This is a genomic window from Pseudomonas frederiksbergensis (assembly GCF_003732275.1).
GTDB classification, from domain to species: domain Bacteria; phylum Pseudomonadota; class Gammaproteobacteria; order Pseudomonadales; family Pseudomonadaceae; genus Aquipseudomonas; species Aquipseudomonas frederiksbergensis_H.
The window spans coordinates 113,598-170,857 of sequence record NZ_MOBM01000021.1 but is presented as its reverse complement, the minus strand read 5'-3'; the positions used below and the strand labels follow the sequence as shown (position 1 = coordinate 170,857).

54 protein-coding genes (2 of these 54 cut by a window edge) are annotated in these 57,260 nt (G+C 60.4%); 25 read left to right on the top strand and 29 right to left on the bottom strand.

All coding sequences use genetic code 11. The annotated features are described in order from the left end of the window. Nucleotides 1-644: the 3' portion of an endonuclease/exonuclease/phosphatase family protein gene (locus BK662_RS17720; protein WP_123359116.1), read on the top strand. It extends 439 nt beyond the left edge of the window; the window shows 644 of its 1,083 coding nt (coding positions 440-1,083); its start codon lies off the left edge, out of view; its stop codon occupies nt 642-644. A 98-nt stretch (nt 645-742) separates the two neighbouring features. Here BK662_RS17720 and hrpB read toward each other — a convergent pair whose 3' ends face one another. Further along, nucleotides 743-3,262 (bottom strand): ATP-dependent helicase HrpB, encoded by a 2,520-nt coding sequence (gene hrpB, locus BK662_RS17715; RefSeq protein WP_123359115.1) that lies wholly within the window; start codon nt 3,260-3,262, stop codon nt 743-745. A gap of 362 nt (nt 3,263-3,624) precedes the next feature. Between hrpB and pmcY the strand changes: the two genes are divergently transcribed. Together pmcY and BK662_RS17705 are read left to right on the top strand one after the other, a co-directional pair. Then, nucleotides 3,625-4,044 (top strand): periplasmic Zn2+ metallochaperone PmcY, encoded by a 420-nt coding sequence (pmcY, locus tag BK662_RS17710; protein ID WP_123359114.1) that lies wholly within the window; start codon nt 3,625-3,627, stop codon nt 4,042-4,044. A 41-nt stretch (nt 4,045-4,085) separates the two neighbouring features. Continuing rightward, entirely contained in the window at nt 4,086-4,982 is an 897-nt protein-coding gene (locus tag BK662_RS17705; protein ID WP_123359113.1) for a cation diffusion facilitator family transporter, read from the top strand. Here the strand turns inward: BK662_RS17705 and BK662_RS17700 are convergent. Continuing rightward, entirely contained in the window at nt 4,976-6,064 is a 1,089-nt protein-coding gene (locus BK662_RS17700; RefSeq protein WP_123359112.1) for a DUF6515 family protein, read from the bottom strand. The genes BK662_RS17705 and BK662_RS17700 overlap by 7 nt on opposite strands. 436 nt (nt 6,065-6,500) lie before the next feature. Here BK662_RS17700 and BK662_RS17695 point away from each other — a divergent pair, with 436 nt between their 5' ends. Next, nucleotides 6,501-6,980 carry an Lrp/AsnC family transcriptional regulator gene (locus tag BK662_RS17695; RefSeq protein ID WP_030129517.1) on the top strand — a complete coding sequence of 160 codons (480 nt, stop codon included), beginning with the start codon at nt 6,501-6,503 and terminating at the stop codon, nt 6,978-6,980. Nucleotides 6,981-7,213: 233 nt separating this feature from the next. After that, nucleotides 7,214-7,423, top strand: coding sequence for a DUF2788 domain-containing protein (locus BK662_RS17685; protein WP_007894445.1), 210 nt, complete (start codon nt 7,214-7,216; stop codon nt 7,421-7,423). Here BK662_RS17685 and BK662_RS17680 read toward each other — a convergent pair. The 4 genes from BK662_RS17680 to BK662_RS17665 form a co-directional block, all read right to left on the bottom strand. After that, nucleotides 7,418-8,059 carry a pseudouridine synthase gene (locus BK662_RS17680; protein ID WP_123359111.1) on the bottom strand — a complete coding sequence of 214 codons (642 nt, stop codon included), beginning with the start codon at nt 8,057-8,059 and terminating at the stop codon, nt 7,418-7,420. The two genes, BK662_RS17685 and BK662_RS17680, sit on opposite strands and share 6 nt — an antisense overlap. Nucleotides 8,060-8,131: 72 nt before the next feature. After that, nucleotides 8,132-9,631, bottom strand: coding sequence for an AMP nucleosidase (gene amn, locus BK662_RS17675; protein WP_185047148.1), 1,500 nt, complete (start codon nt 9,629-9,631; stop codon nt 8,132-8,134). A gap of 178 nt (nt 9,632-9,809) precedes the next feature. Further along, nucleotides 9,810-11,459: an acyl-CoA dehydrogenase family protein gene (locus tag BK662_RS17670; protein WP_123359110.1), complete on the bottom strand. Its 1,650-nt coding sequence runs from the start codon at nt 11,457-11,459 to the stop codon at nt 9,810-9,812. Between the two features lie 75 nt (nt 11,460-11,534). Beyond that, nucleotides 11,535-13,913, bottom strand: coding sequence for a hybrid sensor histidine kinase/response regulator (locus tag BK662_RS17665; protein ID WP_123359109.1), 2,379 nt, complete (start codon nt 13,911-13,913; stop codon nt 11,535-11,537). A 358-nt stretch (nt 13,914-14,271) separates the two neighbouring features. Here BK662_RS17665 and BK662_RS17660 point away from each other — a divergent pair, with 358 nt between their 5' ends. The 4 genes from BK662_RS17660 (at nt 14,272) to BK662_RS17645 (ending at nt 17,793) form a co-directional block, all read left to right on the top strand. Then, a complete protein-coding gene (locus BK662_RS17660; RefSeq protein ID WP_030129523.1) occupies nt 14,272-15,069 on the top strand; it encodes a hydroxymethylpyrimidine/phosphomethylpyrimidine kinase in 798 nt (265 codons plus the stop codon). 18 nt (nt 15,070-15,087) lie between these two features. Further along, the gene (thiE, locus tag BK662_RS17655; RefSeq protein WP_123359108.1) at nt 15,088-15,711 is read left to right on the top strand and encodes a thiamine phosphate synthase; all 624 of its coding nucleotides are present in this window, start codon (nt 15,088-15,090) and stop codon (nt 15,709-15,711) included. Nucleotides 15,712-15,729: 18 nt separating this feature from the next. After that, entirely contained in the window at nt 15,730-17,013 is a 1,284-nt protein-coding gene (gene hemL / locus BK662_RS17650) for a glutamate-1-semialdehyde 2,1-aminomutase (RefSeq protein WP_123359107.1), read from the top strand. Between the two features lie 225 nt (nt 17,014-17,238). Beyond that, nucleotides 17,239-17,793 carry a tetratricopeptide repeat protein gene (locus tag BK662_RS17645; RefSeq protein ID WP_008070087.1) on the top strand — a complete coding sequence of 185 codons (555 nt, stop codon included), beginning with the start codon at nt 17,239-17,241 and terminating at the stop codon, nt 17,791-17,793. A gap of 186 nt (nt 17,794-17,979) precedes the next feature. Here the strand turns inward: BK662_RS17645 and BK662_RS17635 are convergent, their stop codons facing one another. Next, nucleotides 17,980-18,309 carry a DUF1820 family protein gene (locus BK662_RS17635; protein ID WP_007894425.1) on the bottom strand — a complete coding sequence of 110 codons (330 nt, stop codon included), beginning with the start codon at nt 18,307-18,309 and terminating at the stop codon, nt 17,980-17,982. Between the two features lie 134 nt (nt 18,310-18,443). On the opposite strand from BK662_RS17635, the gene miaB reads away from it, so the two are divergent. The 5 genes from miaB (at nt 18,444) to lnt (ending at nt 23,867) form a co-directional block, all read left to right on the top strand. Then, complete coding sequence (miaB, locus tag BK662_RS17630) at nt 18,444-19,772, top strand: tRNA (N6-isopentenyl adenosine(37)-C2)-methylthiotransferase MiaB (RefSeq protein WP_038983596.1); 1,329 nt, start codon at nt 18,444-18,446, stop codon at nt 19,770-19,772. Between the two features lie 214 nt (nt 19,773-19,986). Next, nucleotides 19,987-21,003: a PhoH family protein gene (locus BK662_RS17625; RefSeq protein WP_123359105.1), complete on the top strand. Its 1,017-nt coding sequence runs from the start codon at nt 19,987-19,989 to the stop codon at nt 21,001-21,003. Then, nucleotides 20,996-21,490, top strand: coding sequence for an rRNA maturation RNase YbeY (gene ybeY, locus BK662_RS17620; RefSeq protein WP_123359104.1), 495 nt, complete (start codon nt 20,996-20,998; stop codon nt 21,488-21,490). Before BK662_RS17625 ends, ybeY begins: the two co-directional genes overlap by 8 nt. A gap of 5 nt (nt 21,491-21,495) precedes the next feature. Further along, nucleotides 21,496-22,335 (top strand): CorC family transporter, encoded by an 840-nt coding sequence (locus BK662_RS17615; RefSeq protein WP_007894419.1) that lies wholly within the window; start codon nt 21,496-21,498, stop codon nt 22,333-22,335. An 8-nt stretch (nt 22,336-22,343) separates the two neighbouring features. Then, nucleotides 22,344-23,867, top strand: a complete 1,524-nt coding sequence (gene lnt / locus BK662_RS17610; RefSeq protein ID WP_123359103.1) for an apolipoprotein N-acyltransferase — start codon at nt 22,344-22,346, stop codon at nt 23,865-23,867. Nucleotides 23,868-23,998: 131 nt separating this feature from the next. Here the strand turns inward: lnt and BK662_RS17605 are convergent, their stop codons facing one another. Both BK662_RS17605 and BK662_RS17600 read right to left on the bottom strand, forming a co-directional pair. Then, on the bottom strand, nt 23,999-24,778 hold the full coding sequence (locus tag BK662_RS17605; protein ID WP_123359102.1) for a YdcF family protein: 780 nt from the start codon (nt 24,776-24,778) through the stop codon (nt 23,999-24,001). A 106-nt stretch (nt 24,779-24,884) separates the two neighbouring features. Further along, complete coding sequence (locus tag BK662_RS17600) at nt 24,885-25,205, bottom strand: hypothetical protein (protein ID WP_123359101.1); 321 nt, start codon at nt 25,203-25,205, stop codon at nt 24,885-24,887. 280 nt (nt 25,206-25,485) lie between these two features. On the opposite strand from BK662_RS17600, the gene leuS reads away from it, so the two are divergent. The 5 genes from leuS to BK662_RS17575 all read left to right on the top strand — a co-directional run bounded on the left by leuS (nt 25,486) and on the right by BK662_RS17575 (nt 31,648). Then, nucleotides 25,486-28,092 carry a leucine--tRNA ligase gene (gene leuS, locus BK662_RS17595; protein ID WP_123359100.1) on the top strand — a complete coding sequence of 869 codons (2,607 nt, stop codon included), beginning with the start codon at nt 25,486-25,488 and terminating at the stop codon, nt 28,090-28,092. A gap of 89 nt (nt 28,093-28,181) precedes the next feature. Further along, complete coding sequence (locus BK662_RS17590) at nt 28,182-28,787, top strand: LPS-assembly lipoprotein LptE (protein WP_123359099.1); 606 nt, start codon at nt 28,182-28,184, stop codon at nt 28,785-28,787. Nucleotides 28,788-28,826: 39 nt separating this feature from the next. Beyond that, a complete protein-coding gene (holA, locus tag BK662_RS17585; RefSeq protein ID WP_123359098.1) occupies nt 28,827-29,864 on the top strand; it encodes a DNA polymerase III subunit delta in 1,038 nt (345 codons plus the stop codon). A 234-nt stretch (nt 29,865-30,098) separates the two neighbouring features. After that, complete coding sequence (gene arfA, locus BK662_RS17580) at nt 30,099-30,263, top strand: alternative ribosome rescue factor ArfA (RefSeq protein ID WP_094470475.1); 165 nt, start codon at nt 30,099-30,101, stop codon at nt 30,261-30,263. Nucleotides 30,264-30,325: 62 nt separating this feature from the next. Next, nucleotides 30,326-31,648, top strand: coding sequence for a lytic murein transglycosylase (locus BK662_RS17575; RefSeq protein ID WP_123359097.1), 1,323 nt, complete (start codon nt 30,326-30,328; stop codon nt 31,646-31,648). Nucleotides 31,649-31,777: 129 nt separating this feature from the next. Here BK662_RS17575 and BK662_RS17570 read toward each other — a convergent pair whose 3' ends face one another. From BK662_RS17570 to BK662_RS17510, 13 genes are all read right to left on the bottom strand, one after another. After that, nucleotides 31,778-32,728, bottom strand: a complete 951-nt coding sequence (locus BK662_RS17570; RefSeq protein ID WP_123359096.1) for a S66 peptidase family protein — start codon at nt 32,726-32,728, stop codon at nt 31,778-31,780. Between the two features lie 172 nt (nt 32,729-32,900). Continuing rightward, nucleotides 32,901-33,923 (bottom strand): lipoyl synthase, encoded by a 1,023-nt coding sequence (gene lipA, locus BK662_RS17565; protein WP_007946663.1) that lies wholly within the window; start codon nt 33,921-33,923, stop codon nt 32,901-32,903. Nucleotide 33,924: 1 nt separating this feature from the next. Further along, nucleotides 33,925-34,572, bottom strand: a complete 648-nt coding sequence (lipB, locus tag BK662_RS17560; protein WP_123359095.1) for a lipoyl(octanoyl) transferase LipB — start codon at nt 34,570-34,572, stop codon at nt 33,925-33,927. Further along, nucleotides 34,572-34,847 (bottom strand): DUF493 domain-containing protein, encoded by a 276-nt coding sequence (locus tag BK662_RS17555; protein ID WP_052967109.1) that lies wholly within the window; start codon nt 34,845-34,847, stop codon nt 34,572-34,574. Before BK662_RS17555 ends, lipB begins: the two co-directional genes overlap by 1 nt. Nucleotides 34,848-34,927: 80 nt before the next feature. Then, the gene (locus BK662_RS17550) at nt 34,928-36,085 is read right to left on the bottom strand and encodes a D-alanyl-D-alanine carboxypeptidase family protein (RefSeq protein ID WP_123359094.1); all 1,158 of its coding nucleotides are present in this window, start codon (nt 36,083-36,085) and stop codon (nt 34,928-34,930) included. Between the two features lie 182 nt (nt 36,086-36,267). Further along, nucleotides 36,268-37,278 (bottom strand): septal ring lytic transglycosylase RlpA family protein, encoded by a 1,011-nt coding sequence (locus BK662_RS17545; RefSeq protein ID WP_123359093.1) that lies wholly within the window; start codon nt 37,276-37,278, stop codon nt 36,268-36,270. Continuing rightward, complete coding sequence (gene mltB / locus BK662_RS17540) at nt 37,278-38,288, bottom strand: lytic murein transglycosylase B (protein WP_123359092.1); 1,011 nt, start codon at nt 38,286-38,288, stop codon at nt 37,278-37,280. Before mltB ends, BK662_RS17545 begins: the two co-directional genes overlap by 1 nt. Nucleotides 38,289-38,305: 17 nt before the next feature. Continuing rightward, nucleotides 38,306-39,409, bottom strand: coding sequence for a rod shape-determining protein RodA (gene rodA, locus BK662_RS17535; RefSeq protein WP_161990844.1), 1,104 nt, complete (start codon nt 39,407-39,409; stop codon nt 38,306-38,308). A gap of 31 nt (nt 39,410-39,440) precedes the next feature. Further along, on the bottom strand, nt 39,441-41,336 hold the full coding sequence (gene mrdA / locus BK662_RS17530) for a penicillin-binding protein 2 (protein ID WP_123359090.1): 1,896 nt from the start codon (nt 41,334-41,336) through the stop codon (nt 39,441-39,443). A gap of 10 nt (nt 41,337-41,346) precedes the next feature. Further along, entirely contained in the window at nt 41,347-41,814 is a 468-nt protein-coding gene (rlmH, locus tag BK662_RS17525; RefSeq protein ID WP_003185785.1) for a 23S rRNA (pseudouridine(1915)-N(3))-methyltransferase RlmH, read from the bottom strand. Between the two features lie 9 nt (nt 41,815-41,823). Beyond that, complete coding sequence (rsfS, locus tag BK662_RS17520) at nt 41,824-42,318, bottom strand: ribosome silencing factor (RefSeq protein WP_123359089.1); 495 nt, start codon at nt 42,316-42,318, stop codon at nt 41,824-41,826. Between the two features lie 72 nt (nt 42,319-42,390). Further along, the gene (gene nadD / locus BK662_RS17515) at nt 42,391-43,080 is read right to left on the bottom strand and encodes a nicotinate-nucleotide adenylyltransferase (protein WP_008009047.1); all 690 of its coding nucleotides are present in this window, start codon (nt 43,078-43,080) and stop codon (nt 42,391-42,393) included. A 1-nt stretch (nt 43,081) separates the two neighbouring features. Next, complete coding sequence (locus BK662_RS17510; RefSeq protein ID WP_123359088.1) at nt 43,082-44,353, bottom strand: glutamate-5-semialdehyde dehydrogenase; 1,272 nt, start codon at nt 44,351-44,353, stop codon at nt 43,082-43,084. Nucleotides 44,354-44,542: 189 nt separating this feature from the next. Between BK662_RS17510 and BK662_RS17505 the strand changes: the two genes are divergently transcribed. Both BK662_RS17505 and BK662_RS17500 read left to right on the top strand, forming a co-directional pair. Further along, nucleotides 44,543-45,241 (top strand): DNA-3-methyladenine glycosylase, encoded by a 699-nt coding sequence (locus tag BK662_RS17505; protein ID WP_123359087.1) that lies wholly within the window; start codon nt 44,543-44,545, stop codon nt 45,239-45,241. 177 nt (nt 45,242-45,418) lie between these two features. Then, nucleotides 45,419-46,735, top strand: coding sequence for a bifunctional DedA family/phosphatase PAP2 family protein (locus BK662_RS17500; RefSeq protein WP_123359086.1), 1,317 nt, complete (start codon nt 45,419-45,421; stop codon nt 46,733-46,735). 72 nt (nt 46,736-46,807) lie between these two features. Here BK662_RS17500 and BK662_RS17495 read toward each other — a convergent pair whose 3' ends face one another. Genes BK662_RS17495 through BK662_RS17485 form a run of 3 tightly spaced genes read right to left on the bottom strand, consistent with a single transcriptional unit; the run spans nt 46,808 to nt 48,484 of the window. Next, complete coding sequence (locus BK662_RS17495) at nt 46,808-47,398, bottom strand: LON peptidase substrate-binding domain-containing protein (protein WP_052967100.1); 591 nt, start codon at nt 47,396-47,398, stop codon at nt 46,808-46,810. Nucleotides 47,399-47,408: 10 nt separating this feature from the next. Then, the gene (locus BK662_RS17490) at nt 47,409-48,125 is read right to left on the bottom strand and encodes an LrgB family protein (RefSeq protein ID WP_123359085.1); all 717 of its coding nucleotides are present in this window, start codon (nt 48,123-48,125) and stop codon (nt 47,409-47,411) included. After that, the gene (locus BK662_RS17485; RefSeq protein ID WP_123359084.1) at nt 48,122-48,484 is read right to left on the bottom strand and encodes a CidA/LrgA family protein; all 363 of its coding nucleotides are present in this window, start codon (nt 48,482-48,484) and stop codon (nt 48,122-48,124) included. Before BK662_RS17485 ends, BK662_RS17490 begins: the two co-directional genes overlap by 4 nt. Nucleotides 48,485-48,678: 194 nt before the next feature. On the opposite strand from BK662_RS17485, the gene BK662_RS17480 reads away from it, so the two are divergent. The 3 genes from BK662_RS17480 to BK662_RS17470 all read left to right on the top strand — a co-directional run bounded on the left by BK662_RS17480 (nt 48,679) and on the right by BK662_RS17470 (nt 51,632). Next, nucleotides 48,679-49,134, top strand: coding sequence for a MaoC family dehydratase (locus BK662_RS17480; protein WP_052967098.1), 456 nt, complete (start codon nt 48,679-48,681; stop codon nt 49,132-49,134). A 113-nt stretch (nt 49,135-49,247) separates the two neighbouring features. Next, nucleotides 49,248-50,963 (top strand): C13 family peptidase, encoded by a 1,716-nt coding sequence (locus tag BK662_RS17475; protein ID WP_123359083.1) that lies wholly within the window; start codon nt 49,248-49,250, stop codon nt 50,961-50,963. Nucleotides 50,964-50,990: 27 nt separating this feature from the next. Then, entirely contained in the window at nt 50,991-51,632 is a 642-nt protein-coding gene (locus BK662_RS17470; RefSeq protein WP_123359082.1) for an oxidoreductase, read from the top strand. 135 nt (nt 51,633-51,767) lie between these two features. Here the strand turns inward: BK662_RS17470 and BK662_RS17465 are convergent, their stop codons facing one another. From BK662_RS17465 to BK662_RS17450, 4 genes are all read right to left on the bottom strand, one after another. Beyond that, on the bottom strand, nt 51,768-52,052 hold the full coding sequence (locus BK662_RS17465) for a YceK/YidQ family lipoprotein (RefSeq protein ID WP_123359081.1): 285 nt from the start codon (nt 52,050-52,052) through the stop codon (nt 51,768-51,770). Continuing rightward, complete coding sequence (gene ubiX / locus BK662_RS17460) at nt 52,045-52,677, bottom strand: flavin prenyltransferase UbiX (RefSeq protein WP_030129554.1); 633 nt, start codon at nt 52,675-52,677, stop codon at nt 52,045-52,047. Before ubiX ends, BK662_RS17465 begins: the two co-directional genes overlap by 8 nt. Beyond that, complete coding sequence (gene mpl / locus BK662_RS17455) at nt 52,674-54,023, bottom strand: UDP-N-acetylmuramate:L-alanyl-gamma-D-glutamyl-meso-diaminopimelate ligase (RefSeq protein WP_008009026.1); 1,350 nt, start codon at nt 54,021-54,023, stop codon at nt 52,674-52,676. Before mpl ends, ubiX begins: the two co-directional genes overlap by 4 nt. 167 nt (nt 54,024-54,190) lie before the next feature. Then, nucleotides 54,191-56,104, bottom strand: coding sequence for a sigma-54-dependent Fis family transcriptional regulator (locus BK662_RS17450; protein WP_123359080.1), 1,914 nt, complete (start codon nt 56,102-56,104; stop codon nt 54,191-54,193). 429 nt (nt 56,105-56,533) lie between these two features. On the opposite strand from BK662_RS17450, the gene exaC reads away from it, so the two are divergent. After that, nucleotides 56,534-57,260, top strand: the start of a protein-coding gene (exaC, locus tag BK662_RS17445) for an acetaldehyde dehydrogenase ExaC (protein WP_123359079.1). 794 nt of this gene lie beyond the right edge of the window; 727 of the gene's 1,521 nt are visible here — the first part of the coding sequence; its start codon is at nt 56,534-56,536; its stop codon lies beyond the right edge, outside the window.

Below are 57,260 nucleotides of genomic sequence, written 5' to 3'. Positions count from 1 at the left end.
ACTTCGTGCCTGAACCGCACCTCTACGGCAGCGTTGGCCGGCAATTGGCAACCCTGAGTCGCTACCAGATCGAACACGCCGAACGCCTGCAATTACCGGTCGCACCGGCCAATTTCATCAGCCGTCAGTTCAAGCCGAAAAACGCCTTGCTGGTCACTCACCTGCCATTGAGCAACGGCAGCCAGATAGCCGTGTTCAACACCCATCTGGACCGTGCCACCACCGCGTTCGACGAAACCTTGCAACGCCAGGTGACAGCCGTGGCCAAGGTCCTCGACAAGTATGAAAGTCGTGGCACGCCGTGGCTGATCGGTGGTGACTTCAACCTGTTGCCGCTGGGCCAGTATCGACGCCTGCCTGCCGAGCAACGCACGCCCTACTCCGCCGACAGCGCGCTGCATGTGCTGTGGGACAAGTACCCGATGATCCCCACCAACAACGAAGCCAGCGGTATCGACCGGGCACAATGGCTGACCCATTACCCGAATGACCCGGGCTTGAACGGCCCGGACCGGACCGTCGACTATCTGTTTTACAGCCCGCACATCAAACGGGTTGAGGCGAGGGTGAGACAGGACGATACGTTGCGCATTTCCGATCATTTGCCGGTGATTGTGCGGTTTCTGTTGCCGGCAGCGCCTTAGATTTGTGGCGTTAGTGAAAAAGATCGCAGCCTTCGGCAGCTCCTACAAGGGATCGCATTCCAATGTAGGAGCTGCCGAAGGCTGCGATCTTTTGATCTTCAGCTTTTACGAGGCTTGATCCGCGCCGTCGCCTCGGCCACCAACGGATCGTCCGGCCAATAGTGCTTCGGATAACGCCCCTTCAAATCCTTCTTCACCTCGGCGTAGGTGCTGCGCCAGAAGTTCGCCAGGTCCTGCGTCACCTGCACCGGCCGCCGCGCCGGGGACAGCAGATGAAGCTTGACCACTTGCCGGCCACCGGCAATGCGCGGGGTTTCGGCCAGGCCGAACAGCTCCTGCAAACGCACCGCCAGAATCGGCGGCTGTTCACTGTAATCCAGACGAATCGATGAACCCGACGGCACGCTCAAATGGTGCGGCGCCAGCTCTTCGAGCCGTTGTGGCAGAGGCCAGGGCAGCAGATTGTGAACGATGCTCGACAAGTCCAGATTGGCAAAGTGACTGAGCCGCGAGACTTTGCCCAGATACGGCATCAGCCAGTGTTCAAGGCTTTTGAGCAGTGCAGCGTCGCTGACATCCGGCCATTCGCTCTGGCCCTGACTGCCAAGGTCCAACTGGCGCAACAACGCCACCCGCGCCTGCCACTGACGCAACTCCGGGGTCCACGGCAACAGCTCCAGACCTTTGCGCCGCACCAGGTTCACCAGCGCCTGACTGCGAGCGTTTTCGTCGAGACCGGTCAGCGGTTCGCGGCTGAGGATCAACTCGCCGACCTTGCGTTGACGCTCGGCCCGCAGCACACCTTCGCGCTCATCCCAATCCAGTTGATCGACACAACGCACCTGCTCGGCCAGCACTGAATCGAACAACGCTGGATCGAAATCCGTCGCCAGATAAATCCGTTCTTCACGCTGGCCCTGACGACTGCCCAGATCGGCGATCACCAGCCACGGTTGCTTCATCAAGCTGTCCGCTTCAGCAAACAGCGCTGCGCGACCGTTGGCCAAACGATACTCCGCGCCACCGGCACGACGCTGCTGGGCAACGCGGTCGGGATAGGCCAACGCCAACAGCGCACCGAGCCAGCGAGGATGATCCGGATCACCGACCGGTTCCGACGCTTTACCCCGCAGATAACCGCGATACTGCCGCGCCAGTTGCCGGGCACGTTGCACGCCACCCTGAGCGCCGCGTGCGGCCCGTTCTTCGCCGGACAGCAGCACCAGTCGGCTGTGCAGATCCGCGCCAGCGCCACGCAAGATATCCCGCTCACCGAGCAGTGCTGCAACATCGCAGGCCATGTCGGCGAGACCGAGCGCGTGGCCTCGCAACAGCAAATGGGCGATCCGTGGATGCGCCGGCAGTTCGGCCATGGCCTGTCCGTGCCGAGTCAGTGCGTCGCCCTCCAGCGCGCCCAAACGTTCAAGCAGATCCTGAGCCTGTGCATAAGCGGCTGCCGGAGGGACATCGAGCCAAACCAACTGCCCCGGCGTCACACCCCAACGCCCCAGTTGCAAGGCCAGCCCGGCGAGGTCCGCCGAGAGAATTTCCGCACTGGCGTAAGCCGCCAGTTGCTCGTGCTGATCCTGCGACCACAAGCGATAACACACACCGGGCTCCAGGCGCCCTGCCCGGCCCGCGCGCTGCGTGGCGCTGGCTTTGGAAATGCGTTGAGTATCCAGGCGAGTCATGCCGCTGCCGGGGTCGAAACGCGGCACACGCGCCAGCCCGGCATCGATCACCACGCGCACACCGTTGATGGTCAGGCTGGTCTCGGCGATGTTGGTGGCCAGCACCACTTTGCGTTTGCCGGCGGGCGCCGGATCAATCGCCGCACGCTGGGCCGCCAGATCCAGTTCGCCGTGCAACGGGCAAAGCAATACCGGCGTGCCCTCACCCAACGCATCGACTAATTGTTGATGCACCCGACGGATCTCGGCCTGCCCCGGCAGGAACACCAGCAGGCTGCCGGTTTCATCGTTCAGCGCGTCGAGGACGGTCTGCACCACCCTTGGCTCGATAAATTCACCGGGCTGAAACGGTCGACCCCAGCGCATCGCCACCGGATACATGCGCCCTTCACTGCGCAGGATCGGTGCGTCATCCAGCAACCCGGCCAGGCGTTCGCCTTCCAGTGTCGCGGACATCAAGAGGATTTTCAGCGGTTGATCGTCGCGAAACAGCTCCCGGCCATTCAGGCTCAGGGCCAGCGCCAGGTCGGCGTCAAGGCTGCGTTCGTGGAATTCATCGAAAATCAGCAAGCCCACGCCTTCCAGCGCCGGATCATCCTGCAAGCGCCGGGTGAGGATGCCTTCGGTGACCACTTCGATGCGGGTATTGGGGCCGACTTTGCTGTCGAGACGAATGCGGTAGCCAACGGTTTCACCGACCTTCTCGCCCAGTTCACTGGCCAACCGCTCCGCCGCCGCCCGCGCAGCCAACCGGCGCGGTTCGAGCATCAGAATGGTCTGCCCGGCCAGCCACGGCTCATCAAGCAAGGCCAAGGGCACGCGGGTGGTTTTACCAGCGCCGGGCGGTGCTTCGAGCACGGCTTCGTGGCGTGTAGCGAGGGCTTCACGCAAGGCGGGTAAAACTTCATCAATCGGCAAAGAAATCATGCTGGCTCCCCAGGGCGTGCCCACAGTAAATTGCGAGTCGCGTTGAAGCTGTGGGCGTGCCAGGCAAGGCGCGGGACGCAGGTAAGGGTCGTTTCCTTGCCAAGTCCCGCAACGCAGCATGGCGCGCCCACAGCTTCAGCCCGGAGGGCCGAACCCCAATAAAATTTATCAGCCGTTACGCGTGGTCGATCTGGAAAAAACAACTTCAATACTCAACTATTCCAGGGAGGGGTGAGACGCGTCCGCAATTTACTGTGGGCACGCCCTGCCGCCGCGAGTATAACGGCGAACTGCTTGGTGTTTATCACGGTCCTAATTCATACAGGCGCCCCTTCGTTTTGTAATAACCCAGGAGATTTCAAATGCGTGCTCCCTTTCGCTTGATCGGCAGTGTATTGGTCGCGACCTTGCTGACCCAGGTAACGGCCTGCGGCTCGATTTTCTACCCGGATCGTCGCGGTCAGATCGATGGCAAGATCGACCCGGCCATCGCCGCGCTGGATGCCGTGGGTCTCCTGTTCTATATCATCCCCGGCCTGATCGCCTTTGCGGTGGACTTCGCCACGGGCGCCATTTACTTCGAGCCAGGCCGGACTGCTCAGGTGGCTCCAGAAAAACTCAAGGAAGCCATCGGCGCTGACGGCAAGGTCGATAACCACAAGTTGCAGACTATTCTCGAAACTGAATTGGGCCGCAGCTTCCCGCTGGACGATCCGCGCCTGATCCAGCACAAGGGCAGCGCCCAGCAACTGGCCATGTTCGGCCTGCAACCGGCCGCATAATTCATGCGTTCGAAGGGACACTTAAAGGAAAAGCCGCACTTATGACCACCAGTACCGAACACGCCCGCCTGCTGCGGCTGGCGACGCGCGCCTCGGTGGCGGTCGCATGCACGTTGATCGTCGCCAAAGCCATTGCCTGGTGGCTGAGCGGTTCGGTGAGCATGCTCGCCGGGCTGACCGACTCGGCACTCGATGGTGTCAGCTCGCTGCTCAATCTGCTGGCCGTGCATTACGCCTTGCGCCCGGCCGACGACGATCATCGTTACGGGCATGGCAAGGCCGAATCATTGGCGGGCATGGCTCAGGCGCTGTTTATTGGCGGCAGTGCGGTGCTGATTGCCTTGCAGGCGATCGAACGGTTGAAACATCCGGAGCCGATAGGCGCAGCGTGGCTCAGCATCGGGGTGATTGTGTTCTCCCTCGCCCTGACCGTGGCCCTGCTGATGTTGCAGCATCGGGTGATCAAGGCAACCGGTTCCAACGCCGTGAGTGCCGACTCCCTGCATTACCGCTCGGACCTGCTGCTCAACGGCAGCATTCTGGTGGCGCTGGTGCTGGCCGGGTTTGGCTGGCATCAAGTCGACCCTTGGTTCGGATTGGGGATCGCCGCCTACATCCTCTGGAGCGCCATTCATATCGCCCGGGAAAGTTTTGCAGTGCTGATGGATGAAGAGCTGCCGCCGGATGTCAGCCAGCACATGCTTGAACTGGCCTGCAACGTACCGGGAGTTTTGGGCGCCCACGACCTGCGCACACGGATCTCCGGCAATCAGTGGTTCGTGCAGTTGCATCTGGAATTGCCGGGGGAGCTGACTCTGTCAGTCGCCCACGGCATCAGCGATCAAGCCGCCGATGCGATTCACACCGCCTACCCGCGAGCCGAAGTGCTGGTGCATGCCGACCCGCAGGAAGTGGTGAACACCGCCAGGGTTCAGTAACTCACCTGATAACCGCGACTGCTCAGGCAGTTGCCCTGGGCCTGTCGGTAGGCTTGCACCACCGACGGATCCGGTTGATAGGTGACGGCGCGCGGATCAAAACCGCTCTGCTCCACAGCCCAGCGATAACACTCGTAACCGTCCCGACTGACCTCCTCTGGCGACTGGCCGTTGGCCGGATACGCCACCACGTCATAACCACTGCCCACCGGTTGCGGCTGCACCGGTGGTTCGACCACGACGTAATCCCGAGTGCTCTCCTGATAGGCGTAATACGCGCCGGCCGCCAGGAACAACAACGCGCCACCGATCCATACTTCACGCGCGTAATCGGGCAAGTAGCTGACCCGAATCCCGCGAGGCGGCTGAACCACCACGTAACGCGGGCCTTGCGGGCGATACCAGTAACCACCGGAATAGAAATAATCCTGGCCACGATACGGCACGCGGTAGTTGCGCTCCGGAAAGCGATCGATCACGTACCCCGGACGATACTGCGGGCCGGGGCCCCAGCCATTGCCGTGCCCATCCGGGCGACCGGGCCAGCGACGGTCATCATGACGTGAACCCTGACCGCCAGTCTGCCAATTCCGGTTGTCATTGTTGCGCCGCGGTTCGTCCTGATAGTAGCCACGCCGGGGTTCCTGGGTCTGGCGCACCGTATCGGGCCGGCCCTGGATCGGCAGATTGTTACTGGGTTGTTGCGGCGCTCGCTCCTGAACATTGGAGTCGTGCTGTACACGGTTCTGCCACTGGCCACCCTGATTGCTGGATTCGTGCGGCGCACGGTTCTGCCACTGGCCACCCTGAGTATTGGGATCGTGCGAGGGCCGGTTCTGACGCTCGCCGCCCTGATTCTGGTCGTGGAGCTCGAACTTGCGGCTGTTGTCGCCACGAATGATTTCGTTGTTCTGATGGCGAGGCTGATTGTTACCGTCATGACCCTGACCTTTGCCCTGATGATCCGCCCCACGCTCCCCGCTATCGGGACCGCGATATTGCGGCTCAGCGGCCAGCGATTGCGCAGTGACACTCACACACAGCAAACCAACACCGGTCAAACGCCAGATGCGCGACTTCATGCTATTCCTCACTGCGGGTTAGGGCCTGTACGTAAGACTGGGAAAGTGCAAGCCGGGTTCTGTGACAGGTTATCAGTCACGCAACTTATTTATTGAGGGCCGGAGAGAAATTGCGGGCAAGAAAAAAGGGAGACCCGTCGGCCTCCCTTTGAGAACTTCGTCCGTGCTCGACGCTTATGACGTCGGCTCACCTCACGCCGTCTTCTGGACAGTGTGTAGCTCGGGGGCCGACACATCCCCGGTGGGGGTGGCGACCGCAGCCGGCCTGATTGGGCGAGCCGCATTGGACTGTTTGTCCGAGCAGTGATTCTGGTGATAAGAATAGGCCCGGAGCGACGACAGAGGATTGCGAAGATTGCTCAAATAAACATCACTTGCGCAATTTTTAACTCGGGATAGATAATCTGCCGCAATAGTTATGACAAAGGCCAGATTGATGAGCAAACTCGACCGATACGACTTGAGCATTTTGGCGGAATTACAGCGCGACGCGCGCATCTCCAATCAGGAATTGGCCGAACGCATCGGCCTGTCGCCTTCGCCTTGCTCGCGGCGGGTCAAGCAACTGGAAGACGACGGTTACATCACCCGCCAGGTCGCCTTGCTGGACCGCAAGATGCTCGGCCTGAGCCTGACAGCCTATGTGCTGATCGGCATGGACCGCCATACTCCCGAGCGTTTCGAGAACTTCGAAGCCGCCATTCGCACCTTGCCGCAAGTGCTGGAATGCAGCCTGGTGACGGGGATGGATGCGGATTATCAGCTCAAGGTGGTGGTGCCGGACATGGACCACTATCAGAAACTGCTGCTGGGGCATCTCACCCGGATTGAAGGGGTGACGAGTGTGCGGTCGAGTTTTGTGTTGAACCAGGTGCTCAACAGCACCGAGTTGCCGCTGACTCATTTGCGCAACTGAGAATGCCTTTGTGGCGAGGGAGCTTGCTCCCGCTCGGCTGCGCAGCGGTCGTAAAATCAGAGAACGCGGCGTGTCAGGTACAACTCATTGGCTGGTTTTGGGGCTGCTGCGCAACCCAACGGGAGCAAGCTCCCTCGCCACAGTGCGACACACCGACGCAGGTCAATGCCCCGCCAATCCACGATGGCGTATACTCCAGCGCCTTTTAGCCCCACCCACGCTGGAGATATTCAATGGATCCTGCAGTACTCGAAGAGTGGATGATGACTGGACTGGTCAGCATCCTGATCATTTTCATGGGTTTCATCGTCTGGGATCTGGCGAAGAAATCCAAGGCCGGGCGCTTCGGCTCGTTCATTCTCTTTTTCGTACTGGGGCTGGGCGTGGCCGCATTCGTGATCAAAAGCGTGGTGATCGGTCTGATCGAATCCGGCACTCTATAAGCGCGCCGGCACTTCCTTCCACTGGCCCTGATCGAGCCCTTCGATCGACCAGTCACCGATTCTGACCCGCACCAGACGCAACGTCGGCAAGCCGACCGCCGCGGTCATGCGCCGTACCTGACGGTTGCGGCCTTCGCGAATCACCAGTTCCAGCCAGCTGGTGGGCACGCTTTTACGAAAGCGCACTGGCGGGTTGCGCGGCCACAGTTCAGGCTCATCCAGTTGTCGCGCCTCGGCCGGCAATGTCATGCCGTCGTTCAGCTCGACGCCATCGCGCAAGCGCTGCAACTGCTCAGCGGTAGGCTCACCTTCTACTTGCACCCAATAGGTCTTGGCCAACTTGTGTTTCGGGTCGGCAATTCGCGCCTGAAGCTGGCCGTCATTGGTCAGCAGCAACAAGCCTTCGCTGTCGCGGTCCAGCCGCCCTGCCGGGTAGATCCCCGGAATTTCGATGAAATCCTTGAGCGTCGCCCGCCCTTCGCCGTCGCTGAATTGCGTCAGCACATCGAAAGGTTTGTTGAACAGAATCAGTTTCGGCTCGGCCGGCGGCGCTTTGGCGACACGACGCGGGGCTGATGAGGATGGCACAGGCTTCACGCCAGGGCGGCGGGAAACAGGACGTGGAGGACGAGACATGGCGAGAAGAACATCTAACGGTCAGGGCTCACCATGCTAGTGCCCCGACCGCCAAATGACCATGACAAACCGTTAGCGGAACGGCGGCTCGTCGAAGCTGCGCAGTTTGCGCGAATGCAGCGAGTTGAGCTCGGTGCGCAACAGATCCACCGCTTCGATGCCGATCTTCAAGTGCTGGCTGACCGCGCGTTCATAGAAGGCGTTGGCCGAACCCGGCAGTTTGATTTCGCTGTGCAACGGTTTATCCGACACACAGAGCAACGTGCCGTATGGCACCCGCAAGCGGTAACCCTGCGCGGCGATGGTGCCGCTTTCCATGTCCACCGCCACGGCGCGGGACAGGTTGATCAGCGGACGTTCCTGCGCCCAGCGCAGTTCCCAGTTACGGTCGTCGTAGGTCAACACGGTGCCGGTACGCAGGCGCTTCTTCAGCTCGTCGCCCTTCTCACCGGTGATGTTCGCCGCCGCTTGCTGCAACGCCATCTGCACTTCGGCCAAGGCCGGAATCGGAATGTTCGGCGGCACGACCCGGTCGAGAATCCCGTCGCGGCGCATATAAGCGTGGGCCAGCACGTAGTCGCCAATGGTCTGCGACTGACGCAAGCCGCCACAGTGACCAATCATCAGCCAGCAATGCGGACGCAGTACGGCCAGGTGATCGGTGATGTTCTTGGCGTTGGACGGGCCGACGCCAATGTTCACCAGGGTCACGCCATGGCCGTCGCTGGCGATCAGGTGATAGGCCGGCATCTGGTAACGATGCCAGACCACGCCCGCGGCAATCGCCGACGCCTCGCCGTGGTCCATGCCCTTTTCGATGATCACGTTGCCCGGCAACACCATGCGCACAAAACGCGGATCGTTGCGCAATTGCTCCAGGCCATGAACGATGAACTGGTCGACATAGCGGTGGTAGTTGGTCAGCAGAATCCACGGCTGCACATGGCGCCAGTCGCTGCCGGTGTAATGCACCAGCCGGCGCAGGGAGAAGTCCACCCGCGCGGCGTCGAACAGGGCCAGTGGCAGCGGGTCGGTGTTTTCCCAATCGTACAAGCCATCGGCAATGCCATCGGTGGCGGCCGACAAATCCGTACTCGGGAACACTCGCGCCAGCACCGCCGCCGTGACGCCGGAACCGGCCAGTTCATCGCCCTGCTCGACCACGTACGGATACGGAATGTTCTGCTGACTGACGCCGACTTCCACGGTCACGGTGAAGTCGTGCATCAACGGGACAAGTTGTTCCAGCAAGTATTTGCGGAAGGCACGGGGATGGGTGACGGTGACGCTATAGGTTCCCGGCAGTTGAACCTTGGCATAGGCGCGAGTGGTCTGTGGGACTTCGCCCTGGCAAAGGTAGGTCAGACGCAACTCGGGATAACGAAACAGAGCACGCTGCTCAGCGTCCGGCTCGACGCGATCCTTGAGATAACGCTTGAGCGCCTGATTCAGCGCTGTGGTTGCACGCTCGTGCAAGGCAGCAAGCCGATCCACGGCTTGCTCGGCGGTTTGAACAACAATAAACGCTTCGGTCACGATCAGCTTCCTGTGTTCTGACTTGCAGACCCTCATCTTGCCTGCATCATCGCTTCACGGGAACAGTGAAGTGTTGGCTGCACACCAATGGCGAAGCGCAGAGATCCAATGTGGGAGCGAGCCTGCTCGCGATAGCGGCGTGACAGTCGACTTCAATGTCGGATGTTACTCAGCCATCGCGAGCAGGCTCGCTCCCACATTGGCTCAGTGTCGATCACAAGCCTTGCGGAGTCGACCGAGACACAATCGCTTCCACATCCAGCCCGCGAGGCAATGTTCCATACACCCGACCGGTCGAACCGAGACGACTGGCGATGAAGGCATCACTGACCACCGCATTCCCCGCCTCCAGCAACAGCTTGGCCTGAAGCCCCAAAGCAATGTCTTCGGTAAGCTGGCGGGCGCGGTATTGAATGTCGTCGGTGCCCTTGAACGCCGCCTGCAATTGGCTGATGTGCGCGGCCAGACGTTTGTCGCCATGACCGTCGCCCAACTCGCTGAACAGCACATCAAGCACACCCGGCTCTTTCGACAATGCGCGTAATACGTCGAGGCATTGCACGTTGCCGGAACCTTCCCACGTCGAATTGACCGGTGCCTCACGGTACAGCCGCGGCAGGATGCTTTCTTCGACATAACCGGCGCCGCCCATGCATTCGGCAGCCTCATTGATCATCACGGGCGCGCGTTTGCAGATCCAGTACTTGCCCACCGCTGTCACCAGTCGGGCGAATTTCGCTTCGTGCTCGTCATCCAGATGATCCAGCGCCCGGCCCATGCGCAAACTCAAGGCCAACGCCGCTTCGCTTTCCAGGGCCAGGTCGGCCAGTACGTTTTGCATCAAGGGTTGCTCGCTCAGCAACTTGCCACCGACCTTGCGATGGGCGCAATGATGGCTGGCCTGGGTCAGCGCCTGGCGCATCAGCGCGCTGGAGCCGACCATGCAATCGAAACGGGTCATGGCGACCATTTCGATGATAGTCGGAACGCCCCGGCCCTCTTCGCCGACCATCCAGGCCAGAGCGCCACGGAACTCCACCTCGCTGGAGGCATTGGACCAGTTGCCGAGTTTGTTCTTCAGCCGCTGGATGTAGAACTGATTGCGGGTGTCGTCCGGGCGATGACGTGGCAGCAGGAAACAGGTCAAGCCTTTGTCGGTCTGGGCCAGGGTCAGGAAGGCGTCGCACATCGGTGCCGAGCAGAACCACTTGTGGCCCACCAGTTCATACGCCTGACCGGGACCACTGGCGCCGACCGGATAAGCCTTGGTGGTGTTGGCCCGCACATCGGTGCCTCCCTGTTTCTCGGTCATGGCCATGCCGATGGTGACCCCGGCCTTGTGGGCCATGCCGACGTTGCGCGGGTCGTATTCGGTGGCGAGAATTTTCGGCAACCATTGTTCGGCCAGATCCGGTTGCAGGCGCATCGCCGGGACGCTGGCGAAGGTCATGGTCAGCGGGCATCCGCTGCCGGCTTCAGCCTGACTGTGCAAATACGTCATGGACGCGCGGGCAACGTGGGCGCCCGGTTTCGGGTCGGTCCAGGGCAAGCCTGTCAGGCCATGCTCCACCGCCGTGCGCATCAACTCGTGGTAGGCCGGGTGAAATTCCACCAGATCGATGCGATGACCATAACGGTCATGGCTGACGAACACCGGTTTGTTCTGATTGGCCGCAAACCCCGCCTCCATCAACGGCCCGCCGGCCAATGCGCCATAAGCGTCGATCCGCGACTCGGCCCAACCGGCATCGAAACGCCGCGACCACTCCTGCAAAGGCAGGTCGATGCGATAAAGGTTGGTGCCATCCAGCGACGGCGGCTGGTTGGTGACTTCGTGGGTTTCGGCGAACTGATGCAGGTTCATGACGGGGCTCCTTTGGTCAGCCAAGGGACTTTCAGTTAAGCACCGCCCCGAGGCTGAACAAAGTGGCATATCTGCCTAACTGTCGGCGCTTTCGCCTTGCCCTGGACAGAGCACTCGCCGATAGAGTGCCGCCTGCAAGTCCTCGAATTTCACCGGCTTGCTCAGGTAGTCGACCAAGGCGTCGCTCGGGCAATGGGCCCGCTCCGCGCTCAGGGCAATCATAAACAATGGTAATTCGGCGCAACCCGGCAAGGCGCGGATTCGGCAGCAGATCGAGGCGCCATCCAGTGGCAGCGGCTGACAGTCGAGCAGCACCGCATCAACAGTTTCACGCTGCAAGTGATCGAGCGCAGCGACGCCGCTGTCAGCGGTGCGCACGCGGAACCCAAGCTTGAGCAACATGCCACGCATCACCAATTGATTGATGCTGTTGTCGTCGACCAGCAACACCGTGCAGTCCTGAGGCAAACGCAGGTGGGAGGTTTGCCGGATAATCGAAGGCGCAGACTCCACCATCGGCAGCTCGAATTCGACGTCCAGTTGAAAGCGACTGCCGCGTCCCGGTTCCGAGCGGTGGCTCAGGCGCCCGCCGAGCAATTCGACCAGTTGCCGACAAATGGCCAGGCCAACGCCCAAACCACCGTATTCACGGGTCATCGAGCCGTCGAGCTGGAAGAAGCGTTGATACAGCGTTGCCTCGTCCAAATCGGTAAAGCCAATGCCGGTGTCGATCACCGCAAAGGACAGTGCCAGCCGATCGGGCGCCACCGGTTTGCCCGTCACCCGCAACGCCAACCCGCCGACCCGGGTGAATTTGATTGCGTTATCCAGCAGGCACTCCAGGCATTGCGTCAGCTTGACGCTGTCGCCGAGCAAACGATCCGGCAGCCCGGATGTCACCTCGACCTTGAAGTCCAGCGACTTGCTCGACGCATTGCCATCGAACTGCAGGCGCAAAGCCTCGACCACACCGCGCAAACTGAACGTGTCCGGATAGACCTTGAGCTTGCCGGCCTGCAATTCGGTCAGGGTGAGGATGCCGTTGACCATGCGCATCATGTCCCGCGCCGAACCGGCGGCCGTTTGTTGATATTGCTCCAGCTCTGGGTTCATCTCGACGGTCTGCATCAACTCCAGCGAGCCGATCACACCATTCATGGGCGTGCGCAGCTCGTGGGTCAGGGTGGCGAGGAATTCGTCCTTGAGCTTGTTACTGTGAGCCAGTTGCTGGTTCAGCACTTCAAGCTTCTGGCCGGCATCAAACAGCGTCTGAGCCTGTTGCTCGCGCATGGCGTTGATGCGATCGGCCAGGGCCAGGGACAGCAGCGCCACTTCGATCGCCGAGCCGAGCTGACTGGCATACATGGTCAGGAATACGTTGGGCAAGTAACCCAACACCATCAGGGTATTGACGATGCCACCGAGCAGGAACGCCGACCAGGCAATGATGAAATACCGCGCGACCCGCAGGCCACGCCACCAGGCGAAAATTCCGGCGGCGAAAATCACTACCGTAAAGACCAACGCCAGCAACGTCGCCAGACGCAAGGCCAGGGCGTAACTGCTCATCAATGACAAGCCGACCACCAGCGCACTGAACGCAATCAGCCCCAGCAACAATCGGTCGAGCCAGCGACTGTGGGTGGCCGTCTGCAAGAAGCTGCGGGCGAACTGGCTGCCGAACAACCCTGAACAACCGATGAAGAACGGCGTCGCGGCGTTGACCCACCACGGATTGTTCGGCCAGAAATACTCCACGGCCGCGCCATTCACCGACAGCTGATACAAGCCGAACGAGGCGATATAGACGATGTAATAGAGGTAGCTGGTGTCGCGTACGCTGAGATAGATGAACAGGTTGTAGACCAGCATCCCCAGCAACACACCGTAAATCAGCCCCAGTACATAGAGCCGCACCGGCTGCTCTTCGAGGTAAGCGGTGCTCGACCACAAGGTGACCGGCGCCTGAACCGATCCTTCGCTTTGCAGGCGCAGGTACACGGTTTTCGCCTGCCCGGGCGTGAAGTTCAGATTGAACAGGTAGTTGTTCTGGCGGATCTCGCGAGTGGCGAACGGCAATGCATCGCCAGTCTGTCGGACCAATTGATAGTCACCGCCAGCATCGGGCAAGTAGAGATCAAGGTGATCGAGGGGCGGATAGGCCAACTCCAACAACCAGGTCCGTTGTGCCGACGGGTTGGTCGGGCGGTACTGCAAGTCGATTTTCAGCCAGAACACCGAACGCGAATAACCGGCGTTGAGGGTGGCTTTATCGTGGGACTTGAACTGCCCGGCCGCCGCTTGCGCACGGACATCGGCGATGGTCGCCTGACCGCCCGCGTCTTCATAAACCTGCATCGTTCGGCCCAGGGGAAGGCTCTGGGTGAACTCGTCGAATTCGACGGCGCTCGCCAGGAGGGGCAAGCACAACAGCAACATCAGCAAATAGCGCATTTAAGCCCCAGCGTGGCCTGTCCGGTTCTGTCAGGAAGCCCCCCATTCCTTTTGAGTAGACGTAAAACCGGTATTACCTGTTATTGGTTTGGATCCACTCTAGCATAGCCGTTGATGGCCATTGAACACCATTGAAATTTTTCCTACAAAGGCTCTAGAACAAGCGTTCCAGCTCTATATATTGAGTTAGAGCTGTTGGCTTGGTCAGGTGCCTGCGCGTGCGCCAGAAAAGATCGCAGCCTTCGGCAGCTCCTACAGGTGTACACAAAACTTTGTAGGAGCTGCCGAAGGCTGCGATCTTTTGATCTTTCCAGCACTCGCATACCGAAAAACATGTTTGGTGGTAAGCTCGCGCACCATGAATATCTACAGCTCTCGCCCCGTTGTCCTCTGTCTCTCCGGCCACGACCCTAGTGGTGGCGCCGGCTTGCAGGCAGATATCGAAGCCCTGCTCGCTCAGGGTTGTCATGCGGCTCCGGCCGTCACCGCCCTGACTGTGCAAGACACCGTCAACGTCACTGACTTCCGCGTTCTCGATCGCGAGTGGGTATTGGCCCAGGCCAACGCCGTGCTCAACGACTCCGAAGTCGCCGCCGTCAAACTGGGCATGCTCGGTTCCCTGGAAATGGTCGACACCGTGGTCGAACTGCTTTCAGCGCACCCGCATTTGCCGGTGGTCTGCGACCCGGTGCTGCGCGCCGGCGGCGGCGGACGACTGGGCAAGGACGAAGTCGGCTACGCCATGCGCGAACGCCTGTTGCCGCTGTCGATCATTGCCACCCCCAACCTTCCCGAAGCCCGCATCCTTGCCGAACTGCCCGAAGGCACCGCGGACGAGTGCGCTGAAAAACTCCTGCCGTTCGTCAAACACCTGCTGATCACCGGCGGTCATGGCGACGAACACGAAATACACAATCGCCTGTACAGCCGCGACGGTCGCCGCGAAACCTTTACCTGCCAGCGCCTGCCCGGCAGCTATCACGGTTCCGGTTGCACGCTGGCCAGCGCCCTCGCCGGTCGCCTGGCCCAGGGTGAACACCTCGTCAGTGCCGTACAGAGCGCGCTTGACTACACTTGGCGCACCTTGCGTGATGCGGAGCAACTGGGCAAAGGCCAGTTCGTGCCGCGCCGCTTGCCACTGGACTTCTGTTCGTAACGCCATGAGGCTTGTCCGATGAAACTACGTGGCCTGTACGCCATTACCGACAGCCAGTTACTGGCCGGTAAATTTCTTTCGTACGTGGAGGCGGCGCTTGAAGGCGGCGTCACCCTGCTGCAATACCGCGACAAGAGCAGCGACGAGGCCCGCCGCCTGCGTGAGGCCGAAGCCCTGCGCGATCTGTGCGAACGCTACAAGACCCATCTGATCATCAACGATGACGCCGAACTGGCCGCACGCTTGAATGTCGGCGTGCATCTGGGCCAGACCGATGGCCCACTGATGCCGGTTCGCGCACTGCTCGGTCGTCAGGCAATCATCGGTTCGACCTGCCACGCGCAACTCGAACTCGCCGAACAAGCCGCCAAAGAAGGCGCCAGCTACGTCGCCTTCGGCCGCTTCTTCAACTCCAACACCAAGCCCGGCGCACCGGCCTGCAGCCTCGAACTGCTTGATCAGGCCCGCGGCAAACTGCATCTGCCGATCTGTGCGATCGGCGGCATCACTCTGGACAACGCTGCGCCACTGGTGGCCCACGGGGTCGATCTGCTGGCGGTGGTGCATGGTCTGTTTGGCGCCCAAAGCACGGCTGAAGTAACGCGTCGTGCCCGCGCCTTTAATGAATTATTCAAATCCTGATTTTCTGAGAGCCCGATCATGTCTCGTTCCGAAACCCTGTTTGCCAATGCCCAAAAACACATTCCCGGAGGCGTGAACTCGCCTGTTCGTGCGTTCAAGAGCGTTGGCGGCACGCCGCTGTTCTTCAAACACGCCGAAGGCGCCTACGTCACCGACGAAGACGACAAGCGTTATGTGGATTACGTCGGCTCCTGGGGGCCGATGATTCTCGGCCACAGCCATCCGGACGTGCTGGACGCGGTGCGCAAACAGCTGGAACACGGCCTGTCCTACGGCGCCCCGACTGCGATGGAAACCGAGATGGCCGATCTGGTCTGCTCGATCGTGCCGTCGATGGAAATGGTACGCATGGTCAGCTCCGGCACCGAAGCAACCATGAGTGCCATCCGCCTGGCCCGTGGCTTCACCGGCCGTGACAGCATCATCAAATTCGAAGGTTGCTACCACGGTCACTCCGACAGCCTGCTGGTCAAGGCCGGTTCCGGCGCCCTGACCCAAGGCGTGCCGAGCTCGGCCGGTGTACCGGCGGCGTTCGCCAAACACACCCTGACCCTGCCGTTCAACGACATCGACGCGGTAGAAACCATGCTCACCGAAGTCGGCCAGGAAGTGGCCTGCATCATCGTCGAGCCAGTGGCCGGCAACATGAACTGCGTACCGCCGGCACCGGGCTTCCTCGAAGGCCTGCGGACCCTGTGCGACAAACACGGCGTGGTGCTGATTTTCGACGAAGTGATGACCGGTTTCCGTGTCGCCCTCGGTGGTGCCCAAGCCCACTACGGCGTCACGCCAGACCTGAGCACCTTCGGCAAGATCATCGGTGGCGGCATGCCGGTTGGCTGCTTCGGCGGCAAACGCAAGATCATGGAGCAAATCGCGCCACTGGGGCCGGTCTACCAGGCTGGTACTTTGTCGGGTAACCCACTGGCGATGGCGGCTGGCCTGACCACTCTGCGCCTGATCAGTCGTCCTGGGTTCCACGCCGAGCTGAGCGACTACACCAGCCGTCTGCTCGATGGCCTGCAACAGCGCGCCGACGCCGCCGGCATTCCGTTCGTGACCACTCAGGCAGGCGGCATGTTCGGCCTGTACTTCAGCGGTGCCGACGACATCGTGACCTTCGATGATGTGATGGCCAGTGATGCCGGCCTGTTCGGGCGTTTCTTCCACCTGATGCTCGAAGGTGGCGTGTACCTGGCACCAAGTGCCTTTGAAGCCGGTTTCACCTCGATCGCCCACGGCGAAACCGAGTTGAAACTGACACTGGACGCCGCCGAGCGTGCATTCGCCGCACTAAAATAAAGCTGCAACGCTGACGTTGGCGATTGCCAGCGTCAGCTTTCACCTACATTCGCGCCCTTTTTCCTACTCATCTGCCAATAATCCCCCGCAAACCAGGCGATATATTCCCCGCGCAGCAGAAAAACGAGTAAAGACTTTGTAAGGTTGGCCCTGCTTATTTCATAATGCGCGCTTATTGGATCCCCTCGATGGGTCCACGCGCCCCTCAGAGGTAAGTCGATTCCCATGAACCGCACCGGCCGCACCCTTGCATTGGGCTGCCTGTTGCTCCTTCAGCCCCTGCTCGCGCTCGCACAAGCAGGCGGCAACTCGTTGTTGATCCCGGCGATGGGTCGCTGCACCCTCAATACTCAGCCGCAAGACCTGACGCAAGCGCTCGCCGCCTGCCAGAAAGCGTCGGATGAAGGGGATGCGCAAGCGCAATACGAGTTGGGTGAGTTCTACTACGACGGCAAAAACGCGCCGCGCGACCTCAATCAAGCCCTGAGCTACTTCGAAAAGGCCTCGCTGCAAGGCCATGCCCAGGCGCAATTCAAACTCGGCACCATGTTTTTCCACGGCGAAGGCGTACCGGCCAATAACGTTCAGGCGTATATCGTGCTGAAAATGGCCGCGGTCAACGGTGCCGAAGAGGCGTTGGATACCGCCGACGAAGTCGCCGAGAAAATGCCCCGCGAAGATCTGGAAGTCGCTACCCAGGTGCTGGGGCAAATTTTCCGTAAATACCTGATGGAATTGCAGAGCGCCGATGGGCGTACGCCGTTTTCGCCACTGCCTTGAATTGACGCTGGCCCCTGTGGCGAGGGAGCTTGCTCCCGCTCGGCTGCGCAGCAGTCGTAAAACCGAAGAATGCGGTTTGCCAGACAGACTGTGATTGCAGGGGCCTGGGTTTCAGGGCCGCTTCGCAGCCCAACGGGAGCAAGCTCCCTCGCCACAACAAGCCCCACTAGCCACTCAATCCGTGGCTTACTTCTCAGGCATCGGCATCGGAAACGGCATGACATTGCCGACCGCACCGCGGGCTTCGCTGATTTTCGGGGTGCCGAGGCGCTCGACCTCATCGATGCGCACGATCGAATGCATCGGCACAAAACTGCGCACAACGCCTTCGAACTGAGCCTTGAGCTTCTCTTCGCTCGGATCGACGACCACTTGCGTGCGCTCGCCAAAGACGAACTCTTCCACTTCCAGGAAGCCCCACAGATCACTTTGATAGATCTGCTTGGCATACATTTCGTACACCTGGCCCTGATTGAGGAAAATCACCTTGTAGATTGGAGCTTCACGTTTGGTCATGGTGGGCGGGTAACACATCGGGGATAAAAATGAGGGCGCGAACTATAGCATAGCCGCCGGACGCGCAACGGTAGGAACCTTGGAGCATGTTCCCTATAATGCGCGGTTCTTTGAATCACGTGATGACTCTGTCCATGGCCAAGAAGCTTTACATCGAAACCCACGGTTGCCAGATGAACGAGTACGACAGCTCGCGCATGGTCGATCTGCTGGGTGAACATCAGGCCCTGGAAGTCACCGCTCGCGCTGAAGACGCCGACGTGATCCTGCTCAATACCTGCTCGATCCGCGAACGCGCCCAAGACCGGGTGTACTCCCAGCTGGGCCGCTGGCGCGAACTGAAACTGGCCAACCCGGACATGGTCATCGCCGTCGGCGGTTGCGTGGCCAGTCAGGAAGGCGCGGCCATCCGTGATCGCGCTCCATACGTGGACGTGGTATTCGGCCCGCAGACCCTGCACCGCCTGCCGGAAATGATCGACGCCGCGCGCCTGACCAAACTGCCGCAAGTCGACGTCTCGTTCCCGGAAATTGAAAAATTCGACCACTTGCCCGAGCCACGCATCGACGGGCCGAGCGCTTACGTGTCGGTCATGGAAGGCTGCAGCAAGTACTGCACTTTCTGCGTAGTGCCTTATACGCGCGGTGAAGAAGTCAGCCGACCGTTCGACGACGTGATTGCCGAGATCATTCACTTGGCCGAAAACGGCGTGCGCGAAGTGACCTTGCTGGGGCAGAACGTCAACGGCTATCGCGGCACCACTCACGATGGTCGCCTGGCTGATCTGGCGGAACTGATCCGCGTAGTGGCGGCTGTCGATGGCATCGACCGTATTCGCTACACCACCTCGCACCCGCTGGAATTCTCCGACAGCCTGATCCAGGCCCACGCCGACGTACCGGAGCTGGTGAAACACCTGCATTTGCCGGTGCAATCGGGTTCTGACCGGATCCTCGCGGCGATGAAGCGCAACCACACCGCGCTGGAGTACAAATCCAAACTGCGCAAGTTGCGGGCCGCCGTGCCGGGAATCTGCATCAGTTCAGACTTTATCGTCGGCTTCCCGGGCGAGACCGAGAAAGACTTCGAACAGACCATGAAGCTGATCGAAGACGTCGGCTTCGACTTCTCCTACTCATTCGTCTATAGCCAGCGCCCAGGCACGCCGGCCGCCGATCTGGCCGACGAAACGCCAGAAGAGCTGAAAAAAGAACGTCTGAATGCCCTGCAACATCGCCTGAACCAGCAAGGTTTCGAGATCAGCCGACAAATGGTGGGCTCCATTCAGCGGATTCTGGTAACCGATTATTCGAAAAAAGACCCCGGCGAACTGCAAGGCCGGACCGAGAATAACCGTATCGTCAACTTCCGCTGCGACAATCCGACCCTGATCGGCCAGTTCGCCGACGTCCACATCGATGCCGCGCAACCGCACTCGCTGCGGGGCTCGCTGATCCAGTAACAGCACATCCCCCTGTGAGAGCGGGCTTGCTCGCGAAACCGGTGTGTCAGCTACATTAATGTCGACTGACACTCCCTCTTCGCGAGCAAGCCCGCTCCCACAGAGACCGCGCCAGACCATGAATCAGATTGGTCTGTTTATAGAGCTTTCGCACCCAGGCGACTGGCGCTATCCTTGATTCATCATAATTGCCCCTGGGCGGCTAAATACGACCTTGAACGCACCCATAGAACCACATCGTTTCATCCTCGAGCCTTTTGAAGCTCGCCGCTTCGCCAATCTGTGCGGGCAATTCGACGAGCATCTGCGCTTGATCGAACAGCGCCTCGCTATCGAGATCCGCAACCGCGGAAACCAGTTCGAACTGATCGGCGAGCCCAAGCACACCACCTCCGCGGAAAACCTGCTGCGCCGCCTGTACCGGGAAACCAAAGGCACCGAGCTGTCGCCAGACATGGTTCACCTGTTCCTGCAGGAATCGGCCGTCGAGGAACTGGACAACCACTCCCCCGCCGAACCGTCCGTCGCCTTGCGCACCAAGAAAGGCACGATTCGCCCTCGCGGCTTGAATCAGCTGCGCTATGTGAAGGAAATCCTCGGTAACGATATCAACTTCGGTATCGGCCCGGCCGGTACCGGCAAAACCTATCTGGCCGTTGCCTGCGCGGTAGACGCGCTGGAGCGCGAGCAGATTCGCCGCATTCTGCTGGTTCGTCCGGCGGTTGAAGCGGGCGAAAAGCTCGGCTTCCTGCCCGGTGACCTGTCCCAGAAAATCGACCCGTACCTGCGCCCGCTCTACGACGCGCTCTACGAAATGCTCGGTTTCGAATACGTCGCCAAGCTGATCGAGCGTCAAGTGATCGAAGTCGCGCCGCTGGCCTACATGCGCGGTCGTACGCTGAACAACAGCTTCATCATCCTCGACGAAAGCCAGAACACCACCGTCGAGCAGATGAAAATGTTCCTGACCCGCATCGGCTTCGGCTCCACCGCCGTCATCACTGGTGATATCACCCAGGTCGACCTGCCGAAAGGCACCAAGTCCGGGCTGCACCATGTGATCGAAGTCCTGAAAGACGTGCCGGGTATCAGCTTCACCCATTTCATGCCCAAGGACGTGGTGCGCCACCCGCTGGTGCAGCGCATTGTCGAGGCCTATGAGCGCTTCGAAAATCGCGCGGCCGACGAACCGGCGAAGTTCTCTTCCAAGGACACTCGCCCCGATGCTTGAGCTTGATCTGCAACTGGCTACCGAAGCGTCTGCCCCAAGCGAAGCCGAATTCCGTCAATGGTGCGAACTGGCCCTGCGCCAGCGTACTGCCGACTCCGAAATGACCATCCGTCTGGTCGACGAAGAGGAAGCCCGCGAACTGAACTTCACCTGGCGGCAGAAAGACTACGCCACCAACGTTTTATCGTTCCCGGCCGATGTCCCCGATGAGTTTCTCGACATTCCCTTGCTCGGCGATCTGGTGATCTGCATAGCGGTGGTCGAGCGCGAAGCGGCGGAACAAGGCAAAGAATTAAAGGCCCACTGGGCGCATCTGGTCATTCACGGCTGCTTGCATCTGCTTGGTTACGACCATATAGATGACGATGAAGCCGAAGAAATGGAAGCACTGGAACGAACGTTGCTTGCAGAATTGGGTCATCCGGACCCTTATGCGGACGACGAAACAGACACATCCCCAATCGTAACAACAAAGGATTCAGAGTAATCGCTATGAGCGAAGATCGATCGAGCAACGGGCAGAAGTCATGGCTGGGTAAGCTCACCCAGGCTTTTGCCCACGAGCCGAAGAACCGTCAGGAGCTGCTGGAGCTGCTGCGCGATGCACACCAAAACAAATTGCTGGACAGCGAAGCGCTGGCCATCGTCGAAGGCGCCATCCAGGTTGCAGACCTGCAAGTACGGGATATCATGGTCCCGCGCTCGCAGATGATCAGCATCAAGGCGACCCAGACACCCCGCGAGTTTCTGCCGGCCGTGGTCGACTCGGCCCACTCCCGCTACCCGGTGATCGGCGAAAGCCACGATGACGTGATGGGCGTGTTGCTGGCCAAGGACTTGCTGCCGTTGATCCTCAAGGAAAACGGCGACAGCTTCAACATCAAGGACCTGCTGCGCCCGGCCACATTCGTACCCGAGTCCAAGCGCCTGAATGTGCTGCTGCGCGAGTTTCGCGCCAACCATAACCACATGGCCATCGTCATTGACGAATATGGCGGTGTGGCCGGCCTGGTGACCATCGAAGACGTGCTGGAACAGATCGTCGGCGACATCGAAGACGAGCACGACGTCGAAGAAGACAGCTACATCAAGCCGCTGCCCAGCGGTGACTTCCTGATCAAGGCCCTGACGCCGATCGATAACTTCAACGAGTTCTTCGACAGCGAATTCTCCGACGACGAATTCGACACCGTCGGCGGCTTGGTGATGAGCGCGTTCGGGCACTTGCCAAAACGCAACGAAATCACTGAAATCGGCGCCTATCGCTTCCGCATCCTGAACGCCGACAGCCGTCGAATTCACTTGCTGCGCCTGACACCTATTGCCCGTTAAGGATTGACATGCTCCGTGTAACCCGCCCCGGCTGGCCCGGTAACCTGCTGGCCGTGGCGGCCGGTGCGCTCACTACCCTGGCCCTGGCGCCGTTCGATATCTGGCCGCTGGCATTGCTGGCGGTCGGTTTCTTTTATGCCGGTTTGCGTGAACTGCCCCCCCGTCAGGCCTTGGGCCGTGGCTGGTGTTTCGGTTTCGGCCTGTTTGCCGCGGGCACTAGCTGGATCTACTACAGCATCCACAACTTTGGTGGCGCCTCGGTGCTGCTGGCCGGATTCTTGATGCTGCTGTTCACCGCGGCGATTGCCTGGTTCTTCGCCCTGCCCGCCTGGATTTGGGCGCGCTGGTTGCGCCGTAACGAAGCGCCGCTGGCCGATGCCTTGGCGTTTGCAGCGCTATGGGTGGGTCAAGAAGCCTTTCGCGGCTGGTTCCTTACCGGTTTCCCTTGGCTCTATTCCGGCTATAGCCAGCTCGATGGCCCACTGGCCGGGCTCGCGCCGGTCGGCGGAATGTGGCTGATTTCCTTCACCCTGGCCCTGACGGCTGCACTGATCTACAACGCTATGCGACTGGTGCGCACTGGCCGTAAAGGCTTCATCGCTGTCGGCGTGTTGCTGCTGGCTGGCCCATGGGTGGCCGGCATGGCGCTCAAGGAACATGCCTGGACCAGCCCGGCGGGCGCACCTCTGAGCGTCGCGGCGCTTCAGGGCAACATTGAACAAAGCATGAAGTGGGACCCGTCGCAGCTCAATGCGCAGCTGGCGCTGTACCGCGACATGAGCTTCAGCTCCAAACGCGTCGACCTGCTGATCTGGCCGGAAACGGCGGTCCCTGTGCTCAAGGAGTCCGCCGAGGGCTACCTGAACATGATGGGAAGCTTCGCCGCCGAGCGTAAATCGGCGCTGATTACCGGCGTGCCGATTCGCCAGGAAGTCCATCACGAGAAGCGCTTTTTCAACGGCATTACTGTTGTCGGGGAAGGCGATGGCACTTATCTGAAGCAAAAACTGGTGCCGTTCGGCGAATACGTTCCATTGCAGGAAATCTTGCGCGGCCTGATCGCTTTCTTTGACCTGCCGATGTCCGACTTTGCCCGCGGGCCGGCCGATCAAGCGCTGCTGCAAGCCAAGGGTTATCAGATAGCGCCGTTCATCTGCTACGAAGTGGTCTATCCGGAATTCGCCGCCGGCCTCGCCGCCCGCAGCGATTTGCTGCTGACCATCAGCAACGATACCTGGTTCGGCACCTCGATTGGCCCGCTGCAACATTTGCAGATGGCACAGATGCGCGCACTTGAAGCCGGCCGCTGGATGATCCGCGCCACCAACAACGGCGTAACCGGCCTGATCAACCCGTTCGGTCAGATCACTGTGCAGATTCCGCAGTTCGAACAAGGCATTCTTTACGGTGAAGTGGTACCGATGCATAACCTGACGCCGTACCTGGAATGGCGTTCGTGGCCGTTGATCATCATTTGCGTGTTGTTGTTTGGTTGGGCGTTAGTGGCCAACCGTATGGCGAAAACCGTTTAAAGCTTCGCGAGCAAGCCCGCCCCCACATTTGATCTTCGTCGCACACAGAGGGTGCGTATACAGAAAATCAGTGTGGGAGCGGCGGTGCGGCGATCCGACTTGCTCGCGAAGACGACATCACAGGCACAATATCAATCAGGGTCAACATCGCCTCGATAAAACAACGAATACCCGATTTGCCCCACCGCCTCATTCATCAACTGCCCGCTCTGCCAGATCGATTTGAATTCCGGCATCCAGCCGCCCAGCGGCCGGGCATTGTCCACGCCTAAAAACCCCACTGGCGCGGGTACTACCTCAAACCCGGCTTGCTGGAAACTCCAGACCGCCCGTGGCATGTGCCAGGCCTGAGTCACAACCACTACCCGCTTGATCCCCTCCGGCAACAACACTTGGGCGCTGAGTTGCGCGTTTTCCCAGGTCGTGCGGCTGCGCCCTTCCTGCCAGCGCACCGTCACGCCGAAATCATCGAGCAATGAGTCCGCCATCAGTTTTGCTTCTGTCGGTGGCGTACCGTAATGCAGGCCGCCACTGGTCAGAATCGGCAAGCCGGACGCCTTGGCCAGGCGCGCGGCATAGCGCTCGCGCCCCAGGCCTACGCCGGTCGGTTGGTCAACGCCCCAGGTCGGGTCGCCACGCTCACGCCCTGAACCCAACACCACGATCGCGTCGGCCCGTCGGCCCAAGGTTGCCCATTCCTCGCGCGTCAGCGGCGGCTCGCGCTCCAGGGCCTTGGCACTCCACTCCACCATCACTGGCAGGCTCATCAACCAGAAGCCGCCTACGCCCAAGACGAAACACAACCCCGCCAGCCTCGGCCTTGAGCGGCGCCACCACCAGGCAAGTACCAGCAACAGCAATAAAATGCCGGGCGGCAGTAGAAGTTGTTTAATGAAATAACGAAAAGGCATCGGGCATCTCCATAGATGCCCGAAGCCTAGGTGGATTGACACAATGCGACAACAAATGTGGAAGGACTTCGCTTCAAAAAAGCATATCCCACGGCTTCAAGTGCCCTTACTTGAATTGCAAAGACCGGACCTTTACCGCGCCTTTGCCGGGTGCCTTGTCCTTGAGCCAGATGATCTTGGCCGAACGTGGTGCTTCGAGTTGCTTCACTGCTGCTGACAAGCATCCGTGCGTCTCACGCTCACTACGGTCCAGATACGCCTTGACCAGTTCAAACTCTGCGGGGCTCAAGCCACGCAGCTCCAGCTCCAGGGGGCGCTCATCACGAAGCCGACCGGCGGTTTTGGCCACATCCAGCGCCATTGCGAGACGGTCTATCAGTTTTTCGTACAGCTCCGGTTTTGTAACTTTTTGCTGTGACTCAACCATCCATCACCTCATTGAAGATAAGACTCACTCCCCTTTTAGAGCTTAGCTTCACTGAAAAAACCGGCTGAGCGCCGCGACCAACGGCCCTCGAGGCGGTCATTGGCCGCGTCCTTGCGTGTAATCAGGGTTTCCCTCGGTAGAGTGCGGTCATGTATGCTACGGCGCTTCCTGTAACTCCACTTCCAGCTCGCCTGGGCACCGAAACGTCGATTTGGCGTTATCACCGTCCAGCGTTGCATTGAAGAGGATTAGGCCACCCCTATTCAGTTCAAAAGTAGCCATGCACGAACAATATCAGCCCCGTGAAATCGAAGCCGCCGCCCAGTCGTTCTGGGACGAGCAAAAGTCCTTTGAAGTCAGTGAACAGCCAGGCAAGGAGACGTTCTACTGCCTGTCGATGTTCCCTTACCCCAGCGGCAAGCTACACATGGGGCACGTGCGCAACTACACCATCGGCGACGTGATCTCCCGCTACCAGCGCATGCAAGGCAAGAACGTCCTGCAACCCATGGGTTGGGACGCCTTCGGCATGCCGGCGGAAAACGCCGCGATGAAGAACAACGTAGCGCCCGCCAAGTGGACCTACGAAAACATCGCCTACATGAAAACCCAGCTGCGCAGCCTGGGCCTGGCGGTGGACTGGTCGCGCGAAGTGACCACCTGCAAGCCTGATTACTACCGCTGGGAACAATGGCTGTTCACTCGCCTGTTCGAAAAAGGCGTGATTTACAAAAAAAGCGGCACCGTGAACTGGGACCCGGTCGACCAGACCGTTCTGGCCAACGAACAGGTGATCGACGGGCGCGGCTGGCGTTCCGGCGCGCTGATCGAAAAGCGCGAAATCCCGATGTACTACTTCAAGATCACCGCTTACGCGGATGAGCTGCTGGAAAGCCTCGACGAACTGACGGGCTGGCCTGAACAGGTCAAGACCATGCAGCGCAACTGGATCGGCAAATCCCGCGGCATGGAAGTGCAGTTCCCGTATGACGTCGCCTCCATCGGCGAAACCGGCGCGCTGAAAGTATTCACCACCCGTCCGGACACCCTGATGGGCGCGACCTACGTTGCCGTGGCCGCCGAACACCATTTGGCTACCCTGGCCGCACAGAACAATCCTGAGCTGCAAGCGTTCATCGCTGAATGCAAGGGCGGCAGCGTCGCCGAAGCCGACGTCGCCACTCAAGAGAAAAAAGGTCTGCCGACCTCGCTGTTCGTCGAGCATCCGCTGACCGGTGAGAAACTCCCGGTATGGGTCGCCAATTACGTGCTGATGCATTACGGCGATGGCGCGGTGATGGCTGTTCCGGCTCACGATGAACGTGATTTCGAGTTCGCCACCAAGTACAACCTGCCGATCAAATCCGTGGTGCGCACCAGTGTAGGTGACACCAACCCGGCCCCTTGGCAGGATGCGTACGGCGAGCACGGCACACTGATCAACTCCGGCGAATTCGACGGCCTCGATTTCGCCGGCGCCTTCGACGCCATCGAAGTGGCGCTGATCAAGAAAAACCTCGGCGCCTCGCGTACCCAGTTCCGCCTGCGCGACTGGGGCATCAGCCGTCAGCGCTACTGGGGCTGCCCGATCCCGATCATCCACTGCGACACCTGCGGTGATGTGCCGGTCCCGGAAGATCAGCTGCCCGTGGTGCTGCCGGAAGACGTCGTACCGGACGGCGCCGGTTCGCCACTGGCGCGCATGCCCGAGTTCTACGAATGCACCTGCCCGAAATGCGGCGCTGCGGCCAAGCGTGAAACCGACACCATGGACACCTTTGTCGAGTCCTCGTGGTACTACGCCCGCTACGCCTCGCCACACTATGAAGGTGGTCTGGTGGACAAAGCGGCTGCCGACCATTGGTTGGCGGTGGATCAGTACATCGGCGGTATCGAACACGCCATTCTCCACCTGCTCTACGCGCGCTTCTTCCACAAGCTGATGCGCGACGAAGGCCTGGTGAGCTCCAACGAGCCGTTCAAGAACCTGCTGACCCAGGGCATGGTGATCGCCGAGACGTACTATCGTCGCGAAGCCAATGGTGCCTACACGTGGTTCAACCCGGCGGACGTAGAACTCGAACGCGACAGCAAGGCCAAGGTCATTAGCGCCAAGCTGATCGCAGACGGCCTGCCGGTGGAAATCGGTGGCACCGAGAAGATGGCCAAGTCAAAGAACAACGGCGTTGACCCACAGTCGATGATTGACCAGTTCGGCGCAGACACCTGCCGACTGTTCATGATGTTTGCCTCCCCACCCGACATGAGCGCGGAATGGTCCGACTCCGGTGTAGAGGGTTCGCACCGTTTCCTCAAACGCGTCTGGCGCCTGGCTCAAACGCACGTCACTCAGGGCCTTCCGGGCAAACTGGACGTTGCCAGCCTGAACGACGAGCAGAAAGCCATTCGCCGTTCGATCCACCAGGCCATCAAGCAGGCCAGCCACGACGTCGGCCAGAACCACAAATTCAACACCGCCATCGCCCAGGTGATGACGCTGATGAACGTGCTGGAAAAAGCCGCGCAAGGCACCGCACAGGATCGCGCACTGATTCACGAAGGTCTGGAAACCGTAGTCTTGCTGCTGGCCCCGATCACCCCGCACATCAGCCACGAGCTGTGGCATCGCCTGGGTCACGCCGACCCGGTCATCGATGCCGGTTGGCCGGTGCTGGACGAAAGCGCCCTGGTACAGGACAGCGTGCAGCTTGTCATCCAAGTGAATGGCAAACTGCGCGGCCACATCGAAATGCCCGCCAGCGCCAGCCGCGAAGAAGTCGAAGCTGCCGCACGGGCCAATGAAAACGTCCTGCGCTTCGTCGATGGCCTGACTATTCGCAAAGTGATTGTAGTGCCCGGGAAACTGGTCAATATCGTCGCCAGCTAAATTGGATCGGGCGCCAGGTCATGCCTGGCGCCGAGTAAAACCTTTCGGGCCGCTTGACCGGCCCACATGGTTTCAAGGGGAGCAACAAGATGATCAAACGCAATTTGCTGGTAATGGGCCTTGCAGTCCTGCTGAGCGCCTGCGGTTTCCAGCTGCGCGGTACCGGCACCACCGAACTGGCGATCAAGGAACTTGATCTGAGCGCCCGCAATGCCTATGGCGAAACCGTGACACAAATGCGTCAGGTGCTGGAAAGCAGCGGCGTCAAGGTCTATAGCGGCGCGCCTTACAAGCTGTATCTGGCTGACGAACAGGAAACCCAGCGTATCCTCAGTTATGCCGGTGCCGGCCGTACTGGCGAGTATCAGATGACCATGGTGCTGAACTACGACATCCGCGGTCAGGGCAACCTGCCACTGCTCAGCGACAAGCTGCAAGTGCAGAAAGTCTTCATCCACGACGGCAACAACCTGGTGGGTTCCGACCAGGAAGCCAACGATGCCCGCAAGGACATGCGTCGTGAACTGGTTCAACGCATGATGCTGCGCCTGCAACAGCTGACCCCGACGCAGTTGGAACAGCTGCAACAGACCGCTGACGCCAGGGCCAAGGCTGAAGCCGACGCATTGGAAGCAGCGCAGAAGGCTGAAGCGCAGACGCCGCGTCAGTCACCTCTCGAACTGCCACAGCAATAAGCCTTACGGGGCGCTCCGGCGCCCCGTTCGCCTCTTCTTATGAAACTCGCCCCCGCCCAACTCGGTAAACACCTGCAAGGCGCCCTCGCGCCGGTCTACATCATCAGTGGCGATGACCCACTGTTGTGTCAGGAAGCCGCCGACGCCATTCGCGCGGCTGCCCGCCTGCAAGGTTTCGATGAACGCCAGGTCTTTGCCGCCGACGCCAGTTTCGACTGGGGCACGTTGCTGCAGGCTGGCGCCAGCATGTCGCTGTTCGCTGAAAAACGTCTTCTGGAACTGCGCCTGCCCTCCGGCAAGCCCGGTGACAAAGGCGCGGCGGCACTCATTGAGTACTGCTCGCGCCCGGCTGAAGACACGTTGCTCCTGATCAGCCTGCCCAAGCTTGATGGCAGTGCGCAGAAAACCAAGTGGGGCAAGGCACTGGTCGAAGGTCCGCAGACCCAGTTCGTGCAGATCTGGCCAGTGGACACCAACCAGTTGCCGAGCTGGATTCGTCAACGCCTTTCCCAGGCCGGGCTTTCAGCCAGTCAGGACGCCGTCGAACTGATCGCCGCTCGGGTCGAGGGCAACCTGTTGGCTGCCGCCCAGGAAATCGAAAAACTCAAGCTGATGGCCGAGGGCGGCCAAATCACCGTCGAAACCGTGCAAGCGGCAGTGGCTGACAGTGCGCGTTTCGACGTCTTCGGCCTGACCGATGCGATTCTTAATGGCGAGGCTGCTCATGCCTTGCGCATGCTCGAAGGGTTGCGCGGCGAAGGCGTCGAACCGCCGGTGATTCTCTGGGCGCTGGCCCGGGAGCTGCGCCTGCTGGCCAACCTGTCGCTGCAATACAGCCAGGGCGTGCCGCTGGACAAAGCCTTCAGCCAGGCCCGACCGCCGATCTGGGACAAACGCAAACCGCTGATGAGCAAGGCGCTGCAACGCTACTCGGCGCAACGCTGGGCGCAGTTGCTGCTCGAAGCGCAGCGTATTGATGCGCAAATCAAAGGTCAGGCGGCGGGTTCGCCATGGATGAGTCTGAGTCGGTTGACGCTGTTGATGGCCGGGCAAAGATTGTCATTACCTGCCGAGTAGTATTTTTTGTGGCGAGGGAGCTTGCTCCCGCTGGGTTGCGAAGCGACCCTACAACCAGTCACCACGCCTCTTCAGATGTTCCTCGGTTGCCCGTTTTACGACTGCTACGCAGCCGAGCGGGAGCAAGCTCCCTCGCCACAGGTATCATTTCCTACACAATGTAGGGACTAGACAGCCCCCCAACTTCGGCAGATTATTCCCCCCGCAAAACCCACTCACTTGCGAGAGACCATCATGAGCAAAAAGCCATCCAAAAATGGCCCAAACAAAGCCAAATCCATCATCGCCCAGCCACTGTTCCGCAGCCGTCAGGAACGAGCCGGCAAGGGCAAAGGCAGCTACCGCCGCGAAGCCTTCCAGTCTAATAGCTGGGAGGCTTCTTACTTTCTGGCGGCCTGAAAGGCAAGCCATCGCTCAACATGTTAAGGTCTGCACCTGATTCGTATCCTCTGGACCTGTGCATGCCCCTTTGTCTTTCCCGTCGTTGGCACCTTCGCCAACTGATAGCTGCCTCCAGCCTCGTTCTGCTTGTCGCCTGCGCGGAAAAACCCACCGCCGCCGACGCCCAACCGCTTCAGACCCGCACCGTTGCGACGGCCCCTGCGATCATTCCGCCGGTAGTTCCAAACGGTGAGAATCTCGACATCCAGCCAACCCAGACCTTTGCCGAATGGCAAGCGGGTTTCCGTAAAGACGCCCTCGCCGCCGGCATCCGCGCCGACCTGTTCGACCGTGCTTTTGCCAATGTCAGCGTGGACGACAGCGTGATCCGTGCCGACCGCAGCCAACCGGAATTTACTCGCCCGGTGTGGGAGTACCTCGACGGGGCGCTGTCGCCGCTGCGGGTGCGCAAAGGTCAGGCGCTGGTCAGCCAGTACGCCGACATCCTGCAAAGCATCGAACAGCGCTACGGCGTCGACCGCCAGGCTCTGGTCGCGGTGTGGGGCATGGAAAGTAACTTTGGTCAGTTCCAGGGCAACAAGTCGGTGATCAACTCCCTGGCGACCCTGGCTTATGAAGGTCGACGTCCGGGCTTTGCTCACGCGCAACTGATCGCTGCGCTGCAAATTCTGCAACAGGGCGATATCGAACCGGAGAAAATGCTCGGCTCCTGGGCCGGCGCCATGGGCCAGACCCAGTTCATCCCGACTACTTACAACACCCACGCCGTGGACTTCGACGGCGATGGCCGCCGCGACATCTGGAACAGCCCCGCCGATGCACTGGCCTCGACCGCGCACTACCTGCAAAGCTCCGGCTGGCAGAAAGGCCAGCCTTGGGGCTTCGAAGCGCAACTGCCGAGCGATTTCAATTACGCCCTGGCCGATGGCACGATTCGCAAGAGCGTTGCCGAGTGGCGACAATTGGGGGTGACCCTGCCCAATGGCGGCCAGGTTCCAGCAGGTTCCGAACACCTGTCGGCCGCCCTGCTGCTGCCCGCAGGCTATCGCGGCCCGGCGTTCCTGGTCCTCGATAACTTCCGCGCGATCCTCAAGTACAACAACTCTTCGTCCTACGCCTTGGCCGTGAGTCTGTTGTCCGAGCGTTTCAATGGTGGCGGCCTGATCAGCGGTCTGTGGCCAAAAGATGACTTGCCGCTGAGCCGTACCGAGCGAATCGAGCTGCAAAACCTGCTGAGTGCCCAGAACTACGACGCAGGGACCGCCGACGGGATTATCGGCGCCAATACCCGCAAAGCGATCCGCAGCGCCCAGCAGTCGTTTGGCTGGCCGGCGGATGGTTATCCGACGCACAAGTTGCTGGAAGGGTTGCGTAGCCGCTAGTAAGACGAATGGCTGATAGCGCTTTCGCGAGCAAGCCCGCTCCCACAATTGACCGAGTTCTTTCATGAAAATGCGGTCGAATGTGGGAGCGGGCTTGCTCGCGAAGACTGACTGTCAGGCGATGAATTCCTAAGCCTTGATCACCACATCCTGCTCCAACACCAACGTCTTGTCCCCCGCATCCAGCCTGACCAACGCGCCCATCGGCAGCGTCAAATTCGGATCACAATGCCCGCTACGCCATCCGGAGAGCACCGGTATCCGCAAAGGAGCAAAGGTCTGCTTGAGCAACCTCTCCAGCGCAATCGCATCAACCCCTGCCACATCCCCCACCAGCACCCCGCGCAGCTTGTGCAGCGTGCCGGCCAGACGCAAATGAGTCAGCAGCCGGTCGATGCGATACAGCGGCTCGTTAATGTCCTCGATGAACAGGATGGCGCCCTCGGCATCGATCTCGTAAGGCGTGCCCATGGTCGCGGCGATCATCGACAGATTGCCCCCCAGCAAACGTCCGTGAGCGATGCCGGGCTCGATTGTGGTCAACGGCCAGGCCACCGGGTGAGAAAGTACACTGCCCGCCTTTACCTGCCCACGCAGCATGTTGAAAAACGAGAACTCGGTGGGTTGTTGCTTGTCACCCAGCAGGTCAGCGTTGAGCATCGGGCCATGGAAGGTCACGAACCCGGCATAACGACTGATGGCCGAGTGCAGTGCAGTGACGTCGCTGTAGCCGATAAACGGCTTGGCGTTGTTGCGCAGTAATTCAAAATCGATGCGATCGAGCAAACGCGGCGTACCGTAACCGCCACGCAGACAGATGATTGCATCGACCTCGCTGTCGGCGAATGCGCCATGCAAGTCATTGAGCCGCACATCATCGCTGCCGGCCAGATAACCCTCTTGCTCATAAACACCGGGAAACACGCGCAGTGAATAGCCGCGAGCGCGCATCCAGGCAATGGCTTTATCGGTGTCCAGCGCCGCGGGGCCGGCGGGCGCGATCACGCCGATCAGCCCTGCAGGCGGCAAGGCCGGAACGGGAGCGTGAGGACAAAGGGTGTGGGTCGGTCGAGCAGTCATCCATGATTCTCCCTGTATGAACGCTTCAGCACACAGTAGTCAGGAACGGGAATAAACAGAAGAGGGTCAATCGCACCAGGGCTCGCAGGAAAAGGCTCGCCGTGGGCACTGCTAAAAAAAACCCGCAAGGCCTGAGAAGCCTTGCGGGCCTTTTTTTGCTCTCACAACGGGATCAGGACGACATCAGCTCGGCCTTGACCAGTTTTGCCTGCTCATCGGCATGGTACGAGGAGCGCACCAACGGACCGGAAGCAACGTTCTTGAAGCCCATTTTGTAACCTTCCTCGGCGAACCAGGCGAAGGTGTCCGGGTGCACGAAGCGCTGGACCGGCAAGTGGCTGCGGGACGGTTGCAGGTACTGGCCCAGGGTCAGCATGTCGATGTCGTGTTCGCGCATGCGCTTCATGACTTCGATGACTTCTTCATCGGTTTCGCCCAGGCCCAGCATCAAACCGGATTTGGTCGGAATGTGCGGCATCATCTGCTTGAAGCGTTGCAACAGGGTCAGCGACCACTGGTAATCCGAACCCGGACGCGCAGCCTTGTACAGGCGTGGCACGGTTTCCAGGTTGTGGTTGAACACATCAGGCGGCTCGGCGGCGGTGATTTCCAGTGCGACGTCCATGCGGCCACGGTAGTCCGGGACCAGAGTCTCGAGCTGAACATTCGGCGACAGTTTGCGGATTTCGCGGATGCAGTCGGCAAAGTGCTGGGCACCGCCGTCACGCAGGTCGTCGCGGTCTACCGAAGTGATTACGACGTACTTGAGTTTCAGGTCGGCGATGGCAATGGCCAGGCTTTCCGGCTCGTTGACGTCCAGTGGCTTCGGACGTCCATGGCCAACGTCGCAGAACGGGCAACGACGGGTGCAGATGTCACCCATGATCATGAAGGTCGCGGTGCCACCGGAGAAGCACTCGCCCAGGTTCGGGCAGGACGCCTCTTCGCATACGCTGTGCAGCTTGTGTTTGCGCAGCAGGGCCTTGATGCGGTCGACTTCCGGGGAAACCGGGATGCGCACGCGAATCCAGTCGGGTTTCTTCGGCAGTTCAGTGGTCGGGATGATCTTCACCGGGATGCGTGCAACCTTCTCGGCGCCGCGCAGCTTGACGCCGGCTTCAACCTTGGCACGCGGGGCCGGACGCTCGGTGACATCGAGCGTCGGGATCATGGTTTGCACTGCATCAGTAGTCATATCAGTCGATTCCGCCCGTTAGGGTCGTCTGCTCAGCATAGTCGAGGTGTTTGACGAGCTGCACGCGCAGCCGGGCACTTACCTCGGCAAATTCAATCGATCCTGCGTGATCGCGCAGCTGGGTCATTGCCAGCCCGGCGTAGCCGCAGGGATTAATCCGTCGAAACGGTTCCAGGTTCATATCCACGTTCAAGGCCAAGCCATGAAAGGAGCAACCGTGGCGGATCCGCAGACCCAGAGAAGCGATTTTCGCGCCATCGACGTAGACACCCGGCGCATCCGGCTTGGCCACCGCGGTCACGCCGTAGCTGGCCAGCAGCTCGATCAGGCATTGCTCCATGCGGCTGACCAGATCACGCACGCCGAACCCCAGCTTGCGCACGTCCAGCAACAGGTAGGCCACCAATTGGCCGGGACCGTGGTAAGTCACCTGACCACCGCGGTCGACCTTCACCACCGGAATATCCCCTGGCAGCAGCAGGTGTTCAGCCTTGCCGGCCTGGCCCTGGGTGAATACCGGCGGATGCTCCACCAGCCAGACTTCGTCGGCGGCATCGCTGCCGCGTTCGTTGGTGAAGCGCTGCATGGCATGCCAGACCGGCTCGTAAGCCAACTGGCCGAGCTCGCGAAAGCCCAGCGTGCCAGACATCACAGCACCATATGCACGAAACCGGTAGCCCGCAACTCGCTGTTGATGTCGTACAGCTGTTCCTGGCCGGTGGCGATGATGTGCAACTGGATGGTCGTGTACTTGCCGTTGGTACTCTGCCGTTCGGCAAAGGTGTTGTGGTCAACGGTCGCGTGTTTCTCAAGGATCGCGATGATCTTGTCCCTGAAACCCACGCCGGTGTCTCCGATTACCTTGATCGGGTAATCCGCGCAGGGGAATTCGATTTTTGGCGCCTTTACTTCAGTGTCTGTCATGGCGTAACGGCCTCGTAAGCCGTGGCAACGGACATGGCCCCGCTCCGGATTGGAACGGGGCCATGCAGGTCCACACTAATTCAGTTGAACAAGCCGTAGAAGAATAGACGGATGCTATCCCACATGCGGCGGAAGATACCACCTTCGTCGACCGCGTCCAGAGCGATCAGGTCGGCGCTATGCACCACCTTGTCATCCAGTTTCACTTCGACTTTACCGATCACATCACCCTTGGCGATTGGCGCGACCAGTTGCGGGGTCATGGTCATGCTGGCGGCAAGCTTTTTCAGCTGGCCTTTTGGCAAGGTCATGGTCAGGTCTTGAGCCAGGCCGGCCTTGACTTGATTGGTGGTGCCTTTCCAGACAGGTGCCTGAGCCAGCTCGGTGCCTTTCTGATAGAAGGTCTGGGTTTCAAAGAAGCGGAAACCGTAGGTCAGCAGCTTCTGGGTTTCAGCAGCGCGGGCTACATCGCTGTTGGTGCCGAACACCACGGCAATCAGGCGCATGCCATCACGTACGGCCGAAGACACCATGCAGTAGCCGGCTTCGTCGGTGTGGCCGGTTTTCAGGCCGTCGACGGTCTTGTCGCGCCACAGCAGCAGGTTGCGGTTAGGCTGCTTGATGCCGTTCCAGAAGAACTCTTTCTGCGAGTAGATCGCGTAGTGAGCCGGGTCTTCGTGAATGATCGCGCGAGCCAGCACCGCCATGTCGTGAGCCGACGAGTAGTGCTCAGGGTTTGGCAGACCGGTCGGGTTCATGAAGTGGGTGTTGGTCAGGCCCAGGTCGGCGCCGGTTTTGTTCATCAGGTCGGCGAAAGCGTCTTCGCTGCCGGCGATGTGCTCGGAGAGCGCAACGCTGGCGTCGTTGCCCGACTGGATGATGATGCCGTGCAGCAGGTCGTTGACGGTAACCTGCGAGCCGACCTTGATGAACATCCGCGAACCACCGGTACGCCAGGCGTTTTCGCTGACGGTCACCGGGTCGTTCTCGCCGATCTGGCCGCGACGGATTTCCAGGGTCGCGATATACGCGGTCATCAGCTTGGTCAGGCTGGCCGGCGGCAGACGCTGGTCACCGTTGTTCTCTACCAGCACGTTGCCGCTGCTGGCGTCCATGAGTACATAGGCTTTGGCGGCCAGTTGCGGTGGCGACGGCATCATCTCGACCGCGAAGGCGGCAGGCGAGAGGAGCAGCGGGACTAGCAGGCACAGGCGTTTGGCAAAGGTGGTGATATTCATCCGTCTCTCGAAATCGCTAATGGAAACTGCCCTAAGGCAAAACTAATCAGACAACTTTCTAAAAAGCTGTCGCGTGTTCAGTTGCTCACTCTGCAACCCTTGCCGGGCTTTTGTTCTTCAACGAGCCAACAACCCGGTTCGCCCCCCAAACCGCAAGCGAACCGTCAATCAACTACTGCGTATTACTCGGCGCTGACCAGGCTCGGCGAACCAAGGTTGGCCAGTCGCACGCTGTTCTGCACCTGCTGGATTTCACCCGGCGAGCCGATCGGCCCCAGCCGCACCCGATGCAGTGTCTGCTGGTTACGCACGATCGAGCTGATGAACACCGGAGCGTTCACCATCCCGCTGAGCTTCGATCTCAGGAGTTCTGCAGCGTCCGGGTTGGCGAACGCGCCCACCTGCAGATACTGGCCAGAGGCTGGTACAGAAGCGTTTTTTTTTGCATCGATCTGCACGGGCACAACGGCCGCGGCATGTTGCTGCGGCGGTGGCGTCCATTGCTCGACGGTGCCGGTGGAGGCCGTCACGGTCGGCGCGGCATTTTGCGCCACTTGCGGCTCATTAAGCATCAACGGTGCCGGACGACCTTTCTGTGCCCACCATTGCTGCGGGTCGATGCCTTCAACCTTGACCCGCGCCGTGCCGGTTTCAGCGTAGCCGAGCTTCTTGGCGGCCGCGTAGGACAAGTCGATGATCCGGTCCGAATAGAACGGACCGCGGTCGTTGACCCGCAGGATCACGCTCTTGTTGTTGTCCAGATTGGTCACCCGAACGTAACTCGGCAATGGCAGGGTCTTGTGCGCGGCGCTCATGCCGTACAGGTCATACACCTCGCCGTTGGCGGTGTTCTGACCGTGGAATTTGGTGCCGTACCACGACGCCGTGCCCGAAGCCACGTAGGTCTTGGATTCTTGCAGCGGGAAATATGTCTTGCCCAGCACGGTGTACGGGTTGGCTTTATAAGGACCGCTGTGCAGGGTCGGCGTGGCATCCGGGATGCGCGAAACATCGACGTCCCACCAGGGTGCGCCATCCTTGTGAGCCCGGTTGATATCCAGGCCAGGTGCCGAACGAACGGCGGTCGGCGACTTCTGAGTCGGCGAGCGACTGGTCGAACAACTGGCGACCAGTATCGTCAACGCGGCAAATGCCATGAGCTTCAGGGGTTTATTCATAGGCAATGCCCGCATTACTTGACGCCCCGTGCTTGGACCAGCTGTTCAGACAGTTGATGTACGGCCATGGCGTACATCACGCTGCGGTTATAACGCGTGATTGCGTAAAAATTCGTCAGGCCCATCCAGTATTCGGGGCCATTGTCACCTTCCAGGCGGAAAGCCGTGACCGGCATATCATCGCGCAGCGCATCATGACTCGACCAGCCCAGCGCCCGCAACTCCCCGACGGTTTTCGTCGGCTCGATGCCGGCGGTCAAACCCTCGTCTACCTGATCGCCACGCACATCGGCGCGGCTGACCACAGGTTCCCCGGCCACCCAGCCGTGACGCTTGAAATAACTGGCGACGCTGCCGATGGCATCGTCCGGGTTGTTCCAGATATTAATGTGGCCATCACCGTCGAAATCCACCGCATAGGCGCGAAAACTGCTCGGCATAAACTGCGGCAAGCCCATGGCCCCGGCGTAGGAGCCTTTGAGGGTCAACGGGTCGACCTGCTCCTCGCGGGCCAGCAGCAGGAACTCACGCAATTCCTTGCGGAAGAATTCGGCACGGGGAGGATAGTCGAAACCCAAGGTCGACAAGGCATCGATCACCCGGAAATTGCCAGTATTGCGACCGAAAAAGGTCTCGACGCCGATGATCGAGACGATCACCTGCGCCGGCACGCCGTATTCCTGCTCGGCACGAGCCAGGACCGCTTCGTGCTGACGCCAGAAGTCCACGCCACGGGCGATGCGCGCGTCGGTGATGAACATCGGGCGATATTCTTTCCACTGTTTGACCCGTTCGGCGGGTTTGGAAATCGCGTCCAGAATCGACTGTTTGCGCTCGGCTTCGCGGAACACGCCCATCAGCTGTTCACCGGCAAAGCCATAGTCGCGGGTCATTTCACCGACGAACTCGGCCACCTGGGGTGAACCTTCGTAATCGCCGGCCAACGCTTCCTGCGCGGCACCAAGGATGCTTACCAGGCCGACCCATGGCGCGTATCGAGCCGCCCAGCCACGCATTACTTGCATTAAAATCTTCACCTTATTCAAACCTGTGCGATCCACTTGCGATGGGTATGGATCGACATCAAAACCCCAAACGCTGACAGTAGCGTCACCAGCGAAGTGCCTCCGTAGCTAATGAACGGCAACGGCACCCCCACAACCGGCAACAGGCCACTGACCATACCGATGTTGACGAAAACGTAAACAAAAAACGTCATGGTCAGGCTGCCCGCGAGCAATTTGCCAAACAATGTCTGAGCCTGGGCGGTAATCACCAGGCCGCGACCGATCAACAGCAGATAAATCAGCAACAGTGCGCAGATACCTACCAGGCCAAACTCTTCGCCCATTACCGCAATAATGAAGTCGGTGTGGCTTTCCGGCAGGAAGTCCAGGTGCGACTGGGTACCGAGCAGCCAGCCTTTACCGAACACGCCGCCGGAACCGATGGCCGCTTTCGACTGAATGATGTTCCAGCCTGTGCCCAGCGGATCGCTCTCGGGGTCGAGGAAGGTGAGGATTCGCTGCTTCTGGTAGTCGTGCATGATGAAGTACCACATGCCGACCGCCACCGGCACAGCCGCGGCAATCACGCTGAGAATCCAGCGCCAGCGCAGGCCGCCCATGAACAGAACGAACGCGCCACCGGCGAGAATAAGCAGCGAAGTGCCGAGGTCGGGCTGGCGCACGATCAGGATGAATGGCAGTCCGATCAGAAACAGACTGACACCCACATGCTTGAGCTGCGGCGGCAAGGTGCGCTTGGACAGGTACCAGGCGATGGTTGCCGGCATCAGGATCTTCATGAATTCCGAGGGCTGGAAGCGGATCACTCCGGGAATGTTGATCCAGCGCGTGGCCCCCATGGCGTTGTGGCCCATCACATCCACCACCACCAGCAACAGCACGCCAATCACATAACCGACCGGCACCCAACGGGCCATGAAGCGCGGCTCGAACTGGGCGATGACGATCATCGATACCAGGCCAATGCCGAAGGAAGTGGCTTGCTTGGCCAGCAGATCCCAGCTTTTGCCGCTGGCCGAATACAGCACAAACAGGCTGCCGGCAGCCAGGGTCAACAGCAGGATCAGCAACGGGCCATCGATGTGCATGCGTTGCAGCAACGTCGCACGGCGACGCATCACATCCTCGCTGGAGAGGATGCGATCGAAATTACTCTTCACGGGCCGTAGCCTCCGCACTGATAGGGCTGGCGTATTCGGCTTTCAGTCGACCGTCCTGGTCCAGGAGCCAGGCGTCCATGACTTGACGCACCACTGGCGCGGCGACGCCGGAACCGGACTCACCGTTCTCGACCATCACCGACACCACGATTTGCGGGTTGTCGGCCGGCGCGAAGCCGACGAACAAGGCGTGGTCGCGGTGACGCTCCTGAACCTTGGAGCGGTCGTATTTTTCGCCCTGCTTGATGGCGACCACCTGGGCCGTACCACTTTTGCCGGCAATCCGGTATTGCGCACCAATGGATGCCTTGCGCGCCGTACCGCGGGCGCCGTGCATCACCTGTTGCATCCCGTGGTTGACCTTGGTCCAGTCCGACGGGTCACGCAGGACAATGTCCGGCATCGGATTTTCATCCTTCGGCCGCTCGCCTTCGACGGTCTTGGCCAGGTGCGGACGGTTCCAGACACCCTTGTTCGCCACCAGCGCCGTAGCCTGGGCCAGTTGCAGGGGTGTTGATTGCATGTAGCCCTGTCCAATCCCGAGAATCAGCGTTTCGCCCGGGAACCAGGCCTGACGACGGGTCGCGCGCTTCCATTCCCGGGACGGCATCAGCCCCGGCGATTCTTCGAACATGTCCAGGGAAACCTTCTGGCCGATGCCGAACTTGCCCATGTACGCCGACAGCCGATCGATCCCCAGCTTGTGGGCCAGGTCATAGAAGTAGGTGTCATTGGACCGCATGATCGCCGTGTCCAGATCAACGTAGCCGTCGCCGGTACGGTTCCAGTTGCGGTATTTGTGATCATAGTTGGGCAGTTGGTAGTAACCAGGGTCGTAGACCCGGGTCGATGCGGTGACCACGCCCGAATCCAGGCCGGCAATCGCCACCGCCGGTTTAATCGTCGAGCCCGGCGGGTACAGACCGCGCAACACGCGGTTGAACAGTGGCCGGTCGATGGAATCGCGCAACTCGGAATAGGCTTTGAAACTGATGCCGGTGACGAACAGGTTCGGGTCAAAACTCGGCTGACTGACCATCGCCAGGACTTCGCCGGTTTTCGGGTCCAGCGCCACTACCGCGCCACGACGACCGCCGAGCGCGGCTTCGGCGGCTTCCTGCAATTTGATGTCCAGGCTCAGGACGATGTCCTTGCCGGAAATCGGCTCGGTACGTTTGAGCACCCGCAACACGCGGCCACGGGCGTTGGTCTCGACTTCTTCGTAACCGACCTGACCGTGCAGCTCGGGCTCGTAGAACCGCTCGATGCCGGTTTTACCAATTTGATGGGTGCCGCTGTAACTCACCGGATCGAGCGACTTGAGCTCTTTCTCGTTGATCCGCCCCATGTAACCCACTGAGTGCGCAAAGTGCGCGCCCTGCGGGTAATGACGCACCAGTTGCGCGACCACTTCCACACCGGGCAGACGGAACTGGTTCACCGCGATGCGGGCGATCTGCTCTTCGGTCAGCTCGAACAGGATTGGCACCGGTTCGAACGGCCGGCGCCCCTGACGCATGCGCTTCTCGAAGATCACCCGGTCCTCGGGCGTCAGCTCGAGCACCTCGACGATCACGTCGAGCACTTGCTGCCAGTCACCGGAGCGTTCGCGGGTCATGCTCAGGCTGAAGCTGGGCCGGTTGTCGGCCACCACCACGCCATTGCGGTCGAAGATCAACCCACGAGTAGGTGGAATCGGCTGCACATGGACGCGGTTGTTTTCCGACAGGGTCGAGTGGTACTCGTACTGGATCACCTGAAGGAAATACAACCGCGCGATCAGCACGCCAATCAGCGTCACCACTGCAATGGCCCCGAACACGACGCGGCCACGCACCAGACGGGCGTCTTTTTCGTGGTCCTTGATGCGGATCGGCTGGGACATGAGGGCAGAACTACTTGTGGTAAGGGTGGCCGGACAGCACTGTCCAGGCACGATACAGCTGTTCGCCGATCAGAATCCGCACCAGTGGGTGCGGCAACGTCAACGGTGATAACGACCAGCGTTGATCCGCCCGGGCACAGACTTCCGGCGCCAGCCCCTCGGGGCCGCCGACCATGAAATTCACCGTGCGCGAGTCCAGCCGCCAGCGATCGAGTTCGACCGCCAGTTGCTCGGTGCTCCAGGGCTTGCCGTGGACTTCGAGGGTGACAATGCGCTCATTCGGCCCGACCTTGGCCAGCATGGCTTCGCCTTCCTGACGGATAAAGCGCGCCACGTCGGCGTTCTTGCCGCGGGTGTTGAGCGGAATTTCCACCAGTTCCAGCGCCAGCTCGGATGGAAGACGCTTGGCATATTCATGCCAGCCTTCTTCCACCCATTTGGGCATGCGTGAACCGACAGCGATCAGTCGCAGTCGCACAGCGGTCCCTTATTGCTGGTCTTTGTTGAGCTTGATGAAATGCTCATGGGTGTTTTCCGGGCTGTGGTGCGCGGCGCTGCCGGCACGGCTCTGCTCGGCACCCTGCCACAAACGCTCCAGGTCATAGAACTGGCGAGCGCTGGCAGTCATCATGTGTACGATGACGTCGTCCATGTCCAGCAACACCCAGTCGCTGTCGCCCTTGCCTTCTTCACCCAACGGCTTGACGCCCTGAGCCTTGACCGCCTCGCGGACCTTATCCAGCATCGCGCCGATCTGGCGGTTGGAAGTACCGGTAGCGATGATCATGAAATCAGTGATGCTCTGCTTTTCACGAACGTCGATCACCAGAACATCCTGGGCCTTGACGTCTTCCAGGGCTGCTACGGCAACCTTGACCAGCTCTTCACCGCGCAGCTCCGGCCCGATTGGTGCCTCTACTGGCAGCGGGGCGCTCTTGAACGTGCCCTTGCGCTTTACTTTGCTTACGTCTTTGTCAGTCATATAAAACTCGTTTTGCTCGTATGTTCGGGCGCTTCGATACACGCATTCACGTGCCTTGAAGCGCACCCTTTTTCAGTTCGACGCACGGTAAAGCCCGTGCGCATCGATGTAGGCCAGGACCGCGTCGGGCACCAGGAAACGTACCGACTTACCGCTGGCCAGCAGTTGACGGATCTGGGTGGCGGATACCGCGAGCGGCGTCTGCCAGACGAATGCAATCTGTCCGCTCGGCCCTTTAAGGGCCAGCGGGTCGCTCACCGAGCGTGCCGCCAACAGATTGCGCAAGGCATCCGGCGGTTCGCTGTCGGCATCCGGGCGTTGCAGCACCAGGATGTGGCAATGCTGGAGCAACTCTTCCCAGCGATGCCAAGTGGGCAGGCCGCAAAATGCGTCCCAGCCCAAAAGTAGAAAAACCTGGTCTGGGGCGGCCAATTCGGCGCGCATCAGTTCCAGGGTGTCGATGGTGTAGGACGGTTTGTCCCGCTGCAATTCGCGGGCGTCCACCACCAACGGTGGCACACCGGCCACCGCGCACTTGACCATCGCCAGACGGTCCTTCGCCGACACCTGCGGCGTACCGCGATGAGGTGGCCTGGCACTGGGTGTCAGACGTAACTCATCGAGCGCCAGCGATTCGGCGACTTCCAGCGCACCGCGCAAATGGCCAATATGCACCGGGTCGAAGGTCCCGCCCAGTACGCCAATGCGTCGAGGCTGGGGCTCGCTGGCGGTCACTTGGGCTGACGGGTCGAAGTCGCCCAAGTCAGACCGACTCCTGGCCGCGCAACTGGCCGTCACCGACCACGATGTACTTCTCGCAGGTCAGCCCTTCGAGGCCCACCGGGCCGCGGGCGTGCAGCTTATCAGTAGAAATGCCAATCTCGGCACCCAATCCGTATTCGAAGCCATCGGCGAAGCACGTCGGGGTATTGATCATGACCGAAGACGAATCGACTTCAGCCACGAAACGCCGGGTGTCAGCCAGGTTTTCGCTGACGATCGAATCGGTGTGATGGGAGCCGTACTTGTTAATGTGCTCGATGGCCTGATCCAGACCGTCGACCACGCGGATCGAGAGGATCGGCGCCAGGTATTCGGTGTGCCAGTCATCTTCGGTGGCCGCAACGGCCTCGATGACCGCCCGGGTACGCTCGCAACCGCGCAGCTCGACGCCTTTTTCGCGGAACTGGGCAGCCATCGACGGCAGGAACTCCTTGGCGACTGCCTGATCGACCAGCAAGGTTTCCATGGCGCCACAGATGCCATAACGATAAGTCTTGGCGTTGAACGCGATGCGCTGGGCCTTCGGCAGATCGGCGTGGGCACTGACGTAGACGTGACAGATGCCGTCCAGGTGCTTGATGACGGGTACGCGGGCATCGCGACTGACCCGTTCGATCAGGCCACGGCCACCGCGGGGCACGATGACGTCGACGTATTCGGGCATGGTGATCAGCGCGCCGACGGCGGCCCGGTCAGTGGTTTCGACCACTTGCACCACGGCGGCCGGCAGACCGGCCTCGGCCAGGCCGCGCTGGATGCAGGCGGCAATCGCACGGTTGGAATGAATCGCCTCGGAGCCGCCACGCAGGATGGTCGCGTTGCCGGACTTCAGGCACAGGCTGGCGGCATCAATGGTCACGTTCGGCCGTGATTCGTAGATGATCCCGATCACGCCCAATGGCACGCGCATCTTGCCGACCTGGATACCGGACGGGCGATAGCTCATGTCGCGGATCGCCCCAACCGGGTCCGGCAATGCCGCGACCTGGCGTAAACCGACGATCATGCCGTCGATGCGTTCCGGGGTCAGTGCCAGACGTTCCAGCAAAGCAGGCTCCAGACCATTGGCGCGGCCGGCAGCCAAATCCAGTTCATTGGCTGCGGTGAGCTCGGCGCGCGCAGCGTCCAGCGCATTGGCAGCCGACTGCAAGGCGCGGTTTTTCTGCGCGGTGCTGGCACGGCCGATCACGCGGGAAGCTTCGCGGGCGGCGCGACCCAAACGGGTCATGTAGTCAAGAACGGACTCAGTCATGGTCTGCAATGGTCTTTGCTAAGGTCTTGGTAAAGAGTAAAGCGGCAGATTATAGCTGTCGCGTCCCGGGACTAACAGCGGTGACAGGCGGATGGTCGAAATGGAGCGCAATTTGCCGACGTTCAGCCGTGATTAAGCTGCATATTGTTATGATCACGACTCAATCAGCCCTGATAAACGCTGTTCATCATGACCAACCTGCCTGTTTCTGCATCCACTACGCGCCAGCCCAAGGGGCTGCCGGATGCATTTTTCGACCGCGATGCGCAAACGCTGGCCCGGGATTTACTGGGTAAAATCATCCGTCATCGAGTCGGCGACCTGTGGCTCAGTGCCCGGATCATCGAAACCGAAGCCTATTACTGCGAAGAAAAAGGCAGCCACGCCTCCCTTGGCTACACAGAAAAGCGTAAGGCTTTGTTTCTGGATGGCGGCCACATCTATATGTATTACGCCCGCGGCGGCGATTCCCTGAACTTCAGCGCTCAGGGGCCGGGCAATGCAGTGCTGATCAAATCCGCCTATCCATGGGTCGACGAACTGAGCGGGCCGGCGAGCCTGGCGCAGATGCTATTGAACAATCCCGATGCTCAGGGCCGCCCTCGCCCCTCGCAAAAGCTGTGTGCCGGGCAGACGCTGCTTTGCAAAGCGCTGGGGCTGAAGGTGCCGGTCTGGGACGCCAAGCGCTTCGACCATGAGGTATTGCTGGTGGAAGATGTCGGGCCGGCGCCCGGCCACATCATCCAGACCACACGCCTGGGCATTCCCCACGGGCGCGACGAACATTTGATGTACCGCTTTGTTGATGCGGCTTACGCACTTTACTGCACGCGTAACCCGCTGCGCCGGGGGCAAGTCGAAGGTCGCGATTATTTTTTGTTGTCCTGAATATTGGAAAACCCATGGTGGGAGCGAGCCTGCTCGCGATAGCAGACTGACCGTCGAAGTAGATGTCGCCTGACACTCCGCTATCGCGAGCAGGCTCGCTCCCACATGGGATCTGTAGGGTTTTGAAGATTGTGTTCGTCCCTTGGGACCGGTTGATTATTCGATGGAGTTGTTTTTATGGGCCCATGGCTCGATAGCGTGACCGGTTGGTTGACGGTCAATCCGCAATGGCTGGCCGCGGCAGTGTTCGTAGTGGCGTGTATGGAATGCCTGGCGATTGTCGGACTGATCGTGCCTGGCACGGTGTTGCTGTTTGCCGTGACGGTGCTGGCCGGCAGTGGCGCGCTGCCATTGGGTGAAACGCTGCTGCTGGGTTTCCTCGGCGGTGTGCTGGGCGACATCGTTTCGTACTTTTTAGGGCGACATTTCCACCAGAACATCCGTCGCCTGCCGGGGTTGCGCCATCACCCGGAATGGATGGCCGGCGCCGAGGCGTATTTTCAGCGCTATGGCATCGCCAGCCTGTTGGTCGGACGCTTTATCGGCCCGCTGCGACCAATGCTGCCAATGGTCGCCGGGATGTTCGACATGCCGTTCCCGCGCTTCGCCGTCGTCAGCCTGTTGGCTGCCGCGGGCTGGAGCGTTGCCTATCTGCTGCCCGGCTGGGCCACGGGAGCGGCCATTCGCTTGCCGTTGCCGGAAGGTTTCTGGCCTGAGGCCGGGATCGTCGCGGGCAGTATCGCGGTGATGGTGGGGCTGAGCATCAACAGCAGCCTGCGCCGTCATCGCAAGGCCACGGTGCTGATTACCAGCCTGAGTTTGCTGATCCTGGCCGGTCTGTTCATCGGCTATCCGCACCTGACCGCCCTCGACCAGGGGTTGATGACCTTGATACAGGAACACCGCAGCCCGGCGCTCGATGAAGTAGCCGTGGTGTTCACGCTGATCGGTGAATTCCGCAACATGTTTATGCTCAGCGCCCTGCTGACAGTGTTGCTGTTGCTGGCACGACAATGGCGACACGCGCTCTTCGCTGGCGGCACCCTGCTGTTCACCGCGCTAGGCAACACCGCGACCAAACACTTTTTCGCCCGTGTGCGCCCGGAAGTGCTGAGTGATCCACTGACCAGCTACAGCATGCCCAGCGGCCATGCCTCGGGCTCTTTCGCGCTGTTCTTGACGCTCGCGGTGCTGGCGGGTCGCGGACAACCGCCGCGCATGCGCCTGACTTGGTTATTGGTGGGCTGCTTGCCGGCGCTGACGATTGCCTTGTCACGGGTGTACCTGGGCGCACACTGGCCGACCGATGTACTGGCCGGCGCGATGCTGGCGGCATGCGTGTGTGCGGCCAGCCTTTGGCTGACTCAACGCCAGACTTCGCTCACCGCCATACCGCCGAAAATCTGGTGGCTGGTGTTGCCTTCATTGGTGGCATTGTTCGGTTTCTTTGTGTTGAGGCACATGCCGCATGCGATGTTGAGGTATGCGTACTGAAGATCAAAAGATCGCAGCCTTCGGCAGCTCCTTCAGGGTGTACGCCAATTTTCTGCGATCTTTTAGCGCACGTCAGGCAAACAACTCACCCTGCAACTCATCCAGCAACGCCTGAATCGCATCCAGCCGCTGCTGCGGATCATCAAGTTGCAGCAGGTCTATCTTGTCCACCTCGGCAAACGGCAGCAGATACGCCAACTGATTGGCCAGTGACTGTTGCCCCGTCGCTTCGGTGCCCATGCTCAGCGCTTCGACCATCGGGTGCTCCGCCAAAGCCTTGAGCAGCGCGACCAGGTCGGCGTCCTCATCCTGTAGCGGTTGTTCGGGCTCGTCTTCCAGCCACTCGACTTCGGCGACGATCAACTGGTTGCGCTGCACCTCGGTGCGCACAACGTGGAAACGCCGCCCGCCCTTCACCCGAATGCCCAACAGGCCGTTGTCCTGCTGATGGAAATCGGTGATCAGCGCCTCGCACCCCACCCGTGCGTAGCCTTCAGGGGCGATGCCGACTTCTTCACCGTCGAGGATGCACACCACGCCGAAGCCGCCGCCCTGTTTCATGCAGCGACCGATCATGTCCAGGTAGCGCGCCTCGAAGATCTGCAAGTCGAGGATGCAGTCCGGAAACAGCACCGTGTTCAGCGGAAAAAGCGGCAGACTCATAGACATTTCCTTACACCACCATCGACACCGCCAACGGCAGGAATACCGCCGTGGCCACGCCCATCAGACTCATCGCCAGTGCCGCGAAGGCACCGCACTCTTCACTTTCCTGCATCGCCACCGCAGTGCCGACCGCGTGCGCCGTCATGCCCAGCGCCATACCGCGCGCCTCAGGACTGTGGACACCAAGCCTTGTCAAAAGACTCGGCCCGAAGATCGCCCCGATCACCCCGGTGATCAACACGAACACCGCCGCCAGCGCCGCGACGCCACCAATCTGCTCCGCCACCAGCATGGCAATCGGCGAGGTGACCGATTTGGGTGCCATGGTCATCAGGATCATGTGTTCGGCACCGAACCACCAGCCCAGCAATACGCCCATGCCCGTGGCGACCACGCCACTTATCACCAGCGTAGTAAATATCGGCCAGAACAACTGCCGGATCCGCCGCAGGTTGAGGTACAGCGGCACCGCCAGTGCAACAGTGGCCGGCCCGAGCAAGATGCTCAGGATCTCGGTGCTCTTGCGGTATTCGGCGTAGCTCAGGCCGCAACCCACCAGTACACCGATAACCAGCAACATGGAGACCAGCACCGGTTGCAGAAAGATCCAGCGGGTTTTCTCGAATGCCGCCAACACCAACTGATACGCACCCAGCGTCACGCCAATGCCGAACAGCGGATGATGAATCACCGACGCCCAGGCGCCATGCCAATCGAACATCATTGGCCGTCCTCGGGATGGGCATGGTGCTTGACCATGCGCTGCATCAGCACGCCGGCAAAGGCCATGGACAACAGCAGCGACAACACCAATGCGCCAGTGATCGCCCAGAAATCCGCGGCAATGTCGGCGGCGTAAACCATCACCCCCACCGCCGGCGGCACCAGCAGCAACGGCAGGTAACGCAACAGGCTGCTGGCCGCCAGGCTCAGCGGCTCGCCGACTTGACCGCGGATAATCAGATACCCCAGCAGCAACAACAGGCCAACAATCGGCCCCGGCAGTACCGGCAAAAACAGATGATTGAGGGCGGTGCCGAGCAATTGAAAAAGCACCAGCCAGGTCAGGCCACGTAACAACATCCATCATCTCCCACGCGCGCTCCCACAAAGAAGGGGCCCGACATTATAAGCACGCCAACGCTATGAATCGGCATTCGCCAAAAGCATGGTTAGTTGACCGGAACTATTTGTCATGTTGATCTAAAGTGGTTCGCAAGGGAGGTCATCCCCCCCGCTCGAAAAACTAAAAACCGATGAACCCAAGGAGAGTCTCAATGCCCTATGTTCCAGTTGCGGAGCTCAAAGATTATGTCGGCAAGGAACTCGGACGTTCCCAGTGGCTCACCATCGATCAGGAACGCATCAACCTGTTCGCCGAAGCCACAGGCGATTATCAGTTCATCCATGTCGACCCGGTCAAAGCTGCGCAAACACCTTTTGGCAGCACCATTGCCCATGGTTTCCTGTCGTTGTCACTGATCCCCAAACTGATGGAAGACATCCTCATCCTGCCAGAAGGCGCGAAAATGGTGGTTAACTACGGCCTGGATAGCGTGCGTTTCATCCAGCCTGTGAAGGTCAATTCCAGGGTTCGACTCAAGGTCGACATGAACGAGGTCATCGAGAAGAAACCCGGCCAATGGTTGCTCAAGGCCACCGCCACGCTTGAAATCGAAGGGTCGGACAAACCGGCGTATATCGCCGAGCCACTGTCCCTCTGCTTCGTGTAAAGCATCCCGGATGCGAAGCAGCCACGCTGTTTCGCGCCGTGTCTCTGCCGTGTCCCTATAAATGCGACACATAGCTGCGGCATACTCCGTTGCCTAATTGCCCGGATCCCGCTATGCGCCCACTTGCACTCCTTGCTCTGACCCTGTTGCTCACCGCTTGCGGCGACGGCGAATCGCTGTTGCCCCCCGATGCCCGCCTGCCGGACGGCGGACGCTATCGCGGTGACCTGGTCAATGGCTTGCTGCAAGGCGAGGGCCGCATCGATTACCCGAACGGCAGCTGGTACGCCGGCCAGTTCGACAAGGGCCAATGGCATGGCCAAGGCGAATGGCACGGCAGCAACGGCGAGGTCTATCGCGGGCAATTCCAGCAAGGGCTATTCGACGGCCAAGGCACGCTGACCACCACTGGCAGCAGCTATACCGGCGGTTTCAAGGCGGGTCGACGCGAGGGTGAAGGTACCCTCAAAGAAAACGCCATGACCTACCGCGGCGAATTCAAAGCCGATCAATATTCAGGGCTCGGTCGTCTGGAACTCGAAGACGGCAGCCAGTACCAAGGTCAATTCGCCCACGGCAAACCCAACGGCGAAGGCCAGCGCAGCGATGCCAGCGGCAATCAGTTCACCGGGCATTTCGTCGACGGCCAGCTGGAAGGCAATGGCACCTTCAATAGCGCCGATGGCGATATCTATGTCGGCGGTTTCAAGAACAATCAACTGCACGGCAAGGGTCGCTACGAGAACGCCGATGGCGATGTCTGGCTGGGTCACTTCAAGGAAGGCGTGCTCAGCGGCAAGGGCGAGTTGATCGGCGCCGACGGCAGTCACTACATCGGTCAGTTCAGCGACTGGCGTTTCACCGGTAAGGGTCGCTTGAACCTGGCCGATGGCAGTTTCTATGTCGGTCAGTTCGACGGTGACAACTATCAGGGCCAAGGCACTCTGGTGCTGACCGATGGCACGGTGCAAAGCGGCACCTGGATCAATAGTCAGCGCGTGCGCGACGCCGACGGCAAGCTGCTGCCCGACCCTCTCGAACTCGGCTTGCTGGCTCAAGGTCGCTTGCTCGACGATGCACTGGCCAACGTGCCGGCCTCGACCCCGGCGGTCGAACTGTACACCTTGACCCTGGGGGGTGATGGCAAGCAGAGCGTGTTCCTGCGCGAGTCCGACTACGTCGCCAACATGCTCGCCAGCCGGTTCGGCGCCTTTGGCCAGATCCGCCTGGTCAATCATCGCGACCATCTGGGCGACCGGCCGATGGCCACCCGGGAAAACCTGCGCCGCGCCGCCCTGACCCTGGCAGAGCGCAGCGGTCCGGAAGATTTGCTGTTCATTTACCTGACCAGCCATGGTTCCAGTGAACACGAACTGGTGCTCGACCAGCCACGCATGGAACTGGCCGACCTGCCGGCCGACGAACTGGCCGCCGTCCTCGCGCCCCTGAAGAAGCGCGACAAAATCATCGTGATTTCATCCTGCTATTCCGGCGGCTTCATCCCCGCCCTAAAGGACGAACGCACGTTGATCATGACCGCCTCGCGCGCCGATCGAGTGTCCTTTGGGTGTTCGGAGGAAGCCAACTTCACATATTTCGGCGACGCGCTGTTCGCCCAGGCGCTGAATCAGACCGACGATCTGGAGCAAGCCTTCAAACTGGCCAGCGCCACCGTGGCCGAGCGTGAACTTGCCGACAGCTTCGAAGCTTCCGAGCCACAGATCTGGGCACCGAAAACCGTTCTCAGCCACTGGCAACTGTTGCGCAAACAACAGGCACGAAAGGCACTGCAAAGTGTCTCTATCAGCAAGGATGAAAAGAGCAACTAAGCTGAATAGTATCAAGGGGGAATGACTATGTACTTGACGCCTCAGCATGTATTGCTTGCCGGAGCTACCGGGTTAACCGGTGAACATTTGCTTGACCGCCTACTCAACGAGCCGACGATTACACGAGTATTGGCCCCCTCACGCCGGCCATTGGCCGAGCATCCACACCTGGAAAACCCGGTCGGCGACCCGGCGGTGTTTTTGCCGCAATTGAACGGTCGCGTCGACATTGCCTACTGCTGCCTCGGTACCACGATCAAGCAGGCAGGCTCCGAGCAAGCGTTTCGCGCGGTGGACCTGGACATGGTCGTGGCCTTCGCCAAACGTGCACGGGAAATGGGCGCACGGCACTTGATCGTGATCAGCGCCTTGGGCGCCGATCGCAGATCCTCGATTTTCTACAACCGGGTTAAAGGCGAGATGGAACACGCATTGCGCGCACAGAATTGGCCGCAGCTGACCATTTGCCGACCTTCGCTGTTGTTGGGCGATCGCGTCGAGCCGCGACTGGCCGAGAAAGTCGCCGGTCCGTTGTCGCGATTGATTCCGGGCAAGTACCACGGCATCGAAGCCTGCCAACTGGCCCGCGCCATGTGGCGTCTGGCGCTGGAAGAGCAGGATGGCGTGCGGATTGTCGAGTCGGATGAGTTGCGCAAGTTAGGTAAGTAATCTTGCGGCGTCTGATTGGACGCCATCGCGAGCAGGCTCGCTCCCACATTTGATTGGCGGCGTTCACATATTCTGTGTCCACTGAAGATCTAATGTGGGAGCGAGCCTGCTCGCGATAGAGCGCGAAGCGCTCTCCTACAATCCACCGGTCGCTTGAAAACTTACGCCAATCACCGTCAACAACGACAGCGGCAACAGCAACGTGTCGAGCAACGCACTGGCCGGCAGGTCAACACCCGGATAACTCGGCGCTTCTGCACCGAATCGGTCCATGGCGCAGCACCCGCCATTCATCGCATACAAATCCAGACGCGTCCCCGAATACACCACCGGCGCTCCAGGCTTGGCGGCATCGAGCGTGCGCGCCGTGGCGCAGCCCGCCAGTTGCAACGCCAACAGGATGACCAGCAGCTTATTCATCACTGCTCAAATGGTGTTCGCCCCAGCGCGGCAGCATGTCTTGCGGAATGTTCAGCAGATTGAGAATTCGCGCCACGACGAAGTCGATCAAGTCATCGATGGTCTGCGGCTGGTGATAGAAACCCGGTGATGCCGGCAGAATGGTTACGCCCATGTTCGACAGCTTGAGCATGTTCTCCAGATGAATGCTCGAATACGGCGCCTCGCGCGGTACCAGAATCAGCTGGCGGCGCTCCTTCAAGGTCACGTCGGCAGCCCGTTCGATCAAGTTGTTGCAGGCCCCGGTCGCGATAGCCGACAAGGTCCCGGTGGAACACGGCACCACCACCATCGCCGCTGGCGAGCCGGACCCCGAAGCCACCGGCGACATCCAGTCTTCCTTGCCATACACCCGAATCTGCCCGGCGGCGGCGCCGGTGTATTCAGTGAGGAAGGCTTGCATCATTTGCGGCTTCGACGGCAGCGAGACATCGGTCTCGGTGGCCATCACCAGTTGCGCAGCCTTGGAGATCAGGAAATGCACCTCGCGGTCTTCACGCACCAGGCAGTCGAGCAGGCGCAAGCCGTACTGGGCGCCCGAAGCGCCGGTCATCGCCAGCGTGATGCGTTCCGGGCCGTTGTTCATTGCAGCGCCTCAGCCAGTTTGCCGTGCAGGCCGCCGAAGCCGCCGTTGCTCATGATCACCACGTGAGTACCGGGCTGAGCCTGGCTCTTCACGCGCTCGATGATGCCTTCCAGTGAATCGCTGACAATCGACGGCACGGTGCATAACGCGGCGGTGGCGCCCAGGTCCCAACCGAGGTTGGCTGGCGAATACCAGATCACCTGATCGGCATCGACCACACTTTCCGGCAAGCCATCGCGGTGAGCGCCGAGCTTCATGGAGTTGGAACGCGGCTCGATGATCGCGATCAATGGTGCGTCGCCAATGCGTTTGCGCAGACCGTCGAGGGTGGTGGCGATGGCAGTCGGGTGGTGAGCGAAATCATCGTAAATGGTGATACCACGGACTTCCGCGACTTTTTCCATCCGGCGCTTCACGCTTTTGAACGCGCTCAGTGCAGCGATGCCCATCGACGGCACTACGCCGACGTGACGCGCGGCGGCCAAGGTGGCCAAGGCGTTGGCGACGTTATGCTGACCGGTCATGTCCCACTCGACCACGCCTTGAACGGCGCCTTCGAACATCACTTCGAATTTCGACCCGTCTTCACTGAGCAGTTTGACTTGCCACTGACCGCCGGCACCGGTGGTTTGCACCGGGGTCCAGCAGCCCATTTCGATCACGCGCAGCAATGCCGGCTCGGTGGTCGGATGGATCACCAGGCCTTCGCTCGGGATGGTCCGTACCAAGTGGTGGAACTGACGCTCGATGGCCGGCAGATCGGGGAAGATGTCGGCGTGATCGAACTCAAGATTGTTCAGAATCGCCGTGCGCGGACGGTAGTGAACGAATTTTGAGCGCTTGTCGAAAAACGCACTGTCGTATTCGTCGGCTTCGATCACGAAGAACGGCGTATCACCCAGACGCGCCGATACCGAGAAATTCTGCGGCACACCGCCGATCAGGAAACCCGGGCTCATGCCGGCGTGTTCCAGGACCCAGGCGAGCATGCTGCTGGTGGTGGTTTTGCCGTGAGTGCCGGCAACCGCCAGCACCCAACGACCTTGCAATACGTGATCGGCCAGCCATTGCGGGCCGGAGACGTACGGCAGGCCTTTGTTCAGGACGTACTCGACGGCCGGGTTGCCGCGGGACATGGCATTGCCGATCACCACCAGGTCCGGGGCCGGATCGAGCTGCGCCGGGTCGTAACCTTGGGTCAACTCAATGCCCTGGGCTTGCAGCTGAGTGCTCATCGGCGGATAGACGTTGGCATCGGAGCCCGTCACGTGATGGCCCAGCTCTTTGGCCAGAACCGCCATCGAACCCATGAAAGTGCCGCAAATACCAAGAATATGAATGTGCATAGTCGACCTCGTAAACATGGCCGCAGGTTAGCGTAGGGAGTGGAAAATCGCACCTTTGTTTCTGACTTGAGGACGCCTTCGCGAGCAAGCCCGCTCCCACATTGGATCTGTGTTGTTCACAAATCCAATGTGGGAGCGGGCTTGCTCGCGAATGGCCTCGATGCGATTTAACGGGCGATACCGTGTTTGCGCAGCTTTCTGTAGAGGGTATTGCGGCTGACGCCCAGCTGTTCGGCCGTGTGCGTCATGTGCCAGCGCTGCTGCTCCAGCACCGTCAGCAACGCCAGCCGCTCGGCATCGTCCAGCGGATACTCGGACGGCTCTTCAACCGCCGACGCCGGTACCGGCCGGGCCTGGCGAATCATCGCCGGCAAATCCTCCAGCCCGATTAGACCGCCGTCACACAGCGCCGCCAGGGTTCGCAGCACATTGCGCAACTGCCGCACATTTCCCGGCCAGGCAAAATCCAGCAAGGCCTGCCGCGCCGGCCCGTCGATCAATACCGTCTCTGCGCCCGCCTCTTCGGCCAGCAAAAAGTCGAGCAACTGTGATTTGTCAGCGCGCTCACGCAGCGCCGGCAATGCGACCTCCAGCCCATTGAGCCGGTAATACAAATCCTCGCGGAAACTGCCGTCCTGCACCCGTTCAAGCAGATTGCGGTGAGTGGCACTGATGATCCGCACATTGACCGATTCCGGCTCACCGCCAATCGGCACCACCTGCCGGTCTTCCAGCACTCTTAATAGCCGGGTTTGCATGCTCAGCGGCATGTCACCGATTTCATCGAGGAACAACGTCCCGCCATCGGCCTGCTGCAACTTGCCACGCATGCCTTCCTTGCGGGCACCGGTGAAGCTGCCGCCGCGATAGCCGAACAGTTCGCTTTCGATCAGGCTTTCGGGAATCGCCGCGCAATTAAGGGCAACGAAAGATTTTGCTGCCCGTAGACTGGCCTGATGCACGGCTTTGGCGAAGGCTTCCTTGCCGGAACCGGTTTCGCCGTTGATCAGCAACGGCACATCCCGCTCAAACACGCGCAAGGCCTTGCGGAAATCCTCCTGCAACGCGGCATCGCCCAGGCAAATGCCTGACAAGCGCGGACGCTCGGCAACCATCGGGCTTTGCACCACCGGCACCGGAATACTGCGCGGCTGCCCGCGCAACACGGCAAACAGCCGCCGCCCGTCACGGGTGCGCAACGGCCAACTGGCGCTGGCACCAGGGCTCGCGCGGCCGAGCAATTCATCCAGCGAGCAGTCGAAAAACGCCTCCACCGGTTTGCCCAACAGCCCACCACGAATATGCCCCAGCAAATTCAGCGCACTCTGGTTCACCGCACAGATCCGCCCTTCCCCATCGAACGCCAACAACCCTTCGCTGAACAGCCCGACGGATTCAGCCTGCAAGTGAAAACGCAGCAACCATTGATTGTCGAAGTAACGCAGGAAATAGCAGCTCTCGATCATCTTCGCCGACAGATTGACCAGGGCCATGGTGTGGAACTGGCTCTGACGCGAAACCTCGTGACGCGCCGAAGACACGTCGAGCACCGCCAGCAGCTCGCCGTGAGGATCAAACACCGGGCTCGCCGAGCAGGTCAGGCCAGTGTGACGGCCACGAAAATGTTCGTCCTGGTGAATGGTCAGGGATTGTCGCTCCACCAGGCAGGTGCCGATGCCGTTGGTGCCTTCGCAAGCTTCGCTCCAGTCGGCACCGAGCCAAAGGCCGGCGCGCTCGAAGATCTTCCGTTCGGCGGGCGCGGTGACGCAGTTGAGGATCACCCCGCGGGCGTCGGTCAGCAGCACCGCGTGGCCGGCTCCGGAAAGTTGCTGGTGGAGGCTGGTCATTTCGTTGCCGGCGATCTGCAGCACTTGCTGCAAGCGTTCACGGCTTTCCAGCACACGGCCATGTTCCAGCACCGTCGGCGCCATGGTCAGGGCCGGGTCGAGGTGATAGTCCTCAAGACAACGCAGCCAGGAACGGGCAATGGATGGATCGCTGCCAGGACCGTGCAGGTGGGATTTACCCTGGGTCACGGTCAGCACTTGCTGGGCATGGCGACTCAAATGGTTGTCGTGCATTTCTTATTATTCTCCCCGAGCGGTTTACATCGCCCCTGTAGGAGCTGCCGAAGGCTGCGATCTTTTGATCTTGAAAAATCAAAGTCAAAAGATCGCAGCCTTCGGCAGCTCCTACAGGGGTTATGCGGCAGCCATCAAAGGTGTGTAAATCCCTATGACTTAGTCATACGAGCACCGAGCATCCTCCAGCCTGACTTGCATTGCAATGTTGGCAAGACCCGCCAGTCACAGCCTGCGCCATAAACGGTACAAAGTGTCACGCGGGCTGTACCGCAAGCGTCACAAACGCCGCCCATCTGCCCGACAAAAAGCACGCAAGGCCTTGATTTACCTGACCTGCAAGGCGCTGGCCCGACCTTTGCTCTACGCTTAATGCAGCGCTTTAGCGCGTCCTCCCTTATAAGCACAAAAGCCAAGGAGAAACCCATCATGCGTTACGCTCACCCCGGTACTGAAGGCGCTATCGTTTCGTTCAAGAGCAAATACGGTAACTACATCGGCGGCGAGTTCGTCGCGCCTGTCAAAGGTCAGTACTTCACCAATACATCACCGGTCAACGGCCAACCTATTGCCGAATTCCCGCGCTCCACCGCCGAAGACATCGAAAAGGCCCTGGACGCTGCCCATGCCGCCGCCGATGCCTGGGGCGCCACGTCCGCCCAGGCTCGCTCGCTGGTCCTGCTGAAAATCGCCGATCGCATCGAACAGAACCTGGAAATGCTGGCGATCACCGAATCCTGGGACAACGGCAAGGCCGTTCGCGAAACCCTCAACGCCGACATCCCGCTGGCCGCCGACCATTTCCGCTACTTCGCCGGTTGCATCCGCGCCCAGGAAGGCAGCGCCGCCGAGATCGACGGCAACACCGTGGCCTATCACATCCATGAACCGCTGGGCGTGGTCGGGCAGATCATTCCGTGGAACTTCCCGATTCTGATGGCCGCCTGGAAACTCGCCCCGGCCCTGGCCGCCGGTAACTGCGTGGTCCTCAAACCGGCCGAGCAAACCCCGCTGGGGATCACCGTGCTGATGGAACTGATCGGCGACCTGTTGCCACCCGGCGTACTCAACGTGGTGCAAGGGTTCGGCAAAGAAGCCGGGGAAGCCCTGGCCACCAGCAAGCGCATCGCCAAGATCGCTTTCACCGGTTCGACCC

Coding starts and splice junctions, on each gene's coding strand:
- hrpB (WP_123359115.1), bottom strand. CDS start 3,262: ATGATTTCTTTGCCGATTGATGAAGTTTTACCCGCCTTGCGTGAAGCC.
- pmcY (WP_123359114.1), top strand. CDS start 3,625: ATGCGTGCTCCCTTTCGCTTGATCGGCAGTGTATTGGTCGCGACCTTG.
- BK662_RS17705 (WP_123359113.1), top strand. CDS start 4,086: ATGACCACCAGTACCGAACACGCCCGCCTGCTGCGGCTGGCGACGCGC.
- BK662_RS17700 (WP_123359112.1), bottom strand. CDS start 6,064: ATGAAGTCGCGCATCTGGCGTTTGACCGGTGTTGGTTTGCTGTGTGTG.
- BK662_RS17695 (WP_030129517.1), top strand. CDS start 6,501: ATGAGCAAACTCGACCGATACGACTTGAGCATTTTGGCGGAATTACAG.
- BK662_RS17685 (WP_007894445.1), top strand. CDS start 7,214: ATGGATCCTGCAGTACTCGAAGAGTGGATGATGACTGGACTGGTCAGC.
- BK662_RS17680 (WP_123359111.1), bottom strand. CDS start 8,059: ATGTCTCGTCCTCCACGTCCTGTTTCCCGCCGCCCTGGCGTGAAGCCT.
- amn (WP_185047148.1), bottom strand. CDS start 9,631: ATGAGGGTCTGCAAGTCAGAACACAGGAAGCTGATCGTGACCGAAGCG.
- BK662_RS17670 (WP_123359110.1), bottom strand. CDS start 11,459: ATGAACCTGCATCAGTTCGCCGAAACCCACGAAGTCACCAACCAGCCG.
- BK662_RS17665 (WP_123359109.1), bottom strand. CDS start 13,913: ATGCGCTATTTGCTGATGTTGCTGTTGTGCTTGCCCCTCCTGGCGAGC.
- BK662_RS17660 (WP_030129523.1), top strand. CDS start 14,272: ATGAATATCTACAGCTCTCGCCCCGTTGTCCTCTGTCTCTCCGGCCAC.
- thiE (WP_123359108.1), top strand. CDS start 15,088: ATGAAACTACGTGGCCTGTACGCCATTACCGACAGCCAGTTACTGGCC.
- hemL (WP_123359107.1), top strand. CDS start 15,730: ATGTCTCGTTCCGAAACCCTGTTTGCCAATGCCCAAAAACACATTCCC.
- BK662_RS17645 (WP_008070087.1), top strand. CDS start 17,239: ATGAACCGCACCGGCCGCACCCTTGCATTGGGCTGCCTGTTGCTCCTT.
- BK662_RS17635 (WP_007894425.1), bottom strand. CDS start 18,309: ATGACCAAACGTGAAGCTCCAATCTACAAGGTGATTTTCCTCAATCAG.
- miaB (WP_038983596.1), top strand. CDS start 18,444: ATGGCCAAGAAGCTTTACATCGAAACCCACGGTTGCCAGATGAACGAG.
- ybeY (WP_123359104.1), top strand. CDS start 20,996: ATGCTTGAGCTTGATCTGCAACTGGCTACCGAAGCGTCTGCCCCAAGC.
- BK662_RS17615 (WP_007894419.1), top strand. CDS start 21,496: ATGAGCGAAGATCGATCGAGCAACGGGCAGAAGTCATGGCTGGGTAAG.
- lnt (WP_123359103.1), top strand. CDS start 22,344: ATGCTCCGTGTAACCCGCCCCGGCTGGCCCGGTAACCTGCTGGCCGTG.
- BK662_RS17605 (WP_123359102.1), bottom strand. CDS start 24,778: ATGCCTTTTCGTTATTTCATTAAACAACTTCTACTGCCGCCCGGCATT.
- BK662_RS17600 (WP_123359101.1), bottom strand. CDS start 25,205: ATGGTTGAGTCACAGCAAAAAGTTACAAAACCGGAGCTGTACGAAAAA.
- leuS (WP_123359100.1), top strand. CDS start 25,486: ATGCACGAACAATATCAGCCCCGTGAAATCGAAGCCGCCGCCCAGTCG.
- BK662_RS17590 (WP_123359099.1), top strand. CDS start 28,182: ATGATCAAACGCAATTTGCTGGTAATGGGCCTTGCAGTCCTGCTGAGC.
- holA (WP_123359098.1), top strand. CDS start 28,827: ATGAAACTCGCCCCCGCCCAACTCGGTAAACACCTGCAAGGCGCCCTC.
- arfA (WP_094470475.1), top strand. CDS start 30,099: ATGAGCAAAAAGCCATCCAAAAATGGCCCAAACAAAGCCAAATCCATC.
- BK662_RS17575 (WP_123359097.1), top strand. CDS start 30,326: ATGCCCCTTTGTCTTTCCCGTCGTTGGCACCTTCGCCAACTGATAGCT.
- BK662_RS17570 (WP_123359096.1), bottom strand. CDS start 32,728: ATGACTGCTCGACCGACCCACACCCTTTGTCCTCACGCTCCCGTTCCG.
- lipA (WP_007946663.1), bottom strand. CDS start 33,923: ATGACTACTGATGCAGTGCAAACCATGATCCCGACGCTCGATGTCACC.
- lipB (WP_123359095.1), bottom strand. CDS start 34,572: ATGTCTGGCACGCTGGGCTTTCGCGAGCTCGGCCAGTTGGCTTACGAG.
- BK662_RS17555 (WP_052967109.1), bottom strand. CDS start 34,847: ATGACAGACACTGAAGTAAAGGCGCCAAAAATCGAATTCCCCTGCGCG.
- BK662_RS17550 (WP_123359094.1), bottom strand. CDS start 36,085: ATGAATATCACCACCTTTGCCAAACGCCTGTGCCTGCTAGTCCCGCTG.
- BK662_RS17545 (WP_123359093.1), bottom strand. CDS start 37,278: ATGCGGGCATTGCCTATGAATAAACCCCTGAAGCTCATGGCATTTGCC.
- mltB (WP_123359092.1), bottom strand. CDS start 38,288: ATGCAAGTAATGCGTGGCTGGGCGGCTCGATACGCGCCATGGGTCGGC.
- rodA (WP_161990844.1), bottom strand. CDS start 39,409: ATGCGTCGCCGTGCGACGTTGCTGCAACGCATGCACATCGATGGCCCG.
- mrdA (WP_123359090.1), bottom strand. CDS start 41,336: ATGTCCCAGCCGATCCGCATCAAGGACCACGAAAAAGACGCCCGTCTG.
- rsfS (WP_123359089.1), bottom strand. CDS start 42,318: ATGACTGACAAAGACGTAAGCAAAGTAAAGCGCAAGGGCACGTTCAAG.
- BK662_RS17510 (WP_123359088.1), bottom strand. CDS start 44,353: ATGACTGAGTCCGTTCTTGACTACATGACCCGTTTGGGTCGCGCCGCC.
- BK662_RS17505 (WP_123359087.1), top strand. CDS start 44,543: ATGACCAACCTGCCTGTTTCTGCATCCACTACGCGCCAGCCCAAGGGG.
- BK662_RS17500 (WP_123359086.1), top strand. CDS start 45,419: ATGGGCCCATGGCTCGATAGCGTGACCGGTTGGTTGACGGTCAATCCG.
- BK662_RS17495 (WP_052967100.1), bottom strand. CDS start 47,398: ATGAGTCTGCCGCTTTTTCCGCTGAACACGGTGCTGTTTCCGGACTGC.
- BK662_RS17490 (WP_123359085.1), bottom strand. CDS start 48,125: ATGATGTTCGATTGGCATGGCGCCTGGGCGTCGGTGATTCATCATCCG.
- BK662_RS17485 (WP_123359084.1), bottom strand. CDS start 48,484: ATGTTGTTACGTGGCCTGACCTGGCTGGTGCTTTTTCAATTGCTCGGC.
- BK662_RS17480 (WP_052967098.1), top strand. CDS start 48,679: ATGCCCTATGTTCCAGTTGCGGAGCTCAAAGATTATGTCGGCAAGGAA.
- BK662_RS17475 (WP_123359083.1), top strand. CDS start 49,248: ATGCGCCCACTTGCACTCCTTGCTCTGACCCTGTTGCTCACCGCTTGC.
- BK662_RS17470 (WP_123359082.1), top strand. CDS start 50,991: ATGTACTTGACGCCTCAGCATGTATTGCTTGCCGGAGCTACCGGGTTA.
- BK662_RS17465 (WP_123359081.1), bottom strand. CDS start 52,052: ATGAATAAGCTGCTGGTCATCCTGTTGGCGTTGCAACTGGCGGGCTGC.
- ubiX (WP_030129554.1), bottom strand. CDS start 52,677: ATGAACAACGGCCCGGAACGCATCACGCTGGCGATGACCGGCGCTTCG.
- mpl (WP_008009026.1), bottom strand. CDS start 54,023: ATGCACATTCATATTCTTGGTATTTGCGGCACTTTCATGGGTTCGATG.
- BK662_RS17450 (WP_123359080.1), bottom strand. CDS start 56,104: ATGCACGACAACCATTTGAGTCGCCATGCCCAGCAAGTGCTGACCGTG.